Source organism: Paraburkholderia caledonica NBRC 102488 (assembly GCF_000685095.1).
GTDB classification, from domain to species: domain Bacteria; phylum Pseudomonadota; class Gammaproteobacteria; order Burkholderiales; family Burkholderiaceae; genus Paraburkholderia; species Paraburkholderia caledonica.
This window is the reverse complement of record NZ_BAYE01000015.1, coordinates 55,603-112,747: the sequence shown is the minus strand read 5'-3', so window position 1 is coordinate 112,747 and position 57,145 is coordinate 55,603. Positions and strand designations below refer to the sequence as shown.

Genomic DNA, 57,145 nt, shown 5'->3' with positions numbered 1-57,145 from the left:
CCATGCGCGCTGGCTTTTCGTAGCAGGCGACGTCGTAGTTGCGGATTACCTGGCTGATCTCCGATTCGCTCGCCTTGCCGGTCAGCAATTCGCCGGTCAGCACGAAAATCGGCGCATCGGGATTTTCCGACGCGCGTACCGCGCGAATCGCGGCCGCCGATGTCTGCGTGCCGAACAGCCAGTCGATCACGATGCCGTCGAACACCTGGGTTTGCAGCTGTTCGGCGAAAGCCGAAAGGCCGTAGATCGCCACTGCGGTGAAGCCGCTGCGCTCGAGATAATCTCGCAGATTGTCGGCGCTCGCCTGATCGTCGTCGACAACGGCGATGGTCGGCTTGTCCGTTTCCGCGCGGCGCGGATAAATCTCGATCTTGTGGACTTCATACGCGCTTTGGTAGAGCGCGCCGTCGTGACGCGCGACGCGCCACTGGCCGAGCTTGGAGTACGCGACGAATTCCGGCCGGCTGCCCGGTTCGAGCGCGGCGCCGACCCAGGCGGTGCAAGGCAGCTCGATTGCGCCGATGCAGAACACGGCCTCCTGCGCAATCGCGCCGACCATGCCTGGGTCGAGCGATTGGGCGCCGAACAGTTGCGCAGCGGGCTCGCCGTACACCTCGGCGACCTTCTTGATTTGCGACAGGGTCCACGGGCTATTGCCGCGCAGCTTGCGGTGCCCCTGCGAAAAACTCAGATCGAGGATGCGGCAAAGTTCTGTGGTTTGCTGTCGCTTGCCGATTCCATGCCGGCTCATCAACTCGCGCACGCGCTCGGCGACTGCGATGGAGTCTGGTGAGTGTGTTTCGTTGGTCATACTGCGTGAAAATCCGCCGTCTTAAAGGGCTGTGGGGGCGATACGGCAGGCGTAGCGCGGCCGTGCATCATGGACACAAGGCAAAGCTGTACGCGGGGGACAGCAAATGTACCGTAAAAACATCCCGGTCAGGGTTTTTGTAAAGGCGCCGCTGGTTCTGTCAGGGAAAGCCGGAAATTCGACAGATTTAACGGTCGTACTCGCGCACCCGCTATGCGTAGCGCATAAAAACGTATTTTACCGGCGAAACCGGGCCGCATCCACCGAGCGCCCGGGCGACGTCAAGCCGCCGGCATCTTCGCAAGTTTCGTGGCGGAGTTCCGCAGGCCCTTAAAGATCCGCTCGGCGACCTTGCCCGGGAATCGCTCGGGCAATTCTGCCGCGACCTGTTCTATCACGTTGGGCGTCTGCCCGATCAGGCGCTCGATCAGCGGTTCGGCGCTCGCGCCATACGAGCACTTGAGCGCCATCGTGTTGAAGTGGCGCCGCTGCACGTCGCGAAAAGCGTCGTGCTTGCTGCGCGACCACATGCCCATTGCGAGGCGTGCCTTGAACCACGACCATTGGTTAGGGCCGTTTCCCTCCACCGGCCAGATAGACATGACATCGTAGAGTGGCGTCAGCCGGTATTGGCCGCCCGCCAGCAGGCGAATACTGAAGTTTTTCGCGTGGCCGTCCGGCGCGGCGAGCATCCAGAAGAGAATCTGGCTCGCGAGCAGCGTCTCGATGTCTTGCGCGGCCGTGACCGACTGCTGCAGCACGCGCGCCAGATCCAGCACGCCCGGACCTCCTTCGTTCTCGTACTTGAGATGCGAAGGCACACCGTACACCTGGCAAAAGTCTTCCTGAGGCAGGCGCAGCAGCCATTGCCCGCTCGAATGCAGTTGCCGGTCGAAACGCTCGACGCTCAGCACACGTTGCTTGCCAAACGTCACGATTTCCGTGTTCGCTACCGGCAAGCCGTAAGCGCGCAGTATGCGCAGGCACAACCATTCGTTTTCGACCGACGTGCTCAGATCCGCCAGCTTGTTGCCGACGAGTCCGAGCGGCAGCTTGAAGATATGGGTGGTGGGCGTGGCGCCGTGCGGCCGTTTCCATTGTTCGTCGTGCCACAGCAGCGCAGTTTTCTCCTGTGCGCCGGCAAGCGAAATGCGGAAATCGTCGATTTCCTCTGTCGCGCCGAGCGCGGGTGCGCTGACGGTGCGCGTCAGCATGGTCTCGATCTCGGCATCGGTCAGCGGCGTGCCCTCGATGCGGTCTACGCCCACCGGCGCATCGTCTTCGGGCAGCAACTGGACGGCGCCCACGCAGTCGCGGCCGATAGCTTGCAGCAGATCGAACGCGTCCAGCGTTTCAGTCCGGTAGCGCTGAGCGATACGCTTTCTGATGATGTCGCTGTCGGGCAGCAGGTTGTCGAAGTAGTTGAGCACCCGCGGCCCTTTGTGCGCGATGTTGCCGGGCATGAAAGGCAGTGAGAGCGACAGCGGCCGGCCGGCGGGCGAGCCGATCCAGGTGGCGTCGTAGGAAAATTCCATCGGACCGCGGGCCGGAAGGCGCCACACGCCGACGCGTTCGCCGTTCGCCCAGACGGAAAGCGCGCGTGAGTGAGTAGGGCGGGCCATGCTTACCATTCGGTGGAAAGCGCCGGCGCGGAGGCCGGCTGGTTCTTGTCGCGCAGCTGCAGCTGCAGCCCATAAGCACCGCACAGCGTTAGCAGCTGGGCGACGGTCAGCGCGGCCGCGTCGGTTTCCCACGCCGAAATGCGGCTTTGACTCACGCCCACTCGTGCGGCGGCTTCGGCCTGCGTAAGACCCGCTTGCCGGCGGCTTGCAGCCAGCAGTTGGGCAATTTGGTCTGGTGTGGCGATGAGATGGAGCATGGCAAAATATCCGTCAAACGAATAAATGCATTTTATTCGCCATGCGAATATCTGGCAAATATTCATGAGGCGAATAAGCGTAAAATATCTGCTAGGCGGATATCCGCAAATTATTTGTCTCGCAGATAAAACCACATCCCTTCTGAACTGCGCGGATCACGCGGTTGACGAGCGGCTCCCGCAGGGCTTCGGGCGCCGTCGCCATTGCGGACAATCGGTTCGCCTGCGAAGATTACGCTCGCACTTAAAACCACTCGCCCGATGACCACGACTTATCCGTTGCACGCCGGCTTCAGCGTCGCCGACCAACCGTTTCCCAAGCACGCCGACGTAGTCATTGCCGGTGCCGGCATCATGGGTTGCGCAGCCGCCTACTACCTTGCGCGGCGCGGGCTGTCCGTGGTCGTACTCGACAAGTCGCGCATCGCCGGCCAGCAGTCGTCCCGAGCCTGGGGTTTCGTGCGCCAGCAGGGGCGCGAATCCGCCGAAGTCCCGCTGATGATGGCGAGCATACCGTTGTGGGAAACGCTCGAGCGCGAGTTGAACTTCGACCTCGAATGGCGCCAGGGCGGCTGCCTTTATGTCGCGAGCAGCGAGGAGGACTGGACCTCCTTCCAGCAATGGATGGACGTCGCACGTGAACACGGGCTCGACACGCGTACGCTGGATCGAAAGCAGATCGATTCGGTGGTGACCGGCATGCAAGGCCAAGCGCTCGGCGGCCTCTATACGCCGAGCGACGGTCAGGCCGAGCCGCGCCGCGCCGCTGCCGCATTCGCGGCGCGGGCGCGGGAAGCGGGCGCGCTATTTTTTGAAGGCTGCGGCGTGCTCGGCGTGGAGCGCGCGGGCGGCGCGATTGCCGGCGTTGTCACGGAGCGCGGAACCATCCGCACGTCGCGTCTCATTTGCGCGGCCGGCGCGAGCAGCTGGCGTCTTCTGAAAACACTGGGCCTGGAATTGCCGCAGCAGGCGGTGCGCGGCACTTGCATGCGAACGAACCCAATGCCGCCCGTCACCGCGTCCACGTTCTGGGGGCACGGTCTGGGCGTGCGGCAACGCGCGAACGGGGCGATCAATCTCGCCGACGACATGCAGGTCGACGTCGACATGACGCTCGGCCATTTCCGCGCGCTGAAATGGTTTCTGCCCGAACTGTGGAGTCAGCGCCAGAAGTTCAGCTTTCATCTGAACGGCGCCTGCTTGCGGGACTTGCGCGACCGGCTGCCGGGCAGCGTGCCGCAGAGCGAGCGCGTGCTGCATCCGCGCGACCCGCATCCGCAGCCTAACGTGAGCCACGCGCCTCGCGCGCTTGCCAAACTGCGCGCGCTGTTTCCCGCGCTGAAGGACGCGCAGGTGGTCGAGTCGTGGGCGGGTCTGATCGACGTGCTGCCCGACGGGATTCCGGTGATCGACGCCCCGCCGCAGATCAGCGGTCTTACGATTGCCACCGGCTTTTGCGGCCATGGCTTCGCGATGGGACCTATCGTCGGCAAGCTGCTTGCGGAGCTGAACGACGGCGGGCAGGCGTCGCTGGATCTGTCGGCGTTTCGCCTGCAGCGTTTTTTCGACGGCACCATGCAGCGGCCTCGCAGCATGTTGTAAGCGCGTCTGCCGTCTTCGCGTCCCACACTTTTCATTGATCGCGTCAGCATGAACGAACCGACCCTGCGCCACGCCGGCGTGCCGTATCACACGCAATGGGGCAGCCCCGAATGGGTTCGCCATATCGTCGAGCAGAACGGCGATCCTTGCGACGACCCCGGCTGGCAGAAGAGCGGCTTTTCGGACCCGGAGCGCTACCGCTTCTGGGCCAAACGCCTGTGCGGTCTGACGTGCCTCGAATCCGCACTCGACCCCTGGCGTATCGAACATCCGCCGCGCGCTGCGCTGCTTGACGAAGCGCTTGCGCGCGGCGTGTATCGAATTCGCGACGACGGCGGCGTCGACGGTCTTATCTATCACCCGTTTGCGGCGTGGGTGCAGCAGGCGTTCGGGGTGCGCGTCGACGTACTGTCAGAGGCGACGCTCGAAGAAATCGCCTCGCGTCTGAATTCGCGGACGCTCGCCATTGTCTCCGTCAGCCCTGAGATCCGCTATCCGGAACGGCCCAATGAGCGCCGGGGCGGGCATCTGATTCTGCTGCACGGACGCGACGCGAACGGCGTGTGGTTCCACAATCCTTCGGGGATCGGGCCGCAACAGGCCGACGTGTATCTGCCGTTCGCGACAATGACGCGCTTTTACGCCGGCCGCGGAATGGTGCTTAGTGTGAGCGAGGGCTGAGGGCGAAGGCTGTAAAGCGAGCGTGGCAACGCGGGACGGCATGCGTAGCGGGCACAACCGGCGCAACCGCGCAGCGCCGCAGATGATCAGGCCCGTTTTCTGCTGTCACGCGTTGTATCGACATTGCGATACAGGACCCGATATGACCAGAATCCACGCCTTGCTCGCCGCGAGCCTCTTCGCCATCAGCGCCGTTACCGCGGCAAACGCCGCGACACAGGACGAACAGGCCAAGGCCTGTCGCGGCGACGCGATGCACTTCTGCGCCGCGGACATTCCTAACAAAGCGAAAATCACGGCCTGCATGAAGCAGCACGTCGACGAACTGAGCCCGCCGTGCCGCGCGATGTTCAAAGGCGGCAAAAAGTCCGGCGACAGCAGCGGGAATTCGGGCGCTGCGCAGTGAGTCCGCAGTGAGTCCGCTTTGAGCGAGCGGGACACGCCGGACACGCGCGAAGGGAAGGCCACGCGCGGAGTTGCAGCGCGGTCATGATGGCTACCTTCACGGTCACCGTCATCGCCATAGTCTTCGTGAGAGATCTCATTACGCGCTCTGAAGGCGGCGCGGCGTCGTAGAATCGCCTGTCTCCACTGCGACCAGACATCCGCTCATGACCCGTCCGACCACGCAGATTTTCGACGCCGCCGCGACCGCGCGGCTCACACCGTATGCCGCACTCGTCGACGCGTTGAAGCGCGCGAGCATCGAGTACGCGCAGCAACGCATAGCGAGTCCTGAGCGGCTTGTCGTGCCGCTGAATCAAGGCGGCATTTTGCTGTCGATGCCGGCAACCTCGCCGGATCTCGCAATCCACAAGCTCGTCAACGTGTGTCCCGGTAACGGGTCGCGCGGCTTGCCCACGATCCACGGCCAGGTGATGGCATTCGATGCCGACACTGGGGAAACGCTGTTCATCCTCGACGGCCCCACGGTCACGGGCCGCCGTACCGCGGCGATGTCGATGCTTGGCGTCCGGACATTTGCCGCGGCCACGCCCCGCGAATTCGTGCTGATCGGCACCGGCACGCAGGCGCTGAATCATCTGGAAGCGATAGGCGAGCTGTACCCGGACGCGCGCGTGTGGGTGAGGGGCAGTGCGCCGGCCCGCGCCGAAGCGTTTTGCGCCGCGCATCGCAGCAAGGCATTCGAAGTCCGGCCGCTTGCGGATCCGGATGCAGCGCTGCCCGAGTCGGTCGACACGGTCATTGCGCTGACCACGAGCCGGCAACCCGTCTATCAGGAGGCCCCGCGCGCGAGCCGCCTCGTGATCGGCGTCGGCGCCTTTACGCCCGAGATGGTCGAAATCGGCGCCCGGACGATCGCAAACAGCGCACTATTTGTCGACGACGAAGCCGGAGCAAAACACGAAGCCGGCGATTTCATCCAGGCAGGCGTAAATTGGAGCGACGTTCGGGGCATCGCGGCCGTGCTGGATAACTCAATGCCGCTGCCGGATCGAACGCCGATCGTTTTCAAAAGCGTCGGCTGTGCAGCGTGGGATCTGGCGGCGTGCCGGGTCGCGCGCGAGGCTTTGGCGGGCGGCTGAGCCAGGCACGGCGAGGCGGGCGCGGCGCATTCCGCACCGAGGGCACGAACGGCCGTTGCCAGGAGCCCAGGTGGACCGGCTGCTCCCACGGCCTACTCAGCCGCGGCAACGCTAATCGCATCAGGCTCGATAAGAAACCTCATTAAAACATAGGCTTGCCGGGGCACATTGGCATATTGCGCCAATGTGCGGCGCATGTTGCCGTGCAAACAATCGCAAAACGTTGCACCATAAGCCTTTGCCAGAAAAATGTGCCGATCAGCGCGCCGCGAGGCCGCGTGTTCACTTTTTCTGCCTTTGCCCCAGGCCTCGGCTTCAACGGCTCGTTGGCTCCTGGCAACGCTTTCTTTCTCACGACGCTGCGACCGCGCTATGACGACCCAACACGCTTCTGCGACTCCCGACCTTCCGCTCGACATGATCATCTTCGGCGGCACTGGCGATTTGTCGTTTCGCAAGCTGCTCCCCGCGCTTTACATGGCGCATCTGCACTGCAACCTGCCGCCGGAAACGCGCATCCTGACGATCGGGCGCAAGCCGTGGTCGCGCGAGGAGTACATCAACGAGTTCATGGAGCAGAAGGCCAAGCCCTTCATCGAAAAGAAAGCATTCGATGCCTCCGCGTGGGACAAATTTCTCGCGCTATTCGAATACGTGCGCATGGACGTCGACTCTCCAGAAGACTATCAGCGGCTGAAGGAAGTGTCGCGCGAAGGCGTGCGCCGCGTGTTCTATCTCGCGACGTCGCCCGATCTGTTCATGAACATTTGCGAGAACCTCTCGGGGGCGGGCCTCGTAGACGGCAACTCACGCGTCGTGCTCGAAAAGCCGCTCGGCCACGATCTGGCGTCCGCGCAGGAGATCAACACGGCGGTCGGCAAGCATTTCAGCGAAGCGCAGATCTACCGGATCGACCACTACCTCGGCAAGGAAACCGTGCAGAACCTGATGGTGCTGCGCTTCGGCAATCCGATTTTCGGCCCGCTGTGGCAGGCGCCCTATATCAAGCGCGTGCAGATCACGGTGGCCGAAACGGTCGGCGTGGGTAGCCGCGCGGGCTTCTACGACAAAACCGGCGCGCTGCGCGACATGGTGCAGAACCACCTGCTGCAACTGTTGTGCATCGTCGCAATGGAGCCGCCCGTGTCGCTCGACCCGGACGCGGTCCGCGACGAAAAGCTCAAGGTGCTGCGCTCGTTGCGGCCCATGACGCCCGAGGACATCGCCCGCGATACCGTGCGCGGCCAATACACCGCGGGTGCGGTAGACGGCGAGGCGGTGAAGGGCTATCTCCAGGAAGACAACGTGCCGGCCGGAAGCCGCGCGGAGACGTTCGTCGCGTTGCGCGCGCATATCAACAACTGGCGCTGGGCCAACGTGCCGTTCTTCCTGCGTACCGGCAAACGTATGCAGAAAAAGGTATCGGAGATCGTCATTGAATTCTCCGAACTGCCGTTCTCGATCATTCCGAGCGGCGGACGCAACTACGGCAACCGTCTCGTGATCCAGTTGCAGCCCGAAGAGTCGATCCAGTTGCAAATGCTCGCGAAGGAACCGGGCAGCGGCATGCACATGCTGCCGGTGAATCTGAACCTCGACTTGCAGCAGGCGTTCACCGAGCGTCGCGCGGAAGCCTACGAACGTCTGCTGATCGACGTGATTCGCGGACGCCTCACCCACTTCATGCGCCGCGACGAACTGGAAGCTGCGTGGGCGTGGGCCGAGCCGATTCTCGAAGGCTGGGCCAAGTCGGGCGAGCGGCCGCGTAACTACACTGCGGGTACGTTCGGGCCGGCTGCGTCGACGGCACTGATGGCGCGCGAGAATGCGGTGTGGGCGGAGGAGTCGCAGTAAGCGGTCTTTTCTGTCGCACCATGAAAGACGGCCCGCTGAATCAATGCGGGCCGTTTTACTTGTAGCGAACTGGCTTCAGGGCAACGAAATAGTCAGCGTGGCCGATTGCGGCCCCAGCTTGACCACCTGCGAATAGGGCGCCAATGTGCGCAATGTCTGATCGCGCAAGTACGTGTTCAGGCCGAGATAGGCGAGCAGTCCCACCAGCGCGAACACCGCGCCGATCGACCACAACGGCACTTCGCGCTTCAGACGATGCGCGACCTGATCGGGCAACGGCCAATGCGGTGCGAACGGCGCACGCTTGCCCTTCATGTGCGCGATTTCGTCGCCGATACGCGCGGTCAGATACGCAAGCTTCTCCGGCCCTTCCAGCAAATACTTGCCTTGAAAGCCGAGCAGCAGGCACATGTGGAACACTTCGAGCGATTGCAAACGAGCCGCGCCTTGCGCGCGGCATTCTTCTAGATACTGGAAGAATTTTTCGCCCGCGAGCTGCTCGCCGAACAGCACCAGTTGCAGCGGCCGCCGCTCCCATTCCGTGCGAATCTTGAACCTGGACGACAACACCGACTCGTCTATCGCCGCACAGAACGCAAACTTCGACGCGTAGACATCTTCGGCGGAGGCATTGAGCTTTTTCGCGCCGCGCTCGAAGTCGCCGAGGAACTGCTGAATGCGCTGGCTGAATTCGTGTGCTTCGCCAGGCTCGCGGCCGTTCTTCAACAGGAACAGCATGAAGAAGCCGTCGTACAGCAGGTCGAGTAGCGAACGGACCTGATAGCTCGGCTCGGTCGCCGGGGCGGGCGTCGCGGCAGGCGTGCTGCCGCCGAAAAGTGAAGGCGCGTAGCTCATGATGTAACCGCGATCAGTTCAAGTTGAAGATCGTTGATGCCCGAGGGCGCATAGATCATTGCGGATTGCGCTTGCAACATGCGCTCATACAGCGCGCCGCGCGGCTCGAAGGAGAAATAGCACGCGCCCGGCCGCACCGGAATGGCGGGCGGCACCTGCGGCGTGTAGACGAGCCGCACGCCCGGCATGGCCGAGAGCACGAGCTTGTCGACGTCGTCTGGCGCGCCGACCTTGAAGCGTGCCGGTACCGCTTCGACCAGTTCGGCGGTGGGCATGTCGGCGGATACCGCAATATAGAAGAGCGTCTTGTCGTCGATCTTGCCCGAGTCCAACCGCCCGGCATGGAACGACGGACGCACTTCTTCGAGCGCGATCGCGAAGTAGCGTGTGGAGATCACGGTTTCCAGCAGATCGCGCAGGATCATATCGAGCCGGGCGAAGCCGGGGCCCGGATCGTCGTGACGATAAGCCGGCAGATCGGACAGCGCATAGCCCTTGGAAAACGTCATCAACTGGCCGGCGAGGCGCAGCAACTCCTGAAACAGCCGCTCCGGATGCAGCGCCGAATGCTGATACAGATGTGCGAGCGACGCGAACGCCGCGCTCGCCGTGTGCAGCAGCCAGAACGACGCAATGTCGCCCGAACGGAACTCGATAATGTTCTTGGTCGGTTCGCGGTGAAAGCCGTATAGCGCGTTGACCTTGGCTTGCAACGCGTCGATCAGTTGACGCAGCCGGTGATGCAGAATCGGCGAAGCGTCGATTGCGAGGCACGGCGGCACGAAGCTGTCGTCGATTTCAAAGCCCGACGTAGCTGTGCGGCGCACCCGCACGAGCGGCACCGAAAGCAGTTGATCGCGCGGCTCGCTGTGCGCAATCAGCTTGACACTCGTCTTGAGGAAGGTGATGTCGGCTTCGGCGGCGTCGGTGAAATGATCGGCGACGGGGATCTGCTCACTGACGTAGCGCGCGACGAACCCCGCGTTGTTGTCGTGCGAATAGTTGGCGCCCGTTTCGCGCAATGGATGCAGCGCGAGATAAAACGTAAATTCGTTGATGCCGTCGGGCAACGTGTCCAACGCGATGGGCGGCGGCAGGTCGTCCGCTTGGGGCGCCGAATACAGTGCGCCGTCGGGAAACACCAGCGAAAGCTCGCTCACACGCAGCACATTGCTGCCAAGTGCGTCACGGTCCAAGCGCGCGGAACGCACGCCCCAGTTGTACGGCTGGATAGCCTGAATGGACTCGAACAGGCGCGCCTCGTGATAGGCGTCCTGACGCTGAAAATGCTGCGGCCTCAGAAACAGGCCTTCCCCCCAGAGCACTTTTGCGGAATAACTCATCTCAAACCTGTTATATGGGTTCAGCGTGCGGCGCGCCCGCAATCTGCCTATTCGGGCGCCGCATTGTTAATTCTCTTGAAAATGTTAAATCTCACTGCTTCCGCATCTTTCGCGGCTAGTTTTAACCGCAGCTAACAGCGGAAAGCATATTGAGCGGCTGCGCGGGCAATCCCTGTTCTGGCGGGATCACCGTGCCGTTGGTCACCGTCATTGCGCAGTTATGCAGGCCGATCATTATGCCGGATTTCTCCGACTTCGCCGGGTCGAAGGCGAATTTCCAACGCTGCATGGCCGGATCGCGGAATAGAGCGACGATACCGAAGGCTTGCGCTTCACGCGATACCTTTTCGGTAACAACGTAACGTTGGCCCGGGATCAGCGTAACTTCACGCACGCCCAGCAGATCGCCGCCGAGTATGGTCTTTTCCTTCGCCGGATCGGTAAATGCGTCGAATGGCGCCTGCTGGAATGAAGTGGGATCTTTCAATGTGTAAAGCCGCACCACCAGCGCAAATGGCCGCTTGTCATTCGCGGCATTCAGATTGGGCGCCGCATATAACGTGAGGCCGACATTGCGCGGCGGTTTTTGCGCGTCCGGCAAATCCGGCTTGCCGAGCCCGCTCGCCTGCAAAGCCGCGTTGGCAGCGGCTCCGAGCACAGTAACGCCTGCGGCGCACCCGCCTAGCGCGGCGCACAAGGCGCCGTTTGCAATCAATAGCGATGCATGGCGAACAAGACGCGAATTCATATACATCGACCGGCTGGCCGCCGTCCCCCGTCTAAACATCGATAACAAATGATTTCTGCAAAACTTCACCAACTAATGCCGCTTTCCGCCGTTTACTGCCGCGCGATGCCGCTTGCATGTAATGCCGCGCATACATTGGCTTTGCGCCCGGTGAGTGGCAAAATTTCCCGTTTCCCCGGCTGCCCCTATTGCGCCAGGAAACAATTTCTGCGTGCCTGGTTTTAAAGATCCATGCGTATTTTTTTCGTGCAATGCTTCTTCACATGAAAGTTGAATTATCGAAAATTGGCCTGTACTATACCCGCGCACTTGAAGCAAAGCAAAACTCCGGTTTCTCCATGAATTAAAAAATTCGCACGTCGGTGAAAAACGATGAATGACCGTCTGTTAGTAAAACTATCTGGGGTAGTGTTGGCATGCGGCGTGATGGCCGGTTGCGCGACACAAGGCAACAACACGGCGACCACACCGGAGGCTTTTAATAAGCAGCTCGCGGACGCAGATACTGTGGCGAAAGGCGGCGATCAGGATCGTGCTATCGCGCTTTATCAGCAGCTTTCAAAATCAGATCCGACGCGCGAAGAACCGTGGTCGCGCATTGCGCAGATCCAGTTTGCGCAAGCTCATTACGGTCAGGCTATCGTCGCCGCGCAAGAGGCGCTGCAGCGCGACCAGACCGACCGGCAGGCAAAGAGCGTACTGGCCGTGGCAGGTCTGCGCGTTGCCACTCAATCGCTCGGCGAATTGCGTCAGGACGCGTCGCTCGCGGGCGACGCAAAGTCAGACGCGCAAGCGCTCGCCAGGCAGTTGCGCGACACGCTGGGCGAAGCCACGCTGTTCCCGCCTGACCCGAGCGACAAGACGCCTGCAAAGAAAAAGCGCGTGATTCGCCGCGTCGCGAAGAGCAAGACAGTGGAGGCGCCGGAAGCGAGCACCACGGCAGCGGCTCCGGCCGCTACGCCGGCGGCCCCGGCGGCGCCTGCCCCGGCAGCGCCCGCAGCGCCCGCCAAGGCCGCGCAAAGCGGCGGCGCGTCAGATCCGTTCAGCGCGCTGCGCTGATCTCCACGTCTCACCATCAGCATTCGGGAGCCGACGATGGCGAAGAAAGAAAGCATACAAAAACGCTTGCAAAAAGTGCGGCCGCCCCGCGTGCAGCTCACCTATGAGGTCGAGCGCGGCGATGCGATCGAGGTGAAAGAGCTGCCGTTCGTCGTCGGCGTGGTGGCCGATCTGGCGGGGCAATCCGAAGTCGATCAGCCGAAGCTTCGCGATCGCAAGTTCGTCAATATCGACCGCGACAATTTCGACGACGTGATGAAGGCGATCGAGCCGCGCGCTGCGTTCCAGGTGGAGAACCGCCTGAGCGAAGCCGGCGGAAAATTTGCCGTGGATCTGCGTTTCAAGTCGATGGCCGATTTCAATCCGGACGAAGTGGTCGCGCAAATCGAGCCGCTGCGGCGTCTGCTCGAAGCACGTTCGAAGCTCGCGGATCTGCGCAACAAGCTCGCCGGCAACGACAAGCTCGAAGATCTGCTTTCCGAAGTGCTCAACAACACGCAACAGTTGCAAACCCTGGCGAAAGATCAGGGCAATGCGGCGGACCAGAACGGCGGCGCGCCGGACCACGACAAGCAAGGCGAATAAGTACGGGGTGTGAGATGAACCAGCAAACAGCAGCAGCCCAACTCGCTACTGCGCAAAGCGGTCCGGAATCCACGCTGCTCGACGAGATCGTCGAGAAAAGCCGCGTGGCGAAGTCCGATTCCGAACATGCGCGTGCGAAAGACCTGATCGGCGAACTCGTGCACCAGGTGCTCGACGGCACCGTGGTCGTCTCCGACAACCTGTCGGCAACGATCGACGCACGCGTTGCGGAACTCGACCGCCTCATCTCCGCGCAGTTGAGCGCGGTGATGCACGCACCCGAATTCCAGCGCATGGAAAGCACCTGGCGCGGTCTGGACTATCTGTGCAAGGAAAGCAACACCGGCGCGACGGTCAAGATCAAGGCGCTGCATGCGCCCAAGCGCGATCTCGTGCGTGACTTCAAGACCGCGATCGAATTCGATCAAAGTGCGCTCTTCAAGAAGATCTACGAAGAAGAATTCGGCACATTCGGCGGCTCGCCCTTCGGCGCGATCATCGGCGATTTCGAGGTCACGCGTCAGCCCGAAGACGTCTATTTCATCGAGCAGATGTCGCATGTCGCGGCGGCCGCGCATGCGCCGTTTATCGCTTCGGCGTCGCCCGAATTGCTGGGCCTCGAAACGTTTGCCGATCTCGGCAAGCCGCGCGACCTGGGCAAGGTGTTCGACACGGTCGAATACGCGAAGTGGAAGTCGTTCCGCGACTCCGAAGATTCGCGGTATGTGGGCCTCACGCTGCCGCGCTTTCTTGGCCGCCTGCCGTTCAATCCTAAAGACGGCGCCACGGCAGAAGGCTTCAACTTTGTCGAAGACGTCGACGGCACCGATCACAGCAAGTACTTGTGGTGCAACGCGGCGTGGGCGTTCGCTGCGCGCCTCACGGCTGCATTCGACGATTTCGGCTGGTGTGCCGCTATTCGCGGCGTGGAAGGCGGTGGTCTGGTGGAAGATCTGCCGACTCACACCTTCAAGACCGACGACGGTGAAGTTGCGCTCAAATGCCCGACCGAAATCGCGATTACCGATCGCCGGGAAAAAGAGTTGAGCGACCTGGGTTTCATTCCGCTCGTGCATTGCAAGAACTCCGACTACGCCGCGTTCTTCGCCGCGCAATCGGTGCAGAAGCCCAAGAAGTACAGCACCGACAGCGCAAATGCGAATGCCGTTCTGTCCGCGCAATTGCAGTACATCTTCTCGGTATCGCGCGTTGCGCACTACCTGAAGGCAATGATGCGCGACAAGATCGGCAGCTTTGCATCGGCGCAGAACGTCGAGGTCTTTCTCAATCGCTGGATCTCGCAGTACGTGCTGCTGGATGACAACGCAACTCAGGAACAGAAAGCGCAGTTCCCGTTGCGCGAAGCATCCATTCAGGTCTCGGAGATTCCGGGCAAGCCAGGCGCATATCGCTCGGTTGCTTTCCTGCGCCCGCATTTCCAGCTCGACGAACTGTCGATCTCCTTGCGGCTCGTCGCCGACCTGCCGAAACCGGCCAATTCATAAACGAAGTCAGAAAACCCGGGCCGGCCGCCCGGGTTAGCTGTTAAAACCACCTCTTTGGGGAGTCGATGAGTTATGAAGGACATCTATTTAAAATTCGGCAATCCGGCGATCAAAGGCGAGTCTGCCGATAAAGATCACGCTGGCTGGATCGAAATCGATTCGTGGAGCCACTCGATCACGCAACCGCGCTCGGCCACGGCTTCGACCGCAGGCGGCCACACGTCCGAGCGTTGCGAACACGCGGACATGCAGTTTACGAAAGACATCGACGTAGTCAGCCCGCTGATCTATCAGCACGCATCGGGCGGCACGACGTTCGACGAAGTCACCATCGACTTCATGCGTTCGGACGGCGAAGGCAATCGCATCAAGTACCTCGAAGTAAAGCTGAAGTACGTGATCATTTCGAGCGTGACGCCGAGCGTCGTCGGCGAAGGTCTGCCCACCGAACAGTTCTCGCTGAAGTACGCTGCCGTGCAGTGGAAGTACACGCAGCAGAAGATTGGCGGCAATCAGGGCGGCAACGCGCAGGGCGCGTGGAGCCTGACGAAGAACGACAAGACGTACGCGGTCTGATGCATGGGCGCACGCCGCGCGCGGCCCCGCGAGGGCTGCAGCGCAAGGCGTGCGCACTGCATCTAACCGCTTCTTCGGACGCCGATGAAACGCTTCGAACCCAGCTTTCTCGACAAGCTGTTCGACGACGAACCGCATCTGCCGGCTTCACCGGCGATGCGGCAATTGTCGTTGGAGGAGCTAAAGGGCACTGTCGCGCGAGACGTCGAAGCGATACTGAACACGCGTATCGCGCTGACCGAGCATGAGCTCGCGGCTTTGCCCGAATGTCAGCGCTCCGTGCTCACGTATGGCTTGAACGACTTCGCAGGACTGAGTCTGGCGAGTCACTATGACCGCACGTTCATCTGCAAATCGATTCAACAGGCAATTGCGCGGCATGAGCCGCGCTTACAGCAGGTATCTGTCACGCTCGAACTGAACGAACAATCGACCAACGCGCTGAACTTCGCAATTCAGGCGCTGCTGGTCGTTCATCCGGCAGAAGAACCGGTGAGTTTCGACGCGATGTTGCAGCCGTCCACATTGCAATACTCGGTGACGCGCGCACGCGCAAAATTGTAGACGCTGTTTTTAGCTTGATACCGCTTGGCTTCAATGCCGCTTTTCCGCCGCCGCCACGCGCACCGGTGGCAGTAGTGAAGCGGAGAAGGTTCGGGTCCGGGGATTAGATCGATGGAAGAATTGCTGCCGTATTACGAGCGCGAGCTGTCATTTTTGCGGCGCTATTCGCGCGACTTCGCGGAGCGCTACCCGAAGATCGCCGCGCGTCTTGCGATGTCGGGCGAGCACTGCGAGGACCCGCATGTCGAGCGAATGATCGAGTCGTTCGCGCTGCTCGGTGCGCGTATCAACAAGAAGCTCGACGACGATTATCCCGAGTTCACCGAAGCGCTGCTCGAAGTGCTGTATCCGCATTATCTGCGGCCATTTCCATCTTGTTCGATTGCGCAATTGGGCAACTCCGCCGCATTGAGTCATCTGACGGAACCGGTCACGATCGAACGCGGTACTGAACTGAAGTCGCGGCCCATTCGCGGCGTGCAATGCCGTTTCCGGACCGCGTACGACGTCACGCTCGCACCGGTCCGTATCTCCGAGGCGAAGTACACGTCAGTCGCAATGGCCCCCAGCGCGACCGTGTTACCCGGCAATGCGACCGCAATCGTGTCGATCACCTTCGAATCCACCGCCGCGCAACTCGATCTGTCCGCGTTGAAAGTCGGTACATTGCGCGCGCATCTGCACGGCGAGCAGTCGTTCATTGCGGCGCTCGCCGACTGCCTGTTCGTCAATGCAATGGCTTCATATGTCGAAGCCGACCGGCGCGGCGTATGGACGCAACTGCGTGCATCGCCGCTCGCGCAGGCGGGCTTTGACGAACAGGACGCGCTGATCGACTATCCGGCCAAGTCCCATCCGGCTTATCGGCTCCTTACCGAATACTTTGCATTCCCGGAAAAATTCAATTTCGCCGACTTCGATCTGACCGCAATGACGCGCGCGACAGGCCGTTGCCAACGCCTGACACTGCATGTCGTGCTGAAAGAAGTGCGCAGCGATTCGCATGTCGCCAGGCTTCTCGACGCTTTGTCGGCGCATCATTTCCGTCTCTTTTGCACTCCGGTGGTGAATCTGTTCGAACAGCACGGCGAACCGATTCGCGTGACCCATCAGGCGGTCTCGTACCCGGTGATCGCTGAAGCGCGCCGCGCATTTGCCTATGAGGTTTATTCGATCGATTCGGTAAAGCTCGTCAGGCAACAGGCGCACCAGGAGTCGGTCACCGAATTCAGGCCGTTCTATTCGCTGCATCACGGCGAAGCGGCACGCGCCGGGCACTACTGGTTTGCGCGCCGCAACGATTGGGTCGCGCAAAAGAGCCCAGGCTACGAGACCGAGATCTCGATTGTCGATATCGACTTTGAACCGGCGGCGCCGCAAACCGACACGTTGAGTCTCGATCTGACCTGTACGAACCGCGACTTGCCAGCGGGCCTCGCCGTAGGTCTGGAAGGCGGCGATCTCTTTCTCGAAGGCGGGTCGCTGACGGGCAGCATTACGATGTTGCGCCGGCCTACGCCGAGCGTGCGTTTCGAACGCGGTCGGGCCGCGCATTGGCGGCTCATTTCGCATCTTGCGCTGAACCATGTGTCGCTCGCGAATAGCGGGCTTTCCGCACTGAAGGAAATGCTGGTGCTCTACGATTTGCGGCGCACGGCGGTGTCGGCGCGGCATATCGACGGTCTTGTCGGGATCGAGCAGCGCGCGGCCGTGCAATGGCTGCCCGGCAAACCGTTCGCGACGTTCGTGCGCGGCATCGAGATTCGCTTGACCATCGACGAAGAACATTTTGTCGGCACGAGTCTCGCGTCTTTCGTGCGCGTGATCGACACATTCTTTGGGCTGTACGTACATCTGAACAGCTTTGTGCAACTGGTCGTCGTGTCGAAGCGCACTGGCGAGGAGATCTTGCGATGCAAACCGCGCAGCGGCGAATCGATCCTGGCGTAGTCGAGCAGCTTCTCGACGAACCACATCGCTTTGAATTTTTTCAGGCGGTGCGGCTGTTCGAAAAGTGGTTCGCTCAACAATCGCCGTCTGACACCGGACGTTCCGGCGATATTGTCGCGCAGCGCATTGCCTTTCGCAATTCGCTGTCCATGTCGTTCCCGCCGAGCGAGATCCACGATGCGCAATCGTACAACGAAGAAGGCACTGCGCTGAAGGAAAAGGCACAGCGTACGGCAGCGCTCGAAGACGGCTCGCTCGAAAAAGTGGACATCACGCCGGCATTTTTCGGCTTGCTCGGCGGGCAGGGTGCGTTGCCCCTGCACTACACCGAGCAGATCATCGCCCGTGAACAGATCAAGCGCGACCGCGCCGCGCGCGAATTCTTCGATGTGTTTTCCAATCGCGCCACCGCGCTTTTTTACGCGGCCTGGAAGAAGTACCGCTTGCCGTTTCATTACGAACTGGATCGCGACGAACGCTACTTGCCATTGCTGCTTGCGCTCGCGGGCGTTGCGGACAACGACACCCGCACCAGTCTGCAAACTGGCGAGGGCGCGCTATTCGACGAAGCGATTGCCGGCTATGCGCTGCCCGCGCGACACAGGCCGGTGTCGGCAGCCTATTTGCAACGCACGTTGTCCGAATACTTCAAGGTGCCGGTGCGTGTCGAGCAGTTCGTCGGCAAATGGTATGACGTGCCGCGCGATCAATTGACCCTGCTCGGCAGCGTCAACGCAACACTTGGCGCAACGGCGCTCGCCGGTGAGCGCGTCTGGCAGCGCGACATGCGCGCGCGGCTCGTGATCGGACCGCTCGATAAAGCTGACTACGAGGCTTTTCTGCCCGGTGCGGACCGCGCGGTTGCGCTGGAACGCATGCTTACGCTGCTGGCAGGCATCACGCTCGAATACGAAGTGGCGCTAGTGCTGCGCCGCGAGGCAGTGGGCCCGACGCTTCTCAGTGAGAGCGCACGCCTCGGTTGGGACGCGTTTCTTTGTACACGCGACGCCGAGCGCGACCGCATGGATGCGCGTTACGAACTGCACGTGATTCACTGACCATAACGATAGAACCTGACCGGATCGCACCACATGAGCACGTCCCTCAATACCCTGATCGCGAAACTGAATCCGACTTGCCGGCAAGCAGCGTTGCTGGCGGCGAACAACTGTCTTGCCCGCGGTCATTACGAGGTGGATCTCGAACATCTGTTGCTTGCGCTGCTCGATGAACCGGCAAGCGATGTTGCGCTAGTGCTGCGCGCAAGCAGGATCGATCCACATGCGTTGCGCGCGGATATCGAGCGTGAGTTACAGCGCCTGAAAACAGGCAATACGCGTACGCCGGTGTTCTCGAAACAGCTGATCGATCTGCTCGAACAGGCATGGCTGATTGCGTCGCTCGATTCGCAGATTGGGCGCATCCGTTCCGGGCATTTGCTGCTCGCGTTGCTGAGCGCACCCGATCTCGCACAATTCGCCGAGCGGATGTCGCCATTGTTGGGCGATGTGCGTGTGACGGATCTGAAGCATAAGTTCGACGAATTGACTGCAGGCTCTCGCGAAGTCGAGCGCAGCGATGCGGCGCAGGGTTCGGACGAAAGCGCGAGCGACGCAGCGAAAGCGGACGCGGCCGTGGGGGCACCGTCGAAGACGCCGGCACTGGATACCTACACCAGCAACCTCACGCAGCGAGCGCGTGAAGGCAAGATCGATCCGGTGATCGGCCGCGAAGGCGAGATTCGCCAGACCATCGACATACTGATGCGGCGCCGGCAGAACAATCCGATCATGACAGGCGAGGCGGGTGTCGGTAAAACTGCGGTGGTCGAAGGGCTCGCGCTTCGCATTGCGGCAGACGACGTGCCTGCACCGCTCAAAGGCGTGGCGCTGCATGTACTCGACATGGGCCTCCTGCAAGCAGGCGCCAGCGTGAAGGGCGAATTCGAGAACCGCCTGAAGAATGTGATCGACGAGGTCAAGAAGAGCCCGCATCCGATCATCCTGTTCATCGACGAGGCGCATACGATCATCGGCGCGGGCGGCCAGGCTGGCCAGAACGATGCGGCGAATCTGCTGAAGCCGGCATTGGCGCGCGGCGAATTACGCACGATCGCGGCGACCACCTGGAGCGAGTACAAGAAGTACTTCGAGAAAGACGCAGCACTGGCACGCCGTTTCCAGGTCGTGAAGATCGAGGAGCCGAGCGAAACGCTTGCGGCAGCGATGTTGCGCGGCATGGCGTCGTTGATGGAAAAGCACTTCAACGTGCGGGTGCTCGACGACGCGATTACCGAGGCAGTGCGCCTCTCGCATCGGTACATTAGCGGCCGGCAACTGCCGGACAAGGCGATCAGCCTGCTTGACACCGCTTGCGCGAAAGTCGCGCTCGCGCACAGTTCGACACCGGCCGCGATCGACGACACGAAGAAGCGCCTCGAACGTATCGACGCGGAAATTGCGGCGCTCGAGCGCGAAGTGGCGAGCGGGGCGCTTCACGACGAACGGCTCGCGCAGTTGCGCGAACTGCGCGAAGAAGACCTGAAGGATCTCGCCGAAGACGAAGCGCGTTACGACAAGGAGCGCGCATTGGTGAGCGAGATCGTCGGCTTGCGGGCAGAGATCGACGCCGCGCGGGTGAGTAGCGCGGACGCGGAGCAAGGGGCGAAGGCGCAACAGGCGCGCGAAACACTCGCGGTTCGCGTCGCCGAATTGCGTGCATTGCAGGGCGGTCAGCCCATGGTGCCGTTGCAGGTGGACGGCCACGTCGTCGCGGAAATCGTCGCGTCGTGGACAGGTATTCCGCTCGGCCGCATGGTCAAGGACGAAATCCAGACCGTGCTCAACCTGCAGCCATTACTTGGCGCGCGGGTGATAGGACAGGATCACGCACTGGAAGCCATCGCGCAACGAGTGCGCACGGCAAGCGCGAATCTCGAAGATCCGAACAAGCCGCGTGGTGTGTTCATGTTCGTCGGACCGTCGGGTGTCGGCAAGACCGAGACGGCACTCGCACTCGCCGATGTGCTGTACGGCGGCGAGCGCAAGATGGTGACGATCAACATGAGCGAGTACCAGGAAGCGCATAGCGTGTCTGGCCTCAAAGGATCGCCGCCGGGCTACGTCGGCTATGGTGAGGGCGGTGTGCTGACAGAAGCGGTGCGCCGCAACCCGTATTCGGTCGTATTGCTCGATGAAGTCGAAAAAGCTCATCCCGATGTGCTCGAAATGTTCTTTCAGGTGTTCGATAAAGGCACGATGGATGACGCTGAAGGCCGCGAAATAGACTTCCGCAATACGCTGATCATTCTCACGTCGAATGTCGGTTCGCAAGCGGTCATGCAGGCGTGTCTGAACAAAACCGCCGAGGAATTGCCTGACGCCGATGCACTAGCTGAAACCTTGCGCCCACAACTGTACAAAGCATTTAAACCGGCTTTTCTCGGGCGCATGAAAGTAGTGCCGTACTATCCGATTTCCGACGACGTGCTTGCCGAGATCATCGCGTTGAAACTGGAGCGGATTCGCCGCCGCATAGAATCGAATCACAAGGCGGTGTTCGAGTGGGACGAGTCTCTCGTCGATGCGGTCCTCGCGCGCTGCACCGAAGTGGATTCCGGTGCGCGCAACGTCGACCATATTCTGAACGGCACGCTGTTGCCCGAAGTCGCACAACACGTGTTGGAGCGCATAGCCAACGGCGTGGCGATTCAACGTATTTCGGTGCGCGCAAGCGAGGCGGGCGAGTTCGAATACGCCGTCGCCTAAGCAATTTCACAAATGCATTCTGATAGCTCTGTGCCATGCCGACCAATCTGAACACGCTGCTCGCTCCAATCAGCGAAGCCGCGCCCTGTGGCGAAGATCTGCTTTTCTCCGCCGACTTCGATGCAATCCAGCACGCCCGGCGTTTCGAAGACCCATCGCTGGATCAAGGCGAGTGGATCACCGAGATCAAGGAAGCCGACTGGCCGTTCGTTATCGAGCGTTCGAGCGCTTTGCTGCAGACGCAGACCAAAGACTTGCGGCTCGCTGTGTGGCTCACGGAAGCGCTTGCCATAGAAGAAGGCGTGAGCGGACTCACGCAGGGTTACACGTTGCTGGCTGGGTTGTGCGAGAAGTTCTGGGACACAATCCATCCGCTGCCGGAGGGCGACGACACCGAATATCGACTCGGCAACGTTGCATGGCTTGTTGGGCGCACCGGGGATCTGCTGCGCGCCATGCCGCTTACGTCGTCGCAAGGCAACCTTTACAGCACCATCGATTGGGAGGTGGCAACACATGTTGCGCAAGCCGTGAAGCGCGATCCCGATCATGCCGACGACATTGCGCGCGGCAAGCCGTCCATCGAGCAGATCGACGCATCGAAACGCGCGACGCCGCCCGCGTTTTACTCAATACTGCTGGCCGAACTCAAGGCGTTCGAAGCGGCAATGCTCGCACTCGAACAGGAACTGGACCGTCGCGCCGCTGACTCGGCACCGAGCTTCCGTCAGGCGAAAGACGCGTATGAAAGCGTTTATCGGCTGGCCGAACGTTTTGCGCGCGAACTGGGCGTGAATGCGGATGCGCAACCGACGTCTGTCGACAGATCGAGCGCGCCCACGCATCACGAGCTGGAACGGGCCGAACCCACCTTCAAGACTTCACCGCAACGCGAGGAGCCCGTGTTGACGACGACGCCGACCAACGCAGTCGCAGGAATCCAGAGCCGCGCGCAGGCCGTCGCGCAGTTGCGTGCGGTGGCACGGTTCTTTCGCACTACGGAGCCGCATAATCCCGCTGCTTACTTTGCCGACAAGGCCGCCGAGGCCGCGGACATGCCGCTGCATCAGTGGCTTTCGACCGTGGTGAAAGACGACGGATCGCTCGCGCATATCCGCGAGTTGCTCGGTGTAAAGCCGGAAGAAAACGGCTAGAGGTCCGCGCTAAAAAAACCTGGCTTCGAGTCGCTTGACCGAGCCAGGTTTTTTTTACGCGAGCAGTTCAAGCGCTGACGCGTTGGTTCGCTCAGGAACCCGCGCGAAACTCGATGCGGCGATTGCGTGCGCGCCCATCGGCGCTATCGTTCGATGCAATCGGCTGATCGGGCCCGACGCCGGTCGTGCTCATCTGTTGCGGCGGAATGCCCTTCGCGACGAGGTAGCCCTTTACGGCATCGGCGCGTGCCTGGCTCAAGGCGATATTCGAGGTTCGGTTACCCGAGTTGTCGGTGTGACCGATAATCGCCACCGTCTTCGTGGTCATCTTCAGCATCGCCGCAGCCATCTGATCGAGAATGGCGCGGCCTTGCGGCGTGAGCGTCGCGCTGCCGGTCTCGAATTCGATCGTACGATTCGCGAGCGTCTGGTCCAGCAAGCCCTGCTCGGATGCACTAACGCGCAGACCGTTCTTGATCGTATAGGTGGGATTCAGCGCATTCGCCATATCGCTCGCAAGTTGCTGACGCTGCGACTCGTTGCGTACTTCTCCCTTGACGTCGATCTGCGTGCCGTCGATTTTCAATTGGCCCTTGCTGATCTGCTTCAATTGCGGGCCGATCAGCTTTTGCACGTTGGCGGACCAGTTAGGCGGCGTCGCGACGTCCGCGACTTCGATCTGATCGACCACGCTGGCTGCACCATACGTGTCGCGCAAACGTGCGAGCACAGCAGCCTTGGTCGCTTCGTCCGGTACTTTGCCGCCCACCACGACCTGGCCGGGCGCCGCGTTAGCGGGCGGCGGCGATGCCGTGACGGCGCCGGTGCCCGCGCCGGTCGTGCCGCTCGCGAGGCCGGCGGTGTTCACCGCGGGCCCCACATTGCCCGCAGTAGCCGACGGGTAGGCCGAAGGCGCGGGCAGTGTCGTAGTGCGAATAGAAATGCCGCTGTTGTCGACCGGTGTGACGCGGGCGGGGCCGTCGTTGTCGGCGTGCGCCGACGCGTTGAACATCAAGCCCGCGAGCAGCACGGCGATCCTGGTGCGTGAGTTCAGCATTGCATTACGCTCCCGTGAAGGCTTCGCGGAACGTGTCGATGCTGACGCGCAAGGACAGTTGCGGTTGGTCGAGGTAGCTGACAAGCTTGCTGATGCCATGATCGTTTTGTGCGTGTTCGTCGATCCACTCGGGATCGTCGATATCGATGTTATGTGCTGCATAGGCTTGCGGATCGACCACGCTATGCAGCGTTTTCGCCGACGCGCCGTTAAAGCCGACAATGAGCCGCTCGCGCTCGGCGATTGTGCCGATAAAAATCGCCAGTTCGAAATCCGCCTGCGCGACGAACGGCGCGATCAGTTCGAGCCAGAATGCCGCAACGAGACTGCGATAGAACGGATCGTTAGGCAGCGGCAGCGTGAGTCCGCGTTCCAGATGCGACGAGCCGCTTTGCATCACGGGACGCAGCAGAGAACCGAGCGCGAGCATCGCGCCGCGCAAGCGCACCGGATGGCCGCTTGCCAGCAGCATCTGTTCGAGCCCGGCGAGCGTCTGGTGCTCGACAAAGTCGTTGAAGGTGCCGTCATGCGGATTGCCCGGACCGCCGCCAATCTCGATCGGCACCTGCGTTTCGCCCAGCGCCTGCAATGCGCCGGCCGGCTCGCTTGCGCCAAGCAACGGCTTCATCTGCGCCGACACGCGCGACCACAAACGCGCGAAAGCGAGCGGGCTGTGTGCGAGGAACGTGAGCGGCTTTTCGACTTCGAGCGCGGTTGCCGCAAGAAACGGAAAGCGGCGCGACGACTGATCGTGACTCGCCATCATGTGGCCCGCAATGGCGAGCTTGCTGCGCGAACCGAGGAACGCGAAGTGCATGGGCTTCGCATTTTCATAGACGATCTTCCAGCGCGGATCGTCAGTGAGCAATTCCATTGCCTCGGCGATCCAGCGGTCCAGCGTGGCGAGCAATTGCGGGTTGTGCGCGCTTTTTACGAAGTCCCCACGCGACGGAATCTTGCCGAAGTACGCGATCTGCGCCTGCACGGTCTGCGTCATTGCGCGCTCCCTGTGTTCGAAACCGCAGTGGCGGCCGTGGCCGGCCGCGCTGCTGGCGACGCGGGCGCCGCCGTGTTCGTGGCCGTTGCGGTGACCGAGTTGGCCGCCGCACTTACGTCCGCTACCGACGACGGCAGGCGCAAACCGCGCAGGCTCTGCTGTTGCGGGGCGTCGCTGCTGCTGCCCGATGCTTGCGACGTGCTGATGATGCGCATGCTCACCGCCACCGTCACATTGCCTTGGGTCCACGACAGGTCGAAGGTCCCATCCGGTCGGCGCTTTCGTTGCGCCGAGTTGATCAGCTTCTCCAGACCGTAGCGGCCCGGCTCGTTGACGAGCTGCAGCGTGCGGCCATCGAAGGTCGTCGCGTTCAGCGTAGCGCCTGGCGAGCCCGACGGATTCGGCCACACGAAGTTGGTCCACTGTGGCGGCGTGTTGCGGTAGCGCATCTGCTGACCGTCGATCGCGAGCGTGTACTCGGTCGTTCCGCTGCTCGGTTGCGGCAGAATCTGGAACACCGTCTGCGGCTCGGCCGAGCTTTGACCCGCCGACGCACCCGCTGCGCCGCCTGCAAGCGGCGCGACCCAACGCGCGAAGCCGTTGGTGAAGTCGGGCGTGAGCGCGAGGCCCATATCGCCCCATGTGCGGGCGGTGAGCGTGTCGCCGCGGCGCACCGCGAGCGGCCCGAGCGTGGTGCCGACGAACTTCGCAATCGAGCCGTCGGGTCCGAACACCTGCGCAATCTCGCCCGCGCCGGCTTCGACCTTCGCATCGCCGGCAAACGGATACTTGTTCGCAAGCGAACTCTGGAACGTCTGATACACCTGCGCATTCCACACCTTGTTGACTTCGACGCTCGCGGGTTGAATCACCACGGCGTACGCGGCCATCAGCGGACGCACCAGCAACGGCCTCAACGCCTTGCGTTGTGAGTCGGTGAGACCCGTCAACATCTGCTCGTCGACATACTTGAGCGAATCGGCCAACTCGGAGCCGCTGCCGTCGAGCGTCTGCTGCATGAGCTGGCGCGCGCCCGGCCCGGGATCGCCCTGATTCTTGATGACGTTAAAGCGCGTACGGACCTTCGACAGCGTGTCCATGTAGCCCTTGAGCATCGAGCCGTTGTCGCCCGTCACGACAATGCGGCCGAGCGCGGAGAACTCCTGGCCGATCGGGCCCATCGTCAATTCGACCGGATTACCGTTGATGTCGATGTTCGCGTTCAATTGACCGGTCGGCGCGCGCGCGAACCATTGCTTGAACCAACTCGTCACGCCGCTTTGCGCGCGTTTCAGGTTTGCATTGAAAAGCGAAGGGTTATCCCACGAGGTCTGGTCGTAAGCAGTTTCGAGTACTTTGCGAATGGGCGAATCCTGCGGATCGCCGAGACGGTTCATTGCGTCCACCGCTTGTCCGAAACTGCCGAAGCTCTGCACCGCAATACCTTGCATGAACTTCTGCCAGTGCATTGCGTACTCGGTCTTATACATCGTGACGAGTGCTTTCTGAATCTGCTCAGGGCTGCCTTCGAGCGTGAGGTCGTCGTGAGCGGAGGTGTTGAGCACCCAGTCTTTCGCTTGCAGTTCTTTCGTCGCGGCGTCGCGGATTGCAGGCTGCACGTATTGGAACCACGCTTCACGCGTGAACGTGCCGGGAATCGCGTAGCTGCCCGCCACGAGCGACGTATTGTTTTCGCCGACGATGCGCGCAATGGTCATTGGCGCGAAACGGGTCGACGCGCGCGCCTTGATCTCTTCGTAGACACGCTGACGCGCCGGCATGCCGCGCACCACGCGGCGCAGGTTCTCGCGCGTCTGGTCAACGAGGCCGAGGTTCTGGTCGATCATCGGCCAGTCGTCGTCGGATACGCGTGACAGGTAGAACGTGATCATGCGCTCCGCGCTGCGGATCATCTCGTCGCGGGGCATGTTGCCGCGATTCGTTTCGAGCCAGCCGCGCCAGAAACGCGCAACCTGGTCGGTCAGGTGAGCCGTTTCCACGTGACGCTTGTCGCTTAGCATCAGATACGTCTTGAGCGCGTTGTACGCGTCTTCGACGTTGGTTGGCGATGCGTCGCTATAAAGCCCGCCCTGGCTGTTCGCCGCCATGGCCATGTGAGCCGAGACGGGAATGGCGGCCGCATCGGGCGTGCGGTTAAGCGGCGCAAGCTGATCGGGATGCGCGTTGACTTCCTTCAGGAACGACGCGAGGTTCTGCGAAACCGGATCGAGCAGGATCTGGCGCACGCCGTTGTAGTACTCGGTAAGCAGGCGTTCTTCGAGACGGTCGCCCTGGTACAGACCGAATGAAACGGCGAGCGGCTTGTCGCGGCGGAACTGTTCCAACTGGTCGATACGGTCTTCGAGAACGTCCATGGCCTGCAGGCGCGATTGCAGATCGTTGCGGTTCTGCTGCAGGCGCACCACATTGTCGAGGTCGGCTTTCACGTTCTCGGCGAGTTGCTGATTGCCGATGGTCGACCAGGTCCAGCCGCCGAGTGCGAGCGCCAGCGCAGCGACGAAACCGAAGAACGTTGCATAACGCATGCGCGTTTTCGCGGGGCTTGCGAACTGCTTGACCGTTTGCCGGTCTGCGAAAATTACTTTTGAAAAAAGATCGCGCAGAAAGAAGCCGTTCTTCGAGAATGCGCTATGCGGCTTCGGCATGCTGTCGGCGCTCAGGCCGAAGCGGTTCGCGATGCGCGTGGCCGCGGAGCTATTGGTTTCACCTTCCTGCAATGCACTCGTGAAATAAAAGCCGCGGAAGATCGGCTTGTACTGGAACGGGTTCGTTTCAAACAACGTAGCAAGGAAAGCACGCAATGCCGGCTTGATCGTCGAGAATTCGAGTGGAAAGCTCAGTTGACCTGGCGAGAGCTTATTACCGCGATTGATTGACATTTGCGCGACGCTGATTTCTTTCAGGCCGTCGTACAGTTCTTCGAAGTGCTCGTCGAAAAGCCCGACTACGTCGCGCTTCTCGTCCGGTTCGTAGGGCAGGGTGGCGCCCCACACGCGGTCGTATTCATGACGGTCGCTGCCGCTGAAGAATTCGGTGAAGCCCGTAATCAGGTCTGCCTTCGTGAACATCACGTAGACAGGCGCGAAAACTTCGAGCTTCTCGGTCAATTCCTGCACGCGCTGGCGCAGGTTCTTCGCGAGGTTGATTGCGAATTCCGGCTTGCTGCTGGTGAGTTCCGCAAGGCTCGCCGTCACGATGATCCCGTTGATCGGTGCTTTCGGCCGGAAGCGTTTGAGCAGGCCGAGAAAGCCGAGCCATTCGGTGCGGTCTTCCTCATGCACCGAGTAACGTCCGGCGGTATCCAGCAGAATGCCCTCGGTCGTGAAGAACCAGTCGCAGTTGCGCGTGCCGCCAATGCCGTGAATTACCGCGTTGTTCTTGTCGGCGAAGGGAAATTGCAAGCCCGAGTTCAACACCGCGCTGCTCTTGCCGGCGGCGGGGTTGCCGATCACGATGTACCAAGGCAACTCATACAGTGCGGAGCCGCCCGAGACCTGACCGATCTTCGAGGTCTTGATGGTCTTGACCGCATCGACGAGGCGCGTGCGCAGCACGTCGAGTTCCGCCTGGCGGGCGGGCGTGGGCGCAGGACCGGCCTCTGTGCTCTGTGTCTCGGCCTGCTGTTCCAGCATCTCGCCGAGCTTGCGGTTCGCGCGCCGCGCGCGCAGGCGGCGCACCGCCCACACGAGCAGCCATAGCGCGATCACCACGCCGAGTGCGATGGCCGGCCACATCAGGTCGATCTGCAATGTATCGGCGCCGACGAACAACACAGCAGCGAGCGCGAGCAGGCCGATGATCGAGAGCGTGCGTGGATGGGTCAACACGTTGAGAATGCGTCGCATAAGCCGTTCAGGTCTTGATGATTGGTGTTGTGGCGCGTGCCGTGGCAAACGGCATCACGCGAGTGCAGCGTTTGAAACCGAAGCGAAAGAAAACGAAAGCGGGTTCGGGACAAACATGAAAACGGGTGAATTGTTAAATGCGTGAGTGCCGTCGTTGCAAATAGCGGCCCGATGAATGCACCGATGTATGGCCGATTGCGGTTTGTATTGCCGCTTTTTGCCATAAATAATGATTGATCGCCCCATTTTCCAGCCTCTTGTACCCGTTACGTTTTAATGACTCCGCCCGAGGACGAAGCCGGGTTTGTGATATTCAACGTGCCCGAGATCCATCATTTTCCAGCGGCCACCCCATGTCAGGCCGACCTGTTCGGCTGTTTGCCCATATAACTGATAGCCTCGCATCGCCCAGGGATCTTTTTCTGAAATGACGAGCTTGCCGTCGCGTAGAAACGCATTGTCCGCCGCAAGACCGTATTGGTGATAGCTTTGAAACGCAGCGGCATTGGTGACGTTGCTCCCCATTTGCGCGAGCCGGTTTTGCCGCTCCGGACTGCGATAACCTTCAAGCAAAGCCATTTCGTACCCGTGCTGCTCGTGCATGATTTTGTAGACGAGCAATAAACGCGTTCTGAAATCGGCATCGAGCAGATTCCAGTCGCGGCTCGCATCTTTTAGCGCGGGCCGGATCTGCTCGACTTCACGCGTGGCAAACACCTCCGGCGGCAGCGGCGGCGGGGGTACGAGCTGTTCGCCGTTTAGTAAGGCAGCAATTTTCTCGTCGGGTACCCGTGCGGTTTCGTCGAATTGGAATAACTGCCGGCCGCGTAATGCCAATGCCACCAATGGCGGCGTCGCAAGAATACCTGTGGTGGTAAAAATCAGCAAGCGCCGACGCGCCAGTAATTTCTTCACATCCATCGCAGTGGATTGCGAAATTCTTGCCGAGCGTGCTAATTGACCGCGCGCGACATATGCGCTGCGCGATGCCCCGCGCATAACGCGTCCATGAATGGTCAGTGCCGCGTCTAATAGAGAAGCGCGGACCGCCGGCAAAAGCAGCAATGCGGCGAACACAACCGCGATGGTGAAATAGGCAAGAAGTACTACGGCAATCAATGGCGACCCCGGAAAGTGGAAACAATTGTATTTTGTAATGCTTGCTCTTAGAATCAGGCCTGCTCGGAGAGGAGCCGGAGCAGTATTATCACGGCGAAATAATCCAGGATTCAATGAGACAGTGAATGAGTGCGCCGGAAAATTCAAATTCCAAAGCCCCGCCTAGCCTGTTATCCGATAAGGCTAAAGGCGCAGATGGCAATGGTTCGCGAATTCTTGCGAATCTGGAAGGCCGCGTCGCGCCGCCTAACGATAAACCACGCCGGTCAAGAACGCCGGTTGCGCTGGTCGCCCTGCTTGTGATCGCAGCGGGGGGCTGGGGCGCGTGGCACATGCAACAACGTGCGCCTGCGGAGCCGGTCGCTGGCGCCGTGCCCGCGAGTGGGGCCAACGTCGCCAAGGCCGCCGTACCGGCCTCCGTTGCGAGCGCAACCGTTCAGGTCGCCGCGAGTGCGCAAGCGCCCGCGCCGGCATCGTCGCAAGCGGCGACGATCATCGCCGATGACAGCGACAGCAAAGCCGCGGCTTCTTCTACATCGGCGTCCGCGGGTCTGGCGGACAACCGCTTGTCGCGGGCGCTTGCTGACGGCGCTGTGCCGAGCGGCGCTTCAGCCTCGGTTGCGTCGGTTGCGTCGGTCGCTCCGGTCGCCGGCGCGCCCGGAACGGCGCCAGCGGTTGCGTCGGCGGCGAAGCACGACAAGAGTTCGACGACCGTTGCGAGCAGGAGCAAGCACGAGGCAGCGGCGCACGGCAAGAAGGAAACCGTAACGGCAAGCGCGGGCAGCCATCGTTCCGGCACGACGACTGCCGCCACGCAGGCGAAGAAAACGAAGCCGGGCGCGACGTCGAAAGATGATTCGGACGCCGATCTATTGGCCGCGCTTGTTGCACGGACCAAACCGGCGGACAGCAAGGCCGGCGGCAGTAGTCCGACCGCCAAGGTGCCTACCTCGGCGGCGCCGGGCAATGCAAAGCTTGCCGAGCGCGTGAAAGAGTGCGGGCAGCGTGGCTTTTTCGAAGACCAGTTGTGCCGCTGGCGCGTGTGCGACGGTCATTGGGGCAAAGACCCCGCATGCCCAGGTTCTGCGCAGCAAGCGCGTCAGCCCTGACTCTTTGCCATACGAGTGTTCTGTTCAAGAGGCCTTGACGAGGTTCGCGTTATCCGCGAGCCTCGTCGATACTCCGGTTTGATTTCGGCGTCTTTAAGTCTATGATGACTCTCCCTAGTCGCACACCGATGCGATAGAACAGGAGACATCAATGAAGCGGTTTTTCGTGGCATTGAGCTATGTAGCAAGCGTCGTGACTGCTCTGGTCATTGCGGCATGCGGCGGCAGCGAACTGAATCCTTCCAATCCCCCCAAGGTCATTATCGACAGCGACTACAACACGCTGAGCGACGACGGCCAGCTCGGCGTCATGGCGGTGCAATTACAGGCGCAGGGATCGCTGAAAGTACTCGGCATTACCGTAGTGTCGGGTAATCAATGGTTGAAGCAAGGTGTGGCGGATGCATTGAAATCAGTCGAGCGGCTCGGCGTCGAAAAGCAGATCGGCGTCTATGCGGGCGCAAACTTTGCGCTGTCGCATGACTTCGCCACGATCCAGGCAGAAATGGCGCAATTCCCCGGCGGCGACGGCTATCTCGGCGCTTGGGGCACGCCCGAGCCGAAGTCGGATAGCGACCTCGTGGCACCGCCCGACGGCTTCGCGACCCACACCAAGGTGCAGAGCAAGAGCGCGGTGGATTTCATCGTCGATTCAGTGAAGCAGAATCCCGGCGAGGTGACGATTCTTGCAATCGGACCATTGACCAATATCGCACTCGCCGCGCGTCAGCATCCCGAGATCGTGCCGTTGATCAAACAGATCATCTATATGGGAGGCGCGATCGACGTGCCGGGCAATACCACCCCAACGGCGGAATTCAACTGGTGGTTCGATCCGCAAGCAGCGAAAGAGGTGCTGCATCTGCCGGTGAAGCAGGTCGTCGTGCCGCTCGACGTGACGGACACCGTGAAAATGGACAAGGCGCTTTACGACCGTATTGCACACGATCCAACGAAGCAGACCATCATTACTCAATTGTTCAAGACATTGAATGGCTACGGTTTCGACGGCAAGAACGGCTTCGAGACGAACCCGAACTACACCACGAACATATGGGACACACTGACACTCGGGTATTTGATGCATCCTTCGTTTGCAACCCAGACCGTGGACGAGTGGGTGGACGTGGATACGAGTTTCGGCGCGAATGACGGCAAAGCTACCGGCTATGCAAGCTCACCGCCGGCTGGATTGCAGAAGATGACCATCGTCAAACGCTTCGACAATCAGAACTTCTTCAATTTCTATGTGGATCTGCTGACCCGGCCGGTGCCGCTGCCAGGCTGATCTATTGTCACGCGTGTACTGCTGCGAGGCTGCATGAATCCGCTTCACGCGGGATGCAAGCCCCGCAGCAATTGGCGCACGCGCGAGAGGTCCTGATCGACGTGTTCGGCGTTTTCGAACAACTCCGCGAGCCAGTCCACGAATGCGCGCACGCGGGGCGACACGCGGCGATTCTTCAGATAGGCGATCGAAACGGGCATGGGCACAGGCTTCCATTGCGGAAGTACTTCACGCAATAGTCCTGAGTCGAGGTACGGTTGCGCGGCGATCCGCGCAGGTTGAATGAGCCCATGGCCTTGCAGTCCGCAGGTGAGATACGCCTGCTCGTCGCTGACCTTCACGAAACCATTCACTTTGACGCTTTGCGCTTCGCCGTCCACTTCGAAATCGAATGCGACTTCGCGGCCGTTATGCGGCGACATGCAATTGACCGCGACGTGCCCGCGCAGGTCGTCGAGGTCGGTGGGCGTGCCGTATCGCGCGAGATAATCCGGGCTTGCGCAGGTCACATGCTCGAGCGTGCCGAGATGCCGCGCGACGAGATTCGAGTCCGGCAATTCACCGAGCTGGATGCTGCAGTCGATTGCTTCCGACACCAGATCCACCGTACGATTGCTGACGCCAACGGCAAGGTCCAGGTTGGGATAGCGCGTATGGAAGTCGTCGAGCGCAGGCAGCACGATCGCGCTCGCTACCGAGCCAGGCATTTCGATGCGCAGGCGGCCGGTGAGGTTATCGGTGGCGTGCCGGATGCTGGCTTCCATTTCGTCGATATCGGCGAGAATTTGCGCACAGCGTTCGTAATAGGCGGCGCCTTCCGGAGTGACGCTGAGCCGCCGCGTGGTACGGGCGAGCAACTGCGTGCCGAGCAGGGCTTCCAGATTCTGGACGATGGTAGTCGCCGTCGCGCGCGGAATGTTCAGCGATTCCGCTGCACGAGTGAAGCTGTTCGTGTCCACGATCCGGATGAATGTGCGCATGGCGGTTATTCTGTCCATCATTCGGTGCCTCTCGTTGGGGTTAGCTTTTTGCCTTTGCGGCGGGCTGTCTGGGTGTTTGATTGATTACGCTGGGGCTTTGTTTTTGTTGTTGCTGCGCAAAGGTTCCACCCAGAAACAGAACTCCAAACCACAAAAATCCGCAAAACAAAGCCACCGCCCGCAGGCGCGAAAAAAATACCGCGCCGCAGGCAGCAACCCTCTCAATCACTTCCGCAAAGAATCGAGATCGATCACAAACCGATACTTGACGTCGCTCTTCAACATCCGCTCATAAGCCTCATTGATCTTATGCATCGGAATAACTTCGACATCCGAAGTGATTCCGTGCTCACCGCAGAAGTCCAACATCTCCTGCGTCTCGGCAATTCCGCCGATCAGCGAGCCGGCCAGGCGGCGGCGCTTGAAAATCAGGTTGAACACTTGCGGCGACGGATGATCGTGCTCCGGCGCGCCTACCAGCGTCATCGTTCCATCTCGCTTGAGCAGGTTAAGGAACGGGTTCAGGTCGTGCGGCGCAGCCACAGTATTCACAATCAGATCGAAGCTGTTCGCATGCGCTTCCATTTCTTGCGCGTTCTTCGAGATCACCACCTCGTGTGCGCCCAGCCGCTTCGCGTCCTCGATCTTCGACGGCGACGTGGTGAACAGCACGACATGCGCGCCCATCGCACGCGCCAGCTTCACGCCCATGTGACCCAAACCGCCGAGGCCGACAACGCCGACCTTCTTGCCAGGGCCAGCGCCCCATGTGCGCAGCGGCGAATATGTGGTGATGCCCGCGCACAGCAATGGCGCAACACCGGCTGGGTCGAGATTTTGCGGCACACGCAGCGTGAATTCTTCGTCGACGACGAGTTGCGTCGAATAACCGCCGTACGTAATCTGTCCGTCGACGCGGTCCACGCCGTTATAGGTACCGACGAAACCGTTCTCGCAATACTGCTCGAGGCCTTCGGCGCAACTTGCGCAGGTGCGGCACGAGTCGACGAGGCAACCTACGCCTACGAGATCGCCCGTCTTGTACTTCGTGACGTCCGGTCCCACGGCGGTGACGCGGCCGACGATCTCGTGACCGGGCACCACTGGATACACCGTGTTCTTCCATTCGTTGCGGGCCTGATGCAGGTCGGAGTGACACACGCCGCAATACAGCACTTCCATCTGCACGTCGTGCGCGCGCAGTTCGCGGCGCTGGATTTCAAACGGGGCGAGCGGCGCGCTGGCGTCGGTCGCGGCATAGGCATATGTCGTACTCATGGGTAGCTCCAGCAAAAGAGGGTGAATGTTGCAAGGCGCCCGCGATGGGCGATACATGTCGCCGATTCGGCCAGGTCTTGCCAATGTTTCGATCAGAGCGTCGGACCACCGCGCGGATCGGAACGCCCGCATGGGTGGCAAGTTCATTATTTTGAACTGCCGACCAGACTGGTGGCGTAGCGCGGAAAGGATGATCCGGCAGGGTTCCCATAGTAGGAGCGCGCGGCCACTCAGTGAATACCTGAATGTCTTGAAGATTTGCCTAAAACTCCTGGAGAGAAGCGCACCAGGCAGTTTGGTGCTAAATTTCAAGCATTATTCTCTTGTACGTCACTATATCGTCATGTCGCAGCACTCGTCCGAACTGTCGTCACCCGCAGCCGAACTTCCAGTGGCCGACGCCGCGCAGCAGCGCCTGATCGAGGTATTCGACATGCTCGCGCCGAAGCCCGGCATGACGCGTTCGAGCCTGGAAGGTGTGAACCTGATGCGCGCCAACAGCCCGCTGCCGCGCATGCCGGTCATGTACGAGCCGAGCATTGTTATCGTGTGTCAGGGGCGCAAGCGCGGCTATCTCGGCGACCAGGTGTTCCAGTACGATGCGCAACAGTATCTCGTGCTGTCCGTGCCGCTGCCGTTCGAATGCGAAACTGAAGCGAGCTTTGACCAACCGTTCCTCGGCATTTCTATTCGGGTCGATCTGACCATGGTGGCCGAGTTGTTGATGGCGCTCAACGAAACGCAAGGCACTGCGAAGAACGAACCGCTCGGCATCTACTCCACGCCGCTCGATCCCGCTTTGAGCAGCGCGGTGCAGCGTCTGCTGGATGCGCTGGCCTCGCCGCTCGACGCGCGCATTCTCGCGCCCAGCATCGTGCGCGAAATCTGTTATCGGGTGTTGACCGGCGAGCAGGGCGACGCGATTCGCGCGGCGCTCACGCATCAGAATCATTTTGGCCGCGTTGCAAAGGCGCTGCGTCGCATCCACGCCGATTATCACGGCGCGCTCGACGTCGATACGCTTGCTGCGGAAGCCGGTATGAGCCTCGCTGTTTTTCACGCGCAATTCAAGGCGGTGACAGCGACTTCGCCGATGCAATACGTGAAGACCACGCGTTTGCATCACGCGCGCCTGTTGATGGTGCAAGACGGTTTGAATGCGGGCGCCGCAGCGGCGCGCGTAGGTTATGAAAGCGCCTCGCAATTCAGCCGCGAATTCAAGCGCCTGTTTGGCCTGAGTCCCGTCGACGAAGTGAAGCGCATGCGCGCAATCTACGACTCACCGCCGCCGCGAATCGTGCAGCCGGTCGCACGTTATGTCACGGCCGTGTAAGCGCGCTTCCTCACACCTGCTTCAGATACGCCGCCTTCAACATGAAATTACCGGCGTCCATTTTGCAGTCCACCCCGTGATCGCCGGCAGCGTGGCCGAGCTGGTCGCTTACGCGTTTCAAGCCGTTCAGATCGGCCATGATGATGGTGACGGGCCACGGACCTTTGCGCTCCAGCCGGTTCAGTTCGTCCACATAGAACGAACGATTGCGCAGCTTGGTGAGCACGTCATGCTTGCCGAGAAGTTCGAGGTACGCTTTGGCCTTCTTGCGTGCGGTGATGTCGGTCAGCGCGACGAGCACGAGGCCCCACTTCTTCTCGTGATCTCCTGCATGCAGCGCTCGACGAACTCCGGATGCACATCGGTAAACACGCGAAAATCGCTAATGACGGCCGCCCGCGCCTGATCGAGCAGATGCTTGACCGCGCTGAAGTATTCGACGCGCGAGGTCGAACATTTTCGAATCGTCGTTGGCGGGCTTGGGGACGCCTGGCAGAGTATCCAGCATGAGGTTCTCTTAGCGGAAAGTCCGTCTATCTTACGGCCCCTTTGAAGCCGCCTAAAAAACAAACGGCTTTCATCGGCTTGCAGCAGGGCTTCGCGTCAGCACGCATTGGTCGGTCTTGTTACACTCGATTTGACGCGTTTCATTTGCCAACCTGACACACGCCAACGAGAAAAAAGACGAATATGAAGCCTTCTCTGCTGATTCTCATTCATCTCGACGACGCGAGCCGCGCTTGCATCGAGGCGGAATTCGATATCGTGTACGCGCCCGATTCGACCCAACATGCCGCTGTCATCGCCGCTCACGGCGCGACGATCCGCGCGGTGCTGACGAACGGCACACGCGGGCTCAGCGCGGCTGAGATCGATCGCATGCCGAAGCTCGAATTCATCAGCGCACTCGGCGCAGGCTATGAAAACGTCGCCGTCGACCATGCGCGCTCGCGCGGCATCGTGCTCGTGAACGGAGCGGGCACCAACGATCACTGCGTCGCCGACCACGCGTTTGCGTTGCTCCTGTCGATCGTGCGCGATGTGCCGCGACTCGACGAGGCGACGCGTGAAGGCGTATGGCGCGATGCATTGCCGATGCGTCCGAATGTCTCGGGCAAGCGTCTCGGCATCGTGGGGCTCGGCAACATCGGCGAGAAGATCGCGCGGCGCGGCGCGGGCTTCGACATGGAGATCGGCTACCACAACCGCAAACCGCGCGAAGGCATATCGTTATCCTATTTCGACGACGTCGGAGCACTCGCGCAGTGGTGCGACTTCCTCGTGATCGCGACGCCCGGCGGTGCGGGTACGCATCATCTGATCGAGGCCAGGGTGTTGGAGGCGCTGGGCCCGCATGGTTTCGTCGTCAACGTTTCTCGCGGCAGCGTGCTCGATACCGCGGCGCTCGCGCAAGCGCTCGTAGCAGGGACGATCGCAGGCGCGGCACTCGACGTATACGAGGGCGAACCGCAGCCGCCCGCCGCCTTGCTGAAGCTGCGCAACGTCGTGTTGACACCGCACGTCGGCGGACGCTCGCCCGACGCGATAGCGGCAGCCATGAACAACTTTCTGCGGAACGCCGCACGGCATTTCGCTGGCGAGCCTGTGTTGACCCCAATCTGACCAGAGGCCGCTGGCTTTCGTCTGTCCATTGCGACCGCTGTGAATGCCGCCGCCTACGCATTTGCCAGAGGTGCAATGGCGTGGCGGTAGACTCATAATGAGTGTCCCGCGTCATGGTCGACCTATTGGTAATATGAAACGCAGAGATGCGCTCGCTGCATGCTCGCTAGGCGCTCTGCTCGGCCCGGTCAGCCTGGCTCGCGCATCCGCGGGCAGACCTCGTGTGGTGTTCCTGAACCCGGGTGAGGCCGTCGAGCATGGCACCGGAATGCACTGGCAACTGGTGTCGGAATTCATGGGTATTGCGGCGCGGTCTTTCGACATGCGTCTCGACGTTGTGTACGCCGAGCGGGATCATCTGCTCATGCTGCGTCAAGCCGAAGAGGTCGCGCGCCGCGCCGATCCTCCCGATTACGTGGTAATCGTCAATGAAAAAATGGCCGCCCAGCAGATGCTTCAGTCGCTTGCTCGCTCGTCTTCGAAAGTTGTCGTCATTCATAACGACGTCACCGCGCGGCAACGTCGTGAGATCGGTGACGAGCGGCAAGTCCTACAGAACTGGATCGGAACGGTGACAGCCAACGCGACGAGCGGCGGCTATCGTCTGATGAGCTATTTATGCGGCCGGTTGGCCGGCGAACCGGCCAGGGTGATCGGCATCACCGGAGACCCCAACACGCCGGTTTCGCAGGAGCGCGCCGCGGGTGTCGACGCGTTCCTGTCGCGCGCCGGCGGCTCGCGAATGTATCAACTGGTGTTCAGTGACTGGAGCTACGCGGATAGCGAGGAAAAGACACGCGTACTGCTTGCGCGCTATCCGGACACCAATCTCGTTTGGGCTGCTAATGATTCGATGGCGCTAGGTGTGCTGAGCGCGGTCCGGTCGCGCGGCGCGCGCGTGCTCGTCGGCGGCATGGGCGCGCTGCCAGGCGCGCTGCGCAGCGTCGCTGAGGGTGGACTCGCCGCGATGGTGGGCGGCGACTACTTCATCGGCGCGTGGGCGATGGTGCTGCTATACGACTATCATCACGGCAAAGATTTTGCGGCATCGGGAGGCGCTCGCCAGACGCTGGATTTTCTGAGCGTGGTTCATCAGGGCAACGTCGAGCGCTTCAGCCAGGCGATCTCCGATCATGGCGACGAGTTCGATTTCACGATGTTTTCGAAGGTGCGGCACCCCGAACCCGGCCCCTACGATTTCAGTCTCGCGCGGCTTGTCGGTCCATTCGCCCGGAGCGGGTGATGCGTCCATTTGCGCTTCCGGGTCTACGCTCGTTGAACCTGCACGCGAAGCTCATGCTCGCGCTTGCGATACTGGTCGCAGTGATCGCGGGCACGTCGGCTTATCTGCTGATCGAGCGCCAGCGCGCGCAGAAATTTTCCGAACTCGAAGAACGAGCCGCCCGCATTTCCGATCTGTTCAGCCGTTCGCTCGCGTTGCCGCTCTGGAACGTGGACCGCGGCGCAATCAGCGCCCAGCTTTCCGCACTTTCGCCGAATCCGGAGGTCGTGCAGTTCACGGTCACAGCGGTAGGCTATGGCGTCGTGGCCGAGGTCAAGGGCGCACGCCGCGCCGACCAGTCCAGCGACGTGGTGCGCGTGCGGCCGATCGAATACCAGCCGCCCGGCAATGCGCCGCGCGAGAAGCTCGGCGAGGTCCGCGTTCAACTGTCGAGAGCACCGGCGATGCAGGCAATGCGCGATGCGCGCAACGCAATTCTCGCGACGATAGCCGCCATGGTCGCCACGCTCTACGCGGCCACACTGGTCCTGCTGAACGGCATGGTGCGCGGTCCCATCAACCGGCTCGAAGAAATGGTGGACCGCATAGCAGGCGGCAATCTCGATGCACGTTGCGCAGTGGAGTCCGACGACGAACTCGGCCGCCTCGCTGCGCGCGTCAATGCAATGGCGCGCCGCCTGCGCGAATCGACGGCGCGCCTTTACGACAGCGAACAGAAGTACCGGAGCATTGTTGAAAACGCGCTGGAGGGCATTTTCCGGCTGCATCGCAACGGCTGGCTGGAGGAAGCCAATCCGGCGATGGCGCGTCTGCTCGGCTATGGCAGCGCAGCGGCGCTCGTCGCTGCGGGAACCGGCGAGCCGGGCAAGCGGCCGTTTTCGTCCGAACTGGTGGACGACCTCTTTGCGCGTCTGAAGCGGGACGGCGAAATAGCCGAGCTCGATTTGCAGCTCACGCGACCTGACGGCACGGCAATCTGGGTACAACTGAGCGCGCGCGGCGTCGCGCACTCGCATGGCGATATCGTTCGGCTTGACGGCCTGCTCGCCGATGTCACGGCTCGCAAGCATGCGCTGGACAACCTGCGCCGCCACCGCGACAGGCTTCAGGTGGAAGTCGCTGAGCGCAAACGCACCGAGCAGGAACTGCGGGCTTCGCGCGAGGAGCTTCGGCAATTGTCGTGGCACCTCGAAGTGATTCGCGAAGAGGAAAGAAAGCGTATCGCACTCGAAATTCACGACGAACTCGGCCAGCTTCTGACCGCGCTCAAGATCGACATTTCATTGCTGCAGATGAAACTGGCGGGCAATCCGGACGCGCTGCGCAAGACCGAAGCAATGCGCGAACTCGTCGAGAAAACCATGTGGATGGTGCGCAACGTGGCCAATCATTTGCGGCCTGCAGCGTTGAATTTCGGCATTGTGTCCGCGCTCGAATGGCTCGCCGAGGACTTCCACGGACGCCACCACATTCGCTGCTCGTTCGTGACGCATGGCGACGAACCGGCACTCGAGGATTCGTGTGCGACGGCCATTTTCCGCATTGCGCAGGAGTCCCTCACCAATGTGGCGCGCCACTCGCGCGCGTCGCGCGTGGTATTGACGCTGCGTTCGGACGACGCGTCGATCGACCTGGAGATTCGCGACGATGGTTGCGGTTTCGATCTGAATGCCGTGTCGGCCGGGCACCGCGGCTCGTACGGATTGCTCGGCATGGCCGAGCGCGCCCGCCTGATCGGCGGAGCGCTCTCGATTGCGAGCAACGCCGGTTCGGGTACTGTCGTCGCGGTGCGCATTCCACTATCGGACGATGTGCGGGCAACCTTCGTGTCGTGACCTGGTGTGACGAGTCGTTTCAATACTTCCCGATACGTAGCGGCCCGCGCCTGTCACCCGCAAGCCCCCACTTCGCCGCACGCCGTGCAGAAGTCGCATCCGTCCTTGCGAATCACGGCGTTCGCGCCGCACGACCCGCATTTGCGCCCCAGCATCGTATGCAATCCTGGTAGCACGCCGGGCTGCGTCGATTGCAACGTGCTGGTTTCGGCTTCGCCCGGATGCGGGCGGATGCCGAAGTCCGCGGGCAACGCGGTTTCCGCTTTCATCTGTCCGCGCGGCAAACGCGCGAGCAGGCGCGATGGAACCTGATTGCCCTCGGCATCGAGGAATCCACGCCGGTGCAGGATCTGCTGGATTGCAAAGGCGAGGGCGGCGACTTCCGAATCGTGCCAGCGCGGCGTGCGGTGACCGTCCAGACGCTGCACTTCGCCAAGACGCACCTGCCCGCGATCCCACGACACCTTGCGCATGTCCTGCAGATTGCGTGCGACGAACCCGCCGCGCGCGGCGAGCGAAAGTGAACGCATGGTCGCCGTGATCCATTGCTGCGACTCGTCGCGCTGACCCGTCGGAATAAAGAATTCGATGGGCCGCTCGATTGTCACGTCTTCACCGCCGAGACGCCCTGTCACCTCGATAAACGATACCGCGACGTACAGCGATTTTTTGCCGGCCTGCGTCAGATACTCGACCTTCTCGATGATCGCCGGCAGCTCGCCTTTCGGCCGATGGTCGATCGCGATACGCAGCGGATCGAGATCGGTTTCGGCCAGCGTGTCGTCGGCTTGCGGCGGACTCACGCTGAGCACCGCGCCGAGGGTCTCGTTCGGCCGATACGTGGCGAGACCCTTGAGGCCGCTTTTCCACGCATCGAAATAGAGGCTTTCGAAGGCTCCGAACGGGTAGTCGGCGGGCACGTTGACCGTCTTCGAGATCGACGTGTCCACGTAAGGCTGCACGGCCGCCATCATGTCCAGATGATCGCGCGCGGACATTTCGAGTGCGCTGACAAAATAGTCGGGCAGCCTGCTCACGTCGCCGCCCAGCTCGCGGTAAAGCCGGTACGCGTAGTCTTCGACGTCGAACGATTCGCGGCCGCCGTCCGCCATCACCTTCATGCGCGTGTAGGTCCACGAGAATGCAGGTTCGATGCCGTTGGACGCGTTGTCCGCGAATGCGAGGCTTACGGTGCCGGTCGGCGCGATCGACAGAAGATGGCTGTTGCGAATACCGTGGCGGCGAATCGCTTCCTTGATGTCATCGGGCAAGCGCGATGCGAAGGTACCGGCTTCGAGGTAGCGCGCGGCATCGAAGAGCGCAAACGCGCCGCGCTCCTTCGCGAGTTCCACCGAAGCGCGATACGCCTCATCGCGCATCAGCCGCGCAATGCTCACGGCGAAGTCGCGGCCTTCCTGCGAGTCGTAGCGCAAGCCGAGCATCACGAGGGTATCGCCGAGCCCGGTAAAGCCCACGCCGATGCGGCGTTTCGCGCGCGATTCGTCGTATTGCTGCGGCAGCGGCCATAGCGTGACGTCGAGCACGTCGTCGAGAAAACGCACCTGCGTGCGCGTGCGCCTCGCGAGACCGTCCCAGTCGAATGACGGCTTGCCGCCTTTCATTTGCGCGAACGGATCGATCACGAAACGCGTGAGATTCAGCGGGCCGAGATTGCAGCAGCCGTAAGCCGGCAGCGGTTGTTCGCCGCAAGGGTTGGTCGCGCGAATCGTTTCGACGGCGCGCAGGTTGTTGTCGTCGTTCATCCGCGAGATGAAGACGATGCCCGGTTCTGCGACGTCGTAAGTGGAGCGCATGATGCGGTCCCAGATCTCGCGCGCGGGCCGCTCGCTGTAGACCCACATACCGTCGTTCCGCTGCCTGACGTCGCCTGCCGCGCGCAGCGCCGGCGACGGCTCGGCGCGATGCACGAGCTGCCAAGGCTGATCCTCTTCGACCGCCCGCATGAATTCGTCGGTTACGCCGACGGAGACGTTGAAGTTGTTCCAGCGTCCCTTCGAGTGCTTCGCCTCGATGAATTCGAGCAGGTCCGGATGATTGCAGTCGAGCACGGCCATCTGGGCGCCGCGCCGCGAGCCGGCGCTTTCGACCGTGCGGCAGGACGCGTCGAACACATCCATGTAACTGCACGGACCGGACGCCGACGAACTCGTGGTGTGAACGCGCGCGCCCTTGGGCCGGATCGCCGAAAAGTTGTAGCCGACGCCGCCGCCGCGCCGCATCGTCTCCGCGGCTTGCAGCAGCGCGACGTAGATGCCAGGCAGCCCTTGCTCGTCGACGCCTTGAATCGCATCGCCGACCGGTTGCACGAAGCAGTTGATCAGCGTGGCCGCGATGCCGGTGCCCGCCGCGCTCATGATGCGGCCGGCGCCGAGCGCGCCGTGTCGCAGGTTGTCGACGAAAAGCGCTTCTACCGACTCGCGCAGTTCCGGCGGTTCGGCCTCGGCGACGCCGCGGGCGACGCGCCTGAAGACGTCGTCGGCGGATTGCTCGTCGCCTTTCGCGTACTTTTCGAGCAGGACGTCGGTGGAAAATTGCTGCGGAGCGACTAGGGGAGTGGGAGGCGCGCTCGCCGCGCCGGTGTCCTGCCGGGTCGACGGATGCGGCGTGTCTTCTGCCATGGTATGCCCTCGAGCAGCGCCGTGGCGCGCACGGCGCGATAGGTGAATATGCACGTCACGTTACCCCCGCGCGGTGAGCCGGCAGGATGACTTGACGCAAGCAGGTCCACCTTAACGCACGTGGCGAAGGGCCGCAATCGGGGAGGGTTGTGCGCGGCGCGGTCTGGGAACCGCACTGCCGCGCCGGCGTGCAGACAGGGATACAGCAGAAAAAATCAGGCTTCGGCAGGTAGCGCGCCGACGATTTCGGCGCAGATCATGGCGGACGCATTCGCCGGCGCTGGGCGCTCGGCCGGCTTGAATACCGCGTCGCCGCGTCGAATCTTGCGACGCGTCACTGCGCACGTTCCCGAAGTGTGCGCGGATCTGCGCCGCCAGCGCTGCTCGCCGTAATGACATCGTCCGGGCTCGACCCAGCGGATCACCAGCGTCGTGTCGGAGCGCTCGAGAATTTCGATGCGTACGCCGTTGGTACCGTCAAGGGGGATGGACTCCAGGGTCATCATCGTCGGCTCCGTATTTGTGAGTGTGCCGAATGTAGACCCGCGCGCGCCGCAGAGCCATTGTGTCCCCGTTGAAACACTGTTCCCCAATTAGCAACAATCAGACTTGACTTTCGAAGGGGCTTGAAACGGCGGGGCCTGGCGGCGGGTTTGCTAGCACGAAATCGGATAGGAGCGTTTTTTGCAACGCAGTGTTGTAACCGCTGAGACACCAGAACCGCGGTCAGAGGCGTGCGCGCGCTTCCTTTAAGATGTCATTGCGATGGTTCGAGCGCGTCCCGCAAGTCTAACGTGTTTGGCTTTGGCGAGTCGGCTCGCGCGCATCCCGGTCTCAACACATAGGCATTAATAGAAGAGCTCACATGAATTCACGTCCACCCGTTACGCCGCCAGAGTCGACGCATTCCACGGAGTTGCTGGCAACGCCTGGGCGCGTCCAGAAGCAGAGGGCGGCTTCGCTGGTGCTTTACATTGGGCTCGTGCTGCTGGCGTTGTGGGTCGTGCGCGACTTCATCCCGGTGGTCGCCTGGGCAGGCGTGCTGGCTATTGCGCTGTGGCCGTTGCTGCGCAAGGTCGAAGGCAACCGCTGGCTCACCGGCCGCACCACCTTGATCGCGGCCGTGCTGACACTTGCAATAGCGTTGCTGGTGGTGCTGCCGGTCGGCATCGGCATTGGGCAGGCCTTGCGCGAAGCGCATGACCTCACCGAGTGGTTCAAGACCGCGCAGGAGAACGGCATCGCAATGCCGGATTTCCTTCACCGTTTGCCGTTCGGCGCACAGCAGGTCGCAGCGTGGTGGCAGACCTATCTCGCGCCGCCGTTGCGCGATTCCGCAGCGATGAAGGGCTTGCACAGCTCCACGGTCGTCACGCTCGGGCGCCACTTCGGCGCGCGCGCCGTTCATGCGGTCACCGTCTTCGCATTCATGCTGGTGACGTTGTTCGTGATCTTCCAGGCGGGGCCGCGTCTGTCGGGCGCACTGAGCCGAGGCCTGCGGCGCGGTTTCGGTGAAGACGGCGCGCAGCTCGTTCAGCGCATGGCCACGGCGGTACGCGGCACCGTGTCCGGGCTGGTGGTGGTGGGACTAGGCGAAGGTGCGTTGCTCGGCGTCGCCTATTTCGTGACGGGCTTGCCGCACGTGGCGCTGCTCGCGCTCATCACCGCGATCGCCGCGATGTTGCCGTTCTGCGCGCCGATTACTTTTAGCCTCGCCGCGTTGTGGCTGTTCTCGCAAGGATCGGTGGCGGGCGCAATCGGTCTGCTGGTGTTCGGTGCGATCGTGGTGTTCGTCGCCGAGCATTTCGTGCGGCCGGTGCTGATCGGCAATTCGACGCGCCTGCCGTTTCTGCTCGTGCTCTTTGGCATTCTCGGCGGCGCCGAGACGTTCGGCCTGCTTGGCCTCTTTATCGGGCCGGCGTTGATGACCGTGCTGACGGTGCTGTGGACCGACCTCGTGCAGTAGTTGCATGCACACGGTTGCAATGGCCGGTTCCGGCATCCGCGCGGCGCCCGGCTCAGGGCCGCTGATTCGACGGATGTTCCTGCACCGGCGATCTCGCGCAGCCGAGTGTGTATTTCAATGCGCCCGGCAGAAGGGCGCTCCATACGTCCCACGTGTGGCCGCCGTCGATAATGCGCAGCGCTGCCGGATTGCCGGCCAACCGAAGGTGCGTGTAAAGCAAAGACGCGTCGGCCTGAATGGCGAGATCGTCGTCGCCGGCGGCGATAAAGATGGGCACGCGATAAGGCCGGCTCATATAGCGCTCCCACTGCGCCGGGTAGTTCAGCTCGTGCCAGATGCGCGGATCGAATTGCCGCTCGCCGAACACGCCGACACGTCGCGCCGCCGAACCGCGCGGCGGCTCGTTTGCATAGATAGCAGGGCTCAGCAGCAGCGCGCCGCAAAACCGTTCCGGCTGCGTCATCACGTAGCGCAACGCGCCGAAGCCGCCCATCGAGACGCCGCCGATCATCCGCCCGGCGCGCTGGGTCGATACGGCGTAGTGCGTTTCGATCTCGGGCAGGAGATCGTCGAAGAAAGCGGTCTCCATCTTTTCCTTGCGATCCACGTACCAATCGGTGCCGCCTTGCGGCATCACGACCGCGACCGGCGGGATATCGCGGTGTTCGATCAGCGCGTCGACCGTGCTTTGCAAATGGCCTTGGGTGATCCAGTCATTCGCGTCGCCATTGTTGCCGTGCAGGAGATAGATGACCGGAATGCGCGCCGCGTCCGGACGATAGCCGGTCGGCAGATAAAGCGTGTAGGACCAGTCGCGTCCGAGCGCGGACGAATGGAAGCTTCGATTCGTTACCGTGCTTGCAGAAGACGAAGCGCCGCAAGCGGCGCAAAGAACAGCCAGCACGGAATGTAGGAATGGACGCATGTCAGGGTAGGAAGCAGCCGCGCCAGATGACGCGCGGCCGTCATGCTATCAGCATCCGGTGGATCTTTGTCCAAAGCGCCTTATGGCGATCGTCTGTTCTCGATACCGGGCACGCGGTGGGGCAAAAGCTTTGCGAAGCGGCGTGTTGAGGGTGCCGCCATGCGCATTGCTTTCGGCGCGTTAAGGCGACGTGCGAAGCCGCGTGCTGAAAAGACGCGTCACGAGGCGCTTGAGCGGCTCGGTCCCGCATGCGACGGCGAACAAGGCAGTGACCGCGCACGCGTCGGCGAGCAGACCTAGCGGATAGTTCAGATAGCCGTCGGTTGCCGCATACAGCACCGAGTCCACCACGAGCGAGATCACTGCGCCGGCAATGAAACAAAGCAGCCCCTTGCGTCCGATGACACCGATCAACGGCAGCGACTCGGCGAGCTTTCTTGCCCAGCCAAGCTCGATCAGATTGGCGACAAGCCACGCGATGGCGAGGAAGTTGACCGCTCGCAAGTAGGATAGGTTCTGCTTGAAGCTCGCATCGAGCGGCTGGCGTTCGATAAAGAGCTTGTAGTAAGCGGCGAGCGCGACTACCGAGCACGCCGCGAAAGTCACGAGCCAGCCGAGGCGATGTTCGCTCACTCGCTGATAGACGGGCTGGCAGCGCGCGAGCGCGCCGAGCACGAACAGCAACTGCCAGGCGAACGGGTTGAAGTCCCAATGCATGTCGGGCGCGGCCGGCAGATACGCATTGATGGCCGGCGCGCCGGCCCACAGCGCGACGCTGCCGGCAAGCAGAAGCCAAGGCTTGCTGCGCGCAAGCGGCAGGATCATCGGCACGAGCAGCGCGAAGAAAGCGTACATGGGCAGCACCGACGCAAGGTACGGCTGGCGGCGGAACAACAGGATGTCACGCATGGCGGCGACGGGCGTGTCCATCAGGTCGTCGAGGTCGGTGATCGCGAGGTTCGGCGCGTCGATGCTGAATGCGTTCAGGACCGCGCTTACGAGCAGCATCAGGCCGGCGGTCACGAGAAACGCGCGATAGATTTCCAGCGAGCGCCGCAGGAAGCGGTTTCGAGCGATGGTTTCGCTGCGCCGCTCGGCGAGCGCCGCGTAAGCCGTTGCTGTGGCAAAGCCGCCGAGAAAGACGAAGACTTCCGCGGCGTCGCACAGCGCGTACGCGTGCAGCGTGACGCGCGACAGAATGCTTCCGCCGATGTGGTCCACCACGATGATCAGCAGAACGAGTCCGCGAAAAAAGTCGAGCTCGACTAAACGGGATTGCGACGGTTTCATTGTTTTTATGCCAAAAGCAGCCGCGTGCGACGGCGCGCTCTTTCAGCGCGTCGGGCGTCTCACAAGGCTTTGGAATAGTGGATGAGTGCTGCTGCGGCCGCGCAATCGCGTTGCCGCTGTCGACCGGCACGAAGGCACGGTTGCACGATGCAGTAAAAATGACCCGGGCAGAGCGGCGGAGTTCCGCTTCGGTGCCGCGAAAGTCAGCGATTATATTTCTTTCTGTGACAAGTCTGCTTGGAGTCACGCAAATGGGACGCCCGCCCACATGGGTTGTCGGCGGAATAGGCGGTTAAAGACAGTGGAGATTTCGCAACGTTTTGACATATCCACGCGACACCCAATGGACGGACGGCTTACGGCGTGTGAGGATTTCCTGTAAGCGCGTCGGGCTTTCAGAAGCGCGTTGTCGTAGGGTCAAGAAGAAGGCGTCGGATCGAGTTAGGCCCATTACTCGAGTGCAGGGGGATCGTCATGAACAAGCAAGTGTTCGCGCTCGCTGTTTCCACCGCTGTGTCCGCCGCTTTTAGCGCACCAGCTTCGGCGCAGACGAGCGTCACGCTGTACGGCGTGCTCGACGAAGGTATCAACTACACGAACAACGCCGGCCGTGGCCATGCCTACGAGTTGGCGAGCGGCTATGCGCAAGGCAGCCGATGGGGGCTCAAGGGCGCGGAGGAACTTGGCGGCGGCCTTAAGGCGATTTTTCAGCTCGAGAATGGTTTCGACCTGAGCTCCGGGCGATTCAATCAGGGTGGCCGTATGTTCGGGCGGCAGGCTTTCGTCGGCCTGAGCGCGGACCGCTTTGGCACATTGACGTTCGGGCGCCAATACGATTCGGTAGTCGATTATCTGGCGCAGACCACGGCCAATGGCAATTGGGCCGGCTCGCTGTTCTCGCACCCCTACGATAACGACAACACGGATAACTCGTTTCGCCTTGACAACACCGTCAAATACACGAGCCCGTCGCTTAGCGGTTTTCAATTCGGCGGCACATACAGCTTCAGTAACGATACCAACTTCGGCAATAACCGCGCTTATAGCGTCGGCGGACGGTACGCCTACGGAGGGCTGCTCGTTAGCGCCGCCTATTTACAGGCCAATAATCCGGGCAATGGCGTGAATGGTGCAATTACCGCCAATGACGCCAGCTTTATCGCAACCCGTATGCGCGTGTTCGGCGGCGGCATTACCTATAATTTCGGTCCGGCTACGGCGGGCTTTGTGTACAGCAACTCGAACTATCTGAATCCGACCGGTAATGGTTATCTCGGCGTTACGCCGCTAGTGCCGCCCGGCGTATTGCTGAATTCGTTGAAATATCAGAACTTCGAGTTGAATGGGAAATACCAGTTTTCACCGGTGCTGTTCGTCGGGGCACAGTACGTGTACACGATGGAAAACTACGACGCGTCGAGCGGCGGCGTCAAACCGAAAATCCATTCATTTGGTTTGATGGCCGATTACAACCTGTCCAAACGCACCGATGTCTACATTCAAGGCGAGTACCAGCACGTGACTGGCGACTCCACTTACTCGATACTCGATGATGCGTTTATAACCGGCGCACAAGCGCCGTCGTCGACATCGAAACAGGTCGTGGTGCGCGCCGCGATACGGCATAAATTCTAGATCCGATCTGTACGCCGCCGCCGATAACGACAATACAAAAGAAAACGCGCCCCAATGAGCAGTTCACGAGGCGCGCCGTTTTTTGCCGGCCATTCGCACCGGCTGCTTTATTCGATGCTCAGTTCATCACGACGTTTTGCACCAGAATGCCGGCCATCACGCCTGCGGGAATGCCGAAGGTTCGGCCGCGAAGAGTCGCACTCAGATCTTCGTCGAGAATAAAGCTGCTGCGGCGCTTGCTCCATACCGTCTTGTACAGAACCGGCTTGGTGTCGGCGATAAGCAGCGAGATGACCGCCGTCGCAATGACCTGTTCGAGTGCATGCAGTCTGGCCATGAACGGGGAAAATTCAGCCCCGACGCAGACCAGCACCATGATGGCGGTAGCGATCACAGCGCCAAAGAAGAAACCGCCCATGAAGCGGTTGGCTGATGTAAGAGAATCCACTTGAACCTCGACTTCTTCATCGCCCAGGTGAGGGTTGATGAAGCAAAATATTCTGAAGGGAAGGTATTTCAGTTGAGCAACTGGGGAGCTTTTTCGGTGCGCGGCAGTCAGCATCAAAAGACGCCTAAGAATATTTTTTTTATGCTCTTCAACCTATCGTCCGTTTCCTAATCACGCTTCGGAGAAATCCTAAAGCGCGGGGGCGGATGCGGGCGCCATCCCGGCTCAGTCAACCGTGACATTGACCTGACTTCTTCAATGGAGATTTCATGAGCAATCGTGCGACGCAAATTCTTCCTCACCATCGCTATGTTCATTCGCTGGGCGCGCCGCTCGCCTGCGTGCAAGGCACAGTCAGCAAAGTATTCGCGAGTCCGGACAACCACCACGGCGCGAATCATCAGCATATGGTCATCAAGATCGACAAAGTGTTGAAGTTCGAAGGCGGCACGCAAAATCTGGTCGGCACAGAAGTGTTCGTGGCGGTTCGATTCGGCGATAACGAGGGACTGTCCGAAGAGATTCCCGGACTACAAGCCGGCCAACCGATCGAGGTGCAAGGCGAATATATTCCCGAGGCGAACGCCTATCCGACCGACGACAATTCGGGCCCTGTCCTGCCAGTCCTGCACTTCACTCACCATCCCGTCGGTTACGTGCGCTATGCGGGGCAGTACTACAGCTGACACTCGCAGGTTGACTGCTGTGCGTGGTCCATCGCGTTTTCCGAACCGGCCATTCAAGTTCTGACGGTGGCGTGCCGTTAAGCAGATGGCGTCGATCGCGTTGCCCGCGCCGTTGCGCGCGCAACGGCGCATGCAAGGCCGTGCGTAACGTTTGTATCAGACTGTGTGACGCGCCGGGTTTTCTGTTGAAGCCACTCTACAATTCTGCTGGGAATTTAGTCCGGTCTGGCCCGTCCTCGGAGGGAGTGGCTGCTTTGAGCGCCCGAATCCGCCGCCGCGCGAGCGACGAATCGACGAGCCGGGCCGGTCGAATGCAAGGCAAGGGCGGCAATGGTGCGGGGCGCGCAGCGCGCGCTCGCCGGGTCGCAACACGAAAGGCTGCGCGTTGTTCAATCGCGCGCATCGCTTGCGGCCAGGCGCCTGCGGCCTGCCAACAAGATACGTCAGGATTTGAACATGATCGGAAAGCGTTTCGACAGAGCAATAATGGTCAGCATTGCCGGCGCGTCGCTGGCGCTTGCGATGACCGGTTGCGCGAACTTCGGGCAGCAGGGTGCGCAGGGCGACGGGGCATCGGCAACAGGCGCCACAAGCCTGGCAGGCACGGCGGGACCGTCTGCATCGACGAATACGCCGACGCCAGCCGCCAATGAAGCCTCACCACTCAGGAAGGCGCCGCCGCTGGTGTATCGGGTCAAGCGCGGAGACACGCTGGCGCGCATCGCGCAGCGTCATCATTGCAGCGTCGGGCAGTTGCAGGCGTGGAACGGCCTCAAGGCTTCGTCGCGGTTGAAGCGGGGCGAGGTATTGCGTGTTGCATCGCCGGAAACGGCGCAGGCGGTCAACGCGGCAGTGGCTGCCGACAAAGCCACCGCTGCTACGTCGAGCGCCTCCGTCGCGCAGACTTCCGCGGCCGATGCTGCCGCAGCCGGAATGTCGTCAGCCGCGCAAGCTTCGGCCGGCCCCAGTGCCGCCGAAGCACGCGAAGTCGCGCAACAGACCATGCGTCACGCGAACGGTGTTGCACTCGCGTGGCCGGCGGGCGGCCGGGTGGTCGAAGGGTTTCAGCCGGGCGAAACGCGCGGCATCGAGATCGGCGGCAAGCCCGGCGATCCGGTTCGTGCTGCGGCCGACGGCAAGGTCATGTACGCCGGTACGGGGCTGAACAGCTACGGCAGTCTCATCATCGTCCAGCACAACAAAGACTTTCTTACCGCCTACTCGCATAACCGCAAGCTGCTGGTCAAGACCGGAGACATCGTTCGTCAAGGGCAGCAGATCGCCGAGATGGGCGATCAGAACAACTCACGCGTCTCGGTCGGTTTCGAATTGCGCCGCGACGGCAAGCCCATTGATCCAATGCCGTACCTGCCGCAAGGACGCGGCTAGGCGCACCCCGGCGGGCGGCTTCAGTCGAGCCACCCGAACCAACCGAGCGCCGCCGCGACGATTGCTTCCGGCGCATCCTCCTGCACCAGATGGCCTGCGCGCGGCACGGCCTGAAAGCGCGCCTGCGGAATCAGCGCGGCCAGACGACGGCCGCGCTCCAGCTCAATCCACCGATCCTCTTCGCCCCACAGAATCTGCGTCGGGCAGCGCAGTTGCGCATAGCGGGGTTCGACTTCGTCTGTATAGCGCTGATCCATTTGCGCGATCTGCCGGTAGAACGCGGCTTGCCCTGTTGCGCCGAGCCATGGCGTCACGTACGGCGCAAGCTCCTGATCTGTGATGTCGCGCGCGATCGCGCCGCGCACATACGCGTTGACCACCGCCTCGTGAATATAGGGCGGCAGCTCTGCAAAGGCATCGCCGTGGCGGCGCACATGCTGGACGAACGGCGAGCCCCACGGGGCGAGCGCGACCGGATCGATCAGCATGAGGCTGCGGTAGTCACAGCCGTTGATCAGATGCGCACGCAACGACGTGGCTCCGCCGAAGTCATGCGCGATCACATCCGGGCTCTTCAATTGCCAGTGCGCGAGCAACTCGGCGAGCAACTCATTCTGGACACCAAGAGACACGTCCTGGCCGTCGCACATGGCGGACTGCCCATAGCCCAGCAAATCGTAATAGTGGACCGTGCGGCGTTGCGCGAGATGTGGCGCGATGCGATGCCAGACATAGGATGAAAACGGTGTGCCATGCACCAGCACGAGTGGCGGGCCGGTTCCTGTCACGTTGAAGCGCACGCTTTGATCGCGGAACGTATAGGTTTGGGGTAGTGACCAGTCGTCCATGGCAGTGAGCGGTGGTGACGAAGTCTGCTTACGTTAGCAGGCCTCGCGATAGCATGCATGACGGTTTTGCGTGGTTTTGCGGCAGGCGCCGCGATGCACATGCAGACTCTGCTCGGCATAGCCACTCACGTCCCGCAAAAGCTCACCTTCAGATTGTTCAGCAAACCCAGGCAATTTGGCCGATAGATCTTTCATCGCGCTTGCACGCCAACCCGTCGACCGGTCACGCATGCATCATCTTTACGAATCGCGCATGAATGCCCTTGAATCAGGGCGATTTTGCGCGGTCACGGCTGGCAAAGCCTGGTAATCGCTGGTTGGCGAAGCTCCGCCGCATATGAACAAGCAAGCCGGATTAACGCACACTCCCCACATGCAGCGGCTTGCGAACGGTGAGGAAATCCGGGAGACGAGGCCTGTCGGTGTCTACTTCGCCTGCGTGCCGCGCAAGAGCTGCGATACCTGGCCATGCAAATGGAGTATCGCCGGATCGGCCTGCAGCAGCGGCAGATAACGTGGCAGGAAAGTATTGTTTGGCTGGTCGGGGGAGAAGAGGCCGGCAACGGCTTCGGCAGCGGCGATCCGGTCCGTGGCGTCGGCTTCCTTGTCGTCGAGAATTTCGTCGACGTTCGCGATGATCGTCGAGAGCGGCGTGAGCCAGCGGAAGCCCGTACCGTTGATCAGCACTTGCAGAAACGCCGCAGGCGTGACCGGGCCGAATTCTTTCTCGTATGACGCGCGCTCATGATCGAGTATCGCCTTATGCAGCGCCAGCAAAGGTCTGCGGATCTCCGAGAGGAATTGGGTGCATTGCTGGTCGTTCATGATGCGGCTCCTTCGGATAGTCGGTGCAGGTCTCGTCCATGCTAACAAAAATGCGGCGCCTGGGGCCGCTCCGGTGCCATTGCACACCAATGGCGGGGTCCAGGCGAAGTTCTTAATGCACGGCTACAATTCGCCGAACCCTCGCAGCCAATAGCGCGATGCCTGGCGTGCAGTTACGCGACGACGCCTTTGCAACGGCGCACATTGGCATCGCGCATTAGTCATTGCTGTCGAATAAACGCGGCGAGTCACTGCGTTTTGAACGCCGGTCATGACTAAACAGCGTGGCAAAAGATAACCCCACAAGGAGTCGATCATGACAACATTCAATATCAACGGCGAGACACATACCGTGGACGCGCCGCCCGACATGCCTCTGTTGTGGGTCCTTCGCGATCTCGTCGGCTTGACCGGCACGAAGTTCGGCTGCGGCATCGCTCAGTGCGGCGCCTGCACCGTTCATCTCGACGGCGTCGCGGTGCGCTCGTGCGTATTGCCGGCGGCGGCCGTCGGCGACAAGAAGATCACGACCATCGAAGCCGTCGGCAACACGCCCGCGGGCCAGAAGGTGCAGCAGGCGTGGCGTCAACTGGACGTGGTGCAATGCGGCTACTGCCAGTCGGGCCAGGTCATGTCGGCGGCCTCGCTGATTGCGAGCAACCCCAATCCTACCGATGCTGACATCGACGCGGCCATGGCGGGCAACATCTGCCGCTGCGGCACGTACAACCGCATTCGCGTTGCAATCAAGCATGCAGCGAAGGGAGTCTGATATGTCGCAAGGATTGCTCGATGCACAGAACGGCGCAACGTCCTCGCCCGAGGCAAACGGAAAGCGCGGCGTGTCGCGCCGCACGTTCCTCAAGCTGAGTGTGACCGTGGGCGCGGCGGCGGGCGGCGGGCTGCTGCTCGGCTTCAGCATGCCGGCCGTCAGTCAGGACCAGAAAGCCGGCAAGTCGGTGATTGGCGGCGACGCAAACGAAGCGGCGCAGAACGGCGTGTTCGCACCGAATGCGTTCATCCAGATCGATACAGCAGGCAAGGTCACGCTGGTGATTCCGAAGGTCGAGATGGGTCAGGGCGTCTATACGTCGATTCCAATGTTGATCGCCGAAGAACTCGAAGTGCCGCTCGACACAGTCACGCTCGACCACGCGCCGCCGGACGAGAAGCTCTTCACCGACCCGCTGCTCGGCGGCCAGCTCACCGGTGGATCGACGTCGATCCGCTATGCATGGGAGCCGATGCGCAAGGCAGGAGCCACCGCGCGCATGCTGCTTATCGGCGCGGCCGCGCAGCAATGGCAAGTGGACGCCGCGAGCTGCCATGCGAAATCCGGCCAGGTCATTCACGCAGCGAGCAATCGCAGCATCGGCTATGGCCAACTGGTGGATGCCGCGGCCAAACTGCCGGTGCCGCAGAACGTGCCGCTGAAGGACCCGAAGGACTTCAAGATCATCGGCACGGCCGTGAAGCGCCTCGATTCGCCGGAAAAAGTGGACGGCACCGCAACCTTCGGCCTCGACGTGCGACTACCCGACATGGTCTATGCGGCCATCGCTAATTGCCCCGTGTTCGGTGGCAAGCTTGCGAGCGTCGACGATACCAACGCGAAGAAAATCCCCGGCGTGCGTCAGGTCGTCAAGATCGACAACGCGGTCGCCGTGATCGGCGATCACACGTGGGCAGCCAAACGCGGGCTGCAGGCGCTCGACATCCAATGGAACGAGGGCGCGGACGCAAAGCTTTCGATGAAGCAGATCGTCGACGATCTGGCCAACGCGTCGCAACGCAACGGCGCGGTCGCACGCAAAGACGGCGACGTGGTGCACGCCTTTTCCAACGCGAAGACGCGAGTCGATGCCGTCTATCAGCAGCCGTTTCTCGCGCATGCCACGATGGAGCCGATCAACTGTACGGTGCATGTGCGCCCCGATGGCTGCGAAATCTGGCTCGGCTCGCAGGTGCCCACGCGCGTGCGCGACGCGGCGATGGCCGTGACCGGCTTGCCCGCCGACAAGATCGTCGTGCACAACCATCTGATCGGCGGCGGCTTCGGTCGCCGGCTCGAGTTCGATATGGTCACGCAGGCGGTCAAGATCGGCAAGCAGGTGTCGACGCCCGTCAAAGTGCTGTGGACGCGCGAAGAAGACATTCAGCACGACATGTACCGGCCGTACTACTACGACAAGATTTCCGCAGGCCTCGACGCAAACGGCAAGCCGCTCGCGTGGCAGCACCGGATCGTCGGTTCGTCGATCATGGCGCGCTTTGCGCCGCCTGCATTCAAGGACGGGCTCGATCCCGACGCGGTCGAAGTCGCGTCCGATCTGCCGTACGACTTGCCCAACCAGCTTGTCGACTACGTGCGCCAGGAGCCGCACGCCATTCCCACTGCGTTCTGGCGCGGCGTGGGCCCGACGCGCGGCACGTTCGTGGTCGAAAGTTTTATCGACGAACTCGCGGCCGAGGCCAAGGTGGACCCGGTCAAATACCGGCGCGATCTGCTCGGCAAGACGCCGCGCGCGCTGAACGTGCTCAACACTGCCACGCAGGCGGCCAATTGGGGCAGCGCGCTGCCGAAGGGGCAAGGGCGCGGCGTGTCGGTCATGCATGCGTTCGGCAGCTACTTCGCGATCGTCGTCGACGTCGCGGTCGATCAGGGCGAGGTGGCGGTCAAGCGCGTGGTGTGCGCGGTCGATTGCGGGATGGTCGTCAATCCGAACACCGTCGAAGCGCAGGTGCAAGGCGGCATCATCTTCGGCATTACGGCGGCGCTTTATAGCGAGATCACGATCAAGGACGGCCGCGTGGAGCAGAACAACTTCACGGATTACCGGATGCTGCGTATCGACGAGACGCCGCCTATCGACGTGCATATTGTGAAGAGCAGCGAGGCGCCGGGCGGCATCGGCGAGCCGGGAACAGCCGCGCTCGCGCCCGCGCTGACCAACGCGATTTTCGCAGCCACCGGCAAGCGGCTGCGGCAATTGCCGGTCGGCAGCCAGTTGAAAACCGCTTAACGGGAGCCCGACATGAAAAACACTCTGAAGGGTTTCGGTGCGGCGCTATGCGTGGCGTTGCCATTTGTGACCCAGACATCGCCGGCAAGCGCGGCGGCATCCGCAGCCGACCAGGCGCTCGTACAACGCGGCGCGTATCTGGCCAAGGCCGGCGATTGCGCCGCATGCCACACGGCGCCGAAAGGCAAGCCGTTCGCGGGCGGCTTGCCGATGAACACGCCGATGGGCCAGATCTACACCACCAACATCACGCCTGACCCGCAAACCGGCATCGGCAGCTATACGGAACAGGACTTTGCCCGCGCCATGCGCGAAGGTGTCGCAAAGGACGGGCATAACCTGTATCCGGCGATGCCGTATCCGTCGTATGCAAAGGTCAACGACGAAGACATGAAAGCGCTCTACGCGTTTTTCATGAGCGGCGTCGCGCCGGTGCAGCAGGCCAATCGCGAGTCCGACATCAAATGGCCGATGAACATGCGCTGGCCGCTGAAGCTGTGGAACATGGTGTTCCTCGAGAAGGGCGTGTACCAGAACAAGCCGGGCAAGGACGTCGCATGGAATCGCGGCGCGTATCTGATCCAGGGACTCGGGCACTGCGGCTCATGTCATACGCCGCGCGGCATCGCGTTCCAGGAGAAGGCGCTCGACGAAACAGGCAACGCGTTCCTGACTGGTGGTCTGCTCGACAACTGGAACGCGACGAACCTCACCGGCGAACATAACGTGGGCCTCGGGCGCTGGAGCGATCAGGACTTGCAGGCGTTCCTGAAGACTGGCGCGAATCGTCACGCTTCCGCATTCGGCTCGATGACGAGTGTGATCAACAACAGCACGCAGCACCTGAACGACGGCGATATCGCGGCCATGACGACGTATCTGAAGTCGCTGCCGGCGGTGGGCGGCAACGGTGCGCCGCCCTACAAGTACGATCCGCAAACGACGAAGGTGTCGCTCAATCGTCCCGCGAACGATGCCGGCGCGCGCGTCTACACCGCCTATTGCATGCATTGTCACGGTGTCGATGGACGCGGTTTTGCGCCGATGCTCGCGCCGTTGGCCGGCAATCCGAACGTGCTGGAAAAGGACGCGTCGTCGCTCATCAACGTGACGCTGAACGGCACCGAGGATCTCGTGATCGGCGGTATTCCCGCGCCGTATCCGATGCCGAAGTACGCGCCGGTGCTCAACGACCAGCAGATCGCCGACGTGCTCACGTTCGTGCGTGCCGGCTGGAACAACGGTGCGCCGGCAGTCACGGCC

46 protein-coding genes and 1 pseudogene (2 of these 47 running past the window's edge) are annotated in these 57,145 nt (G+C 61.6%); 27 read left to right on the top strand and 20 right to left on the bottom strand.

What is annotated here, in order from left to right:
* The 3 genes from BCA01S_RS25665 to BCA01S_RS25655 form a co-directional block, all read right to left on the bottom strand.
* Positions 1–811, bottom strand: partial view of a helix-turn-helix domain-containing protein gene (locus BCA01S_RS25665; protein ID WP_027779377.1) — the 5' portion only. 44 nt of this gene lie to the left of the window's left edge; only the first 811 of its 855 coding nucleotides appear in the window; its start codon is at positions 809–811; the stop codon falls past the left edge of the window.
* A 281-nt stretch (positions 812–1,092) separates the two neighbouring features.
* Entirely contained in the window at positions 1,093–2,433 is a 1,341-nt protein-coding gene (locus tag BCA01S_RS25660) for a type II toxin-antitoxin system HipA family toxin (RefSeq protein ID WP_027779376.1), read from the bottom strand.
* A gap of 2 nt (positions 2,434–2,435) precedes the next feature.
* Positions 2,436–2,690: a helix-turn-helix domain-containing protein gene (locus BCA01S_RS25655; RefSeq protein WP_027779375.1), complete on the bottom strand. Its 255-nt coding sequence runs from the start codon at positions 2,688–2,690 to the stop codon at positions 2,436–2,438.
* A gap of 261 nt (positions 2,691–2,951) precedes the next feature.
* On the opposite strand from BCA01S_RS25655, the gene BCA01S_RS25650 reads away from it, so the two are divergent.
* The 5 genes from BCA01S_RS25650 (at position 2,952) to zwf (ending at position 8,374) form a co-directional block, all read left to right on the top strand.
* Entirely contained in the window at positions 2,952–4,292 is a 1,341-nt protein-coding gene (locus tag BCA01S_RS25650) for an NAD(P)/FAD-dependent oxidoreductase (RefSeq protein ID WP_027779374.1), read from the top strand.
* Between the two features lie 48 nt (positions 4,293–4,340).
* Positions 4,341–4,973 (top strand): C39 family peptidase, encoded by a 633-nt coding sequence (locus tag BCA01S_RS25645; RefSeq protein WP_027779373.1) that lies wholly within the window; start codon positions 4,341–4,343, stop codon positions 4,971–4,973.
* A 142-nt stretch (positions 4,974–5,115) separates the two neighbouring features.
* Complete coding sequence (locus BCA01S_RS25640) at positions 5,116–5,379, top strand: hypothetical protein (RefSeq protein ID WP_027779372.1); 264 nt, start codon at positions 5,116–5,118, stop codon at positions 5,377–5,379.
* Positions 5,380–5,584: 205 nt separating this feature from the next.
* Positions 5,585–6,520: a bifunctional Delta(1)-pyrroline-2-carboxylate/Delta(1)-piperideine-2-carboxylate reductase gene (gene lhpI / locus BCA01S_RS25635; protein ID WP_027779371.1), complete on the top strand. Its 936-nt coding sequence runs from the start codon at positions 5,585–5,587 to the stop codon at positions 6,518–6,520.
* Between the two features lie 372 nt (positions 6,521–6,892).
* Complete coding sequence (gene zwf / locus BCA01S_RS25630; RefSeq protein ID WP_027779370.1) at positions 6,893–8,374, top strand: glucose-6-phosphate dehydrogenase; 1,482 nt, start codon at positions 6,893–6,895, stop codon at positions 8,372–8,374.
* Positions 8,375–8,449: 75 nt separating this feature from the next.
* On the opposite strand, the gene icmH is transcribed toward zwf, so the two are convergent.
* The 3 genes from icmH to tssJ form a co-directional block, all read right to left on the bottom strand.
* A complete protein-coding gene (gene icmH, locus BCA01S_RS25625) occupies positions 8,450–9,229 on the bottom strand; it encodes a type IVB secretion system protein IcmH/DotU (RefSeq protein WP_027779369.1) in 780 nt (259 codons plus the stop codon).
* A complete protein-coding gene (gene tssK, locus BCA01S_RS25620; protein ID WP_027779368.1) occupies positions 9,226–10,572 on the bottom strand; it encodes a type VI secretion system baseplate subunit TssK in 1,347 nt (448 codons plus the stop codon). Before tssK ends, icmH begins: the two co-directional genes overlap by 4 nt.
* Positions 10,573–10,693: 121 nt before the next feature.
* The gene (gene tssJ, locus BCA01S_RS25615; RefSeq protein ID WP_027779367.1) at positions 10,694–11,320 is read right to left on the bottom strand and encodes a type VI secretion system lipoprotein TssJ; all 627 of its coding nucleotides are present in this window, start codon (positions 11,318–11,320) and stop codon (positions 10,694–10,696) included.
* A 372-nt stretch (positions 11,321–11,692) separates the two neighbouring features.
* Between tssJ and BCA01S_RS25610 the strand changes: the two genes are divergently transcribed.
* From BCA01S_RS25610 to tssA, 9 genes are all read left to right on the top strand, one after another.
* On the top strand, positions 11,693–12,379 hold the full coding sequence (locus tag BCA01S_RS25610) for a tetratricopeptide repeat protein (protein ID WP_062860193.1): 687 nt from the start codon (positions 11,693–11,695) through the stop codon (positions 12,377–12,379).
* Positions 12,380–12,415: 36 nt separating this feature from the next.
* Positions 12,416–12,964, top strand: a complete 549-nt coding sequence (gene tssB / locus BCA01S_RS25605) for a type VI secretion system contractile sheath small subunit (protein WP_027779365.1) — start codon at positions 12,416–12,418, stop codon at positions 12,962–12,964.
* 14 nt (positions 12,965–12,978) lie between these two features.
* Positions 12,979–14,469 carry a type VI secretion system contractile sheath large subunit gene (gene tssC / locus BCA01S_RS25600; RefSeq protein WP_027779364.1) on the top strand — a complete coding sequence of 497 codons (1,491 nt, stop codon included), beginning with the start codon at positions 12,979–12,981 and terminating at the stop codon, positions 14,467–14,469.
* A 72-nt stretch (positions 14,470–14,541) separates the two neighbouring features.
* A complete protein-coding gene (locus BCA01S_RS25595) occupies positions 14,542–15,045 on the top strand; it encodes an Hcp family type VI secretion system effector (RefSeq protein ID WP_020070381.1) in 504 nt (167 codons plus the stop codon).
* A gap of 84 nt (positions 15,046–15,129) precedes the next feature.
* Positions 15,130–15,609 (top strand): type VI secretion system baseplate subunit TssE, encoded by a 480-nt coding sequence (gene tssE, locus BCA01S_RS25590; RefSeq protein ID WP_020070382.1) that lies wholly within the window; start codon positions 15,130–15,132, stop codon positions 15,607–15,609.
* A gap of 111 nt (positions 15,610–15,720) precedes the next feature.
* Positions 15,721–17,559 carry a type VI secretion system baseplate subunit TssF gene (gene tssF, locus BCA01S_RS25585; protein ID WP_027779363.1) on the top strand — a complete coding sequence of 613 codons (1,839 nt, stop codon included), beginning with the start codon at positions 15,721–15,723 and terminating at the stop codon, positions 17,557–17,559.
* The gene (gene tssG / locus BCA01S_RS25580) at positions 17,523–18,617 is read left to right on the top strand and encodes a type VI secretion system baseplate subunit TssG (RefSeq protein WP_027779362.1); all 1,095 of its coding nucleotides are present in this window, start codon (positions 17,523–17,525) and stop codon (positions 18,615–18,617) included. Before tssF ends, tssG begins: the two co-directional genes overlap by 37 nt.
* Positions 18,618–18,650: 33 nt before the next feature.
* Positions 18,651–21,326: a type VI secretion system ATPase TssH gene (gene tssH / locus BCA01S_RS25575; RefSeq protein WP_027779361.1), complete on the top strand. Its 2,676-nt coding sequence runs from the start codon at positions 18,651–18,653 to the stop codon at positions 21,324–21,326.
* 35 nt (positions 21,327–21,361) lie between these two features.
* Positions 21,362–22,480 carry a type VI secretion system protein TssA gene (gene tssA / locus BCA01S_RS25570; protein WP_027779360.1) on the top strand — a complete coding sequence of 373 codons (1,119 nt, stop codon included), beginning with the start codon at positions 21,362–21,364 and terminating at the stop codon, positions 22,478–22,480.
* Between the two features lie 91 nt (positions 22,481–22,571).
* Here the strand turns inward: tssA and BCA01S_RS25565 are convergent, their stop codons facing one another.
* The 4 genes from BCA01S_RS25565 to BCA01S_RS25550 form a co-directional block, all read right to left on the bottom strand.
* The gene (locus BCA01S_RS25565) at positions 22,572–23,537 is read right to left on the bottom strand and encodes an OmpA family protein (RefSeq protein WP_027779359.1); all 966 of its coding nucleotides are present in this window, start codon (positions 23,535–23,537) and stop codon (positions 22,572–22,574) included.
* A 4-nt stretch (positions 23,538–23,541) separates the two neighbouring features.
* Positions 23,542–24,534 carry a type VI secretion system-associated protein TagF gene (gene tagF, locus BCA01S_RS25560; RefSeq protein WP_027779358.1) on the bottom strand — a complete coding sequence of 331 codons (993 nt, stop codon included), beginning with the start codon at positions 24,532–24,534 and terminating at the stop codon, positions 23,542–23,544.
* The gene (gene tssM, locus BCA01S_RS25555) at positions 24,531–28,400 is read right to left on the bottom strand and encodes a type VI secretion system membrane subunit TssM (RefSeq protein WP_027779357.1); all 3,870 of its coding nucleotides are present in this window, start codon (positions 28,398–28,400) and stop codon (positions 24,531–24,533) included. Before tssM ends, tagF begins: the two co-directional genes overlap by 4 nt.
* Before the next feature lie 273 nt (positions 28,401–28,673).
* Complete coding sequence (locus tag BCA01S_RS25550) at positions 28,674–29,519, bottom strand: M15 family metallopeptidase (RefSeq protein WP_027779356.1); 846 nt, start codon at positions 29,517–29,519, stop codon at positions 28,674–28,676.
* Between the two features lie 125 nt (positions 29,520–29,644).
* On the opposite strand from BCA01S_RS25550, the gene BCA01S_RS25545 reads away from it, so the two are divergent.
* Together BCA01S_RS25545 and BCA01S_RS25540 are read left to right on the top strand one after the other, a co-directional pair.
* Positions 29,645–30,628 carry a hypothetical protein gene (locus tag BCA01S_RS25545; RefSeq protein ID WP_027779355.1) on the top strand — a complete coding sequence of 328 codons (984 nt, stop codon included), beginning with the start codon at positions 29,645–29,647 and terminating at the stop codon, positions 30,626–30,628.
* A 151-nt stretch (positions 30,629–30,779) separates the two neighbouring features.
* Entirely contained in the window at positions 30,780–31,916 is a 1,137-nt protein-coding gene (locus BCA01S_RS25540; RefSeq protein ID WP_027779354.1) for a nucleoside hydrolase, read from the top strand.
* A 44-nt stretch (positions 31,917–31,960) separates the two neighbouring features.
* Here BCA01S_RS25540 and BCA01S_RS25535 read toward each other — a convergent pair whose 3' ends face one another.
* Both BCA01S_RS25535 and BCA01S_RS25530 read right to left on the bottom strand, forming a co-directional pair.
* The gene (locus BCA01S_RS25535; RefSeq protein WP_027779353.1) at positions 31,961–32,917 is read right to left on the bottom strand and encodes a LysR family transcriptional regulator; all 957 of its coding nucleotides are present in this window, start codon (positions 32,915–32,917) and stop codon (positions 31,961–31,963) included.
* 204 nt (positions 32,918–33,121) lie between these two features.
* Entirely contained in the window at positions 33,122–34,174 is a 1,053-nt protein-coding gene (locus BCA01S_RS25530) for an NAD(P)-dependent alcohol dehydrogenase (RefSeq protein WP_027779352.1), read from the bottom strand.
* 343 nt (positions 34,175–34,517) lie between these two features.
* Here BCA01S_RS25530 and BCA01S_RS25525 point away from each other — a divergent pair, with 343 nt between their 5' ends.
* Positions 34,518–35,507: an AraC family transcriptional regulator gene (locus tag BCA01S_RS25525; protein ID WP_027779351.1), complete on the top strand. Its 990-nt coding sequence runs from the start codon at positions 34,518–34,520 to the stop codon at positions 35,505–35,507.
* Between the two features lie 79 nt (positions 35,508–35,586).
* Here the strand turns inward: BCA01S_RS25525 and BCA01S_RS37360 are convergent.
* Positions 35,587–35,948: pseudogene (locus BCA01S_RS37360) on the bottom strand (GGDEF domain-containing protein); the annotation flags it as partial.
* Positions 35,949–36,197: 249 nt separating this feature from the next.
* Between BCA01S_RS37360 and BCA01S_RS25515 the strand changes: the two are divergent.
* The 3 genes from BCA01S_RS25515 (at position 36,198) to BCA01S_RS25505 (ending at position 40,208) form a co-directional block, all read left to right on the top strand.
* Positions 36,198–37,130, top strand: coding sequence for a 2-hydroxyacid dehydrogenase (locus tag BCA01S_RS25515; protein ID WP_027779349.1), 933 nt, complete (start codon positions 36,198–36,200; stop codon positions 37,128–37,130).
* A gap of 133 nt (positions 37,131–37,263) precedes the next feature.
* Entirely contained in the window at positions 37,264–38,373 is a 1,110-nt protein-coding gene (locus tag BCA01S_RS25510; protein WP_027779348.1) for an ABC transporter substrate-binding protein, read from the top strand.
* Complete coding sequence (locus BCA01S_RS25505) at positions 38,373–40,208, top strand: sensor histidine kinase (protein WP_027779347.1); 1,836 nt, start codon at positions 38,373–38,375, stop codon at positions 40,206–40,208. The genes BCA01S_RS25510 and BCA01S_RS25505 overlap by 1 nt, the downstream gene beginning before the upstream one ends.
* Positions 40,209–40,261: 53 nt before the next feature.
* Here the strand turns inward: BCA01S_RS25505 and BCA01S_RS25500 are convergent, their stop codons facing one another.
* Together BCA01S_RS25500 and BCA01S_RS25495 are read right to left on the bottom strand one after the other, a co-directional pair.
* Positions 40,262–42,847 (bottom strand): adenosylcobalamin-dependent ribonucleoside-diphosphate reductase, encoded by a 2,586-nt coding sequence (locus tag BCA01S_RS25500; RefSeq protein ID WP_027779346.1) that lies wholly within the window; start codon positions 42,845–42,847, stop codon positions 40,262–40,264.
* Between the two features lie 215 nt (positions 42,848–43,062).
* Positions 43,063–43,350 carry a DUF3331 domain-containing protein gene (locus tag BCA01S_RS25495; RefSeq protein ID WP_027779345.1) on the bottom strand — a complete coding sequence of 96 codons (288 nt, stop codon included), beginning with the start codon at positions 43,348–43,350 and terminating at the stop codon, positions 43,063–43,065.
* Positions 43,351–43,712: 362 nt separating this feature from the next.
* Between BCA01S_RS25495 and BCA01S_RS25490 the strand changes: the two genes are divergently transcribed.
* On the top strand, positions 43,713–44,813 hold the full coding sequence (locus tag BCA01S_RS25490) for an AI-2E family transporter (RefSeq protein WP_027779344.1): 1,101 nt from the start codon (positions 43,713–43,715) through the stop codon (positions 44,811–44,813).
* 52 nt (positions 44,814–44,865) lie between these two features.
* Here the strand turns inward: BCA01S_RS25490 and BCA01S_RS25485 are convergent, their stop codons facing one another.
* Both BCA01S_RS25485 and BCA01S_RS25480 read right to left on the bottom strand, forming a co-directional pair.
* On the bottom strand, positions 44,866–45,738 hold the full coding sequence (locus BCA01S_RS25485; RefSeq protein WP_027779343.1) for an alpha/beta hydrolase: 873 nt from the start codon (positions 45,736–45,738) through the stop codon (positions 44,866–44,868).
* A 180-nt stretch (positions 45,739–45,918) separates the two neighbouring features.
* Positions 45,919–47,028: an OpgC domain-containing protein gene (locus tag BCA01S_RS25480; RefSeq protein WP_027779342.1), complete on the bottom strand. Its 1,110-nt coding sequence runs from the start codon at positions 47,026–47,028 to the stop codon at positions 45,919–45,921.
* A 474-nt stretch (positions 47,029–47,502) separates the two neighbouring features.
* On the opposite strand from BCA01S_RS25480, the gene BCA01S_RS25475 reads away from it, so the two are divergent.
* A complete protein-coding gene (locus tag BCA01S_RS25475) occupies positions 47,503–48,663 on the top strand; it encodes a porin (protein ID WP_027779341.1) in 1,161 nt (386 codons plus the stop codon).
* A 118-nt stretch (positions 48,664–48,781) separates the two neighbouring features.
* Here the strand turns inward: BCA01S_RS25475 and BCA01S_RS25470 are convergent, their stop codons facing one another.
* Positions 48,782–49,225, bottom strand: a complete 444-nt coding sequence (locus BCA01S_RS25470) for a hypothetical protein (RefSeq protein WP_244146063.1) — start codon at positions 49,223–49,225, stop codon at positions 48,782–48,784.
* A 155-nt stretch (positions 49,226–49,380) separates the two neighbouring features.
* Between BCA01S_RS25470 and BCA01S_RS25460 the strand changes: the two genes are divergently transcribed.
* Both BCA01S_RS25460 and BCA01S_RS25455 read left to right on the top strand, forming a co-directional pair.
* Positions 49,381–49,797, top strand: a complete 417-nt coding sequence (locus BCA01S_RS25460) for a hypothetical protein (RefSeq protein WP_027779339.1) — start codon at positions 49,381–49,383, stop codon at positions 49,795–49,797.
* A gap of 456 nt (positions 49,798–50,253) precedes the next feature.
* Positions 50,254–51,186, top strand: a complete 933-nt coding sequence (locus BCA01S_RS25455) for a M23 family metallopeptidase (protein WP_084166927.1) — start codon at positions 50,254–50,256, stop codon at positions 51,184–51,186.
* A 20-nt stretch (positions 51,187–51,206) separates the two neighbouring features.
* Here the strand turns inward: BCA01S_RS25455 and BCA01S_RS25450 are convergent, their stop codons facing one another.
* A complete protein-coding gene (locus BCA01S_RS25450; protein WP_027779337.1) occupies positions 51,207–52,034 on the bottom strand; it encodes an alpha/beta fold hydrolase in 828 nt (275 codons plus the stop codon).
* Between the two features lie 426 nt (positions 52,035–52,460).
* Entirely contained in the window at positions 52,461–52,859 is a 399-nt protein-coding gene (locus tag BCA01S_RS25445; RefSeq protein WP_027779336.1) for a hypothetical protein, read from the bottom strand.
* A 316-nt stretch (positions 52,860–53,175) separates the two neighbouring features.
* Between BCA01S_RS25445 and BCA01S_RS25440 the strand changes: the two genes are divergently transcribed.
* The 3 genes in view from BCA01S_RS25440 to BCA01S_RS25430 are tightly spaced (at most 12 nt apart) and all read left to right on the top strand, a layout consistent with a single transcriptional unit that may run on beyond the window.
* Positions 53,176–53,631 carry a (2Fe-2S)-binding protein gene (locus BCA01S_RS25440; protein ID WP_020070414.1) on the top strand — a complete coding sequence of 152 codons (456 nt, stop codon included), beginning with the start codon at positions 53,176–53,178 and terminating at the stop codon, positions 53,629–53,631.
* Between the two features lies 1 nt (position 53,632).
* The gene (locus BCA01S_RS25435; RefSeq protein ID WP_027779335.1) at positions 53,633–55,882 is read left to right on the top strand and encodes a xanthine dehydrogenase family protein molybdopterin-binding subunit; all 2,250 of its coding nucleotides are present in this window, start codon (positions 53,633–53,635) and stop codon (positions 55,880–55,882) included.
* Positions 55,883–55,894: 12 nt separating this feature from the next.
* Positions 55,895–57,145 carry the 5' portion of a cytochrome c gene (locus tag BCA01S_RS25430; RefSeq protein ID WP_027779334.1) on the top strand. Its footprint extends 45 nt past the window's final position, so only the first 1,251 of its 1,296 coding nucleotides appear in the window; its start codon is at positions 55,895–55,897; its stop codon lies off the right edge, out of view.

What these genes read in the sequence shown, in the direction of transcription:
- BCA01S_RS25660 (WP_027779376.1), bottom strand. Translation starts at nt 2,433, where the DNA reads ATGGCCCGCCCTACTCACTCACGCGCGCTTTCCGTCTGGGCGAACGGC.
- BCA01S_RS25655 (WP_027779375.1), bottom strand. Translation starts at nt 2,690, where the DNA reads ATGCTCCATCTCATCGCCACACCAGACCAAATTGCCCAACTGCTGGCT.
- BCA01S_RS25650 (WP_027779374.1), top strand. Translation starts at nt 2,952, where the DNA reads ATGACCACGACTTATCCGTTGCACGCCGGCTTCAGCGTCGCCGACCAA.
- BCA01S_RS25645 (WP_027779373.1), top strand. Translation starts at nt 4,341, where the DNA reads ATGAACGAACCGACCCTGCGCCACGCCGGCGTGCCGTATCACACGCAA.
- BCA01S_RS25640 (WP_027779372.1), top strand. Translation starts at nt 5,116, where the DNA reads ATGACCAGAATCCACGCCTTGCTCGCCGCGAGCCTCTTCGCCATCAGC.
- lhpI (WP_027779371.1), top strand. Translation starts at nt 5,585, where the DNA reads ATGACCCGTCCGACCACGCAGATTTTCGACGCCGCCGCGACCGCGCGG.
- zwf (WP_027779370.1), top strand. Translation starts at nt 6,893, where the DNA reads ATGACGACCCAACACGCTTCTGCGACTCCCGACCTTCCGCTCGACATG.
- icmH (WP_027779369.1), bottom strand. Translation starts at nt 9,229, where the DNA reads ATGAGCTACGCGCCTTCACTTTTCGGCGGCAGCACGCCTGCCGCGACG.
- tssK (WP_027779368.1), bottom strand. Translation starts at nt 10,572, where the DNA reads ATGAGTTATTCCGCAAAAGTGCTCTGGGGGGAAGGCCTGTTTCTGAGG.
- tssJ (WP_027779367.1), bottom strand. Translation starts at nt 11,320, where the DNA reads ATGAATTCGCGTCTTGTTCGCCATGCATCGCTATTGATTGCAAACGGC.
- BCA01S_RS25610 (WP_062860193.1), top strand. Translation starts at nt 11,693, where the DNA reads ATGAATGACCGTCTGTTAGTAAAACTATCTGGGGTAGTGTTGGCATGC.
- tssB (WP_027779365.1), top strand. Translation starts at nt 12,416, where the DNA reads ATGGCGAAGAAAGAAAGCATACAAAAACGCTTGCAAAAAGTGCGGCCG.
- tssC (WP_027779364.1), top strand. Translation starts at nt 12,979, where the DNA reads ATGAACCAGCAAACAGCAGCAGCCCAACTCGCTACTGCGCAAAGCGGT.
- BCA01S_RS25595 (WP_020070381.1), top strand. Translation starts at nt 14,542, where the DNA reads ATGAAGGACATCTATTTAAAATTCGGCAATCCGGCGATCAAAGGCGAG.
- tssE (WP_020070382.1), top strand. Translation starts at nt 15,130, where the DNA reads ATGAAACGCTTCGAACCCAGCTTTCTCGACAAGCTGTTCGACGACGAA.
- tssF (WP_027779363.1), top strand. Translation starts at nt 15,721, where the DNA reads ATGGAAGAATTGCTGCCGTATTACGAGCGCGAGCTGTCATTTTTGCGG.
- tssG (WP_027779362.1), top strand. Translation starts at nt 17,523, where the DNA reads ATGCAAACCGCGCAGCGGCGAATCGATCCTGGCGTAGTCGAGCAGCTT.
- tssH (WP_027779361.1), top strand. Translation starts at nt 18,651, where the DNA reads ATGAGCACGTCCCTCAATACCCTGATCGCGAAACTGAATCCGACTTGC.
- tssA (WP_027779360.1), top strand. Translation starts at nt 21,362, where the DNA reads ATGCCGACCAATCTGAACACGCTGCTCGCTCCAATCAGCGAAGCCGCG.
- BCA01S_RS25565 (WP_027779359.1), bottom strand. Translation starts at nt 23,537, where the DNA reads ATGCTGAACTCACGCACCAGGATCGCCGTGCTGCTCGCGGGCTTGATG.
- tagF (WP_027779358.1), bottom strand. Translation starts at nt 24,534, where the DNA reads ATGACGCAGACCGTGCAGGCGCAGATCGCGTACTTCGGCAAGATTCCG.
- tssM (WP_027779357.1), bottom strand. Translation starts at nt 28,400, where the DNA reads ATGCGACGCATTCTCAACGTGTTGACCCATCCACGCACGCTCTCGATC.
- BCA01S_RS25545 (WP_027779355.1), top strand. Translation starts at nt 29,645, where the DNA reads ATGAGTGCGCCGGAAAATTCAAATTCCAAAGCCCCGCCTAGCCTGTTA.
- BCA01S_RS25540 (WP_027779354.1), top strand. Translation starts at nt 30,780, where the DNA reads ATGAAGCGGTTTTTCGTGGCATTGAGCTATGTAGCAAGCGTCGTGACT.
- BCA01S_RS25535 (WP_027779353.1), bottom strand. Translation starts at nt 32,917, where the DNA reads ATGATGGACAGAATAACCGCCATGCGCACATTCATCCGGATCGTGGAC.
- BCA01S_RS25530 (WP_027779352.1), bottom strand. Translation starts at nt 34,174, where the DNA reads ATGAGTACGACATATGCCTATGCCGCGACCGACGCCAGCGCGCCGCTC.
- BCA01S_RS25525 (WP_027779351.1), top strand. Translation starts at nt 34,518, where the DNA reads ATGTCGCAGCACTCGTCCGAACTGTCGTCACCCGCAGCCGAACTTCCA.
- BCA01S_RS25515 (WP_027779349.1), top strand. Translation starts at nt 36,198, where the DNA reads ATGAAGCCTTCTCTGCTGATTCTCATTCATCTCGACGACGCGAGCCGC.
- BCA01S_RS25510 (WP_027779348.1), top strand. Translation starts at nt 37,264, where the DNA reads ATGAAACGCAGAGATGCGCTCGCTGCATGCTCGCTAGGCGCTCTGCTC.
- BCA01S_RS25505 (WP_027779347.1), top strand. Translation starts at nt 38,373, where the DNA reads ATGCGTCCATTTGCGCTTCCGGGTCTACGCTCGTTGAACCTGCACGCG.
- BCA01S_RS25500 (WP_027779346.1), bottom strand. Translation starts at nt 42,847, where the DNA reads ATGGCAGAAGACACGCCGCATCCGTCGACCCGGCAGGACACCGGCGCG.
- BCA01S_RS25495 (WP_027779345.1), bottom strand. Translation starts at nt 43,350, where the DNA reads ATGACCCTGGAGTCCATCCCCCTTGACGGTACCAACGGCGTACGCATC.
- BCA01S_RS25490 (WP_027779344.1), top strand. Translation starts at nt 43,713, where the DNA reads ATGAATTCACGTCCACCCGTTACGCCGCCAGAGTCGACGCATTCCACG.
- BCA01S_RS25485 (WP_027779343.1), bottom strand. Translation starts at nt 45,738, where the DNA reads ATGCGTCCATTCCTACATTCCGTGCTGGCTGTTCTTTGCGCCGCTTGC.
- BCA01S_RS25480 (WP_027779342.1), bottom strand. Translation starts at nt 47,028, where the DNA reads ATGAAACCGTCGCAATCCCGTTTAGTCGAGCTCGACTTTTTTCGCGGA.
- BCA01S_RS25475 (WP_027779341.1), top strand. Translation starts at nt 47,503, where the DNA reads ATGAACAAGCAAGTGTTCGCGCTCGCTGTTTCCACCGCTGTGTCCGCC.
- BCA01S_RS25470 (WP_244146063.1), bottom strand. Translation starts at nt 49,225, where the DNA reads ATGCTGACTGCCGCGCACCGAAAAAGCTCCCCAGTTGCTCAACTGAAA.
- BCA01S_RS25460 (WP_027779339.1), top strand. Translation starts at nt 49,381, where the DNA reads ATGAGCAATCGTGCGACGCAAATTCTTCCTCACCATCGCTATGTTCAT.
- BCA01S_RS25455 (WP_084166927.1), top strand. Translation starts at nt 50,254, where the DNA reads ATGATCGGAAAGCGTTTCGACAGAGCAATAATGGTCAGCATTGCCGGC.
- BCA01S_RS25450 (WP_027779337.1), bottom strand. Translation starts at nt 52,034, where the DNA reads ATGGACGACTGGTCACTACCCCAAACCTATACGTTCCGCGATCAAAGC.
- BCA01S_RS25445 (WP_027779336.1), bottom strand. Translation starts at nt 52,859, where the DNA reads ATGAACGACCAGCAATGCACCCAATTCCTCTCGGAGATCCGCAGACCT.
- BCA01S_RS25440 (WP_020070414.1), top strand. Translation starts at nt 53,176, where the DNA reads ATGACAACATTCAATATCAACGGCGAGACACATACCGTGGACGCGCCG.
- BCA01S_RS25435 (WP_027779335.1), top strand. Translation starts at nt 53,633, where the DNA reads ATGTCGCAAGGATTGCTCGATGCACAGAACGGCGCAACGTCCTCGCCC.